Annotated in this window: 56 protein-coding genes and 1 pseudogene (2 of these 57 only partly in view); 16 read left to right on the top strand and 41 right to left on the bottom strand. The window is 58.9% G+C overall.

Annotation, left to right across the window (positions count from 1 at the left end):
- The 3 genes from JJQ51_RS13805 to JJQ51_RS13815 all read left to right on the top strand — a co-directional run.
- Positions 1-758, top strand: partial view of a WecB/TagA/CpsF family glycosyltransferase gene (locus JJQ51_RS13805; protein ID WP_113350833.1) — the 3' portion only. 52 nt of this gene lie to the left of the window's left edge; only the last 758 of its 810 coding nucleotides appear in the window; its start codon lies beyond the left edge, outside the window; it ends in the stop codon at positions 756-758.
- A complete protein-coding gene (locus tag JJQ51_RS13810; protein ID WP_113350832.1) occupies positions 755-2,014 on the top strand; it encodes an FAD-dependent oxidoreductase in 1,260 nt (419 codons plus the stop codon). Before JJQ51_RS13805 ends, JJQ51_RS13810 begins: the two co-directional genes overlap by 4 nt.
- A 107-nt stretch (positions 2,015-2,121) precedes the next feature.
- Complete coding sequence (locus tag JJQ51_RS13815; RefSeq protein WP_233788554.1) at positions 2,122-3,006, top strand: GNAT family N-acetyltransferase; 885 nt, start codon at positions 2,122-2,124, stop codon at positions 3,004-3,006.
- A gap of 71 nt (positions 3,007-3,077) precedes the next feature.
- Here JJQ51_RS13815 and JJQ51_RS13820 read toward each other — a convergent pair whose 3' ends face one another.
- The 3 genes from JJQ51_RS13820 to JJQ51_RS13830 are packed head-to-tail and all read right to left on the bottom strand — an operon-like array spanning position 3,078 to position 7,983.
- Positions 3,078-4,631 (bottom strand): hypothetical protein, encoded by a 1,554-nt coding sequence (locus JJQ51_RS13820; RefSeq protein WP_113350831.1) that lies wholly within the window; start codon positions 4,629-4,631, stop codon positions 3,078-3,080.
- 59 nt (positions 4,632-4,690) lie between these two features.
- Entirely contained in the window at positions 4,691-5,794 is a 1,104-nt protein-coding gene (locus JJQ51_RS13825; RefSeq protein WP_233788555.1) for a glycoside hydrolase family 5 protein, read from the bottom strand.
- Between the two features lie 26 nt (positions 5,795-5,820).
- Positions 5,821-7,983, bottom strand: a complete 2,163-nt coding sequence (locus JJQ51_RS13830; protein WP_113350829.1) for a GumC family protein — start codon at positions 7,981-7,983, stop codon at positions 5,821-5,823.
- A gap of 243 nt (positions 7,984-8,226) precedes the next feature.
- Between JJQ51_RS13830 and JJQ51_RS13835 the strand changes: the two genes are divergently transcribed.
- Together JJQ51_RS13835 and JJQ51_RS13840 are read left to right on the top strand one after the other, a co-directional pair.
- On the top strand, positions 8,227-9,639 hold the full coding sequence (locus JJQ51_RS13835; RefSeq protein WP_113350828.1) for a lipopolysaccharide biosynthesis protein: 1,413 nt from the start codon (positions 8,227-8,229) through the stop codon (positions 9,637-9,639).
- Complete coding sequence (locus tag JJQ51_RS13840; protein WP_113350827.1) at positions 9,636-10,778, top strand: glycosyltransferase family 4 protein; 1,143 nt, start codon at positions 9,636-9,638, stop codon at positions 10,776-10,778. Before JJQ51_RS13835 ends, JJQ51_RS13840 begins: the two co-directional genes overlap by 4 nt.
- Here the strand turns inward: JJQ51_RS13840 and JJQ51_RS13845 are convergent.
- From JJQ51_RS13845 to JJQ51_RS13855, 4 genes and pseudogenes are all read right to left on the bottom strand, one after another.
- Positions 10,731-12,197 (bottom strand): glucosamine inositolphosphorylceramide transferase family protein, encoded by a 1,467-nt coding sequence (locus JJQ51_RS13845; protein ID WP_113350826.1) that lies wholly within the window; start codon positions 12,195-12,197, stop codon positions 10,731-10,733. The genes JJQ51_RS13840 and JJQ51_RS13845 overlap by 48 nt on opposite strands.
- A 275-nt stretch (positions 12,198-12,472) precedes the next feature.
- On the bottom strand, positions 12,473-12,607 hold the full coding sequence (locus JJQ51_RS32910; protein ID WP_442966498.1) for a hypothetical protein: 135 nt from the start codon (positions 12,605-12,607) through the stop codon (positions 12,473-12,475).
- Between the two features lie 17 nt (positions 12,608-12,624).
- Positions 12,625-12,906: pseudogene (locus tag JJQ51_RS32915) on the bottom strand (dioxygenase); the annotation flags it as partial.
- Between the two features lie 121 nt (positions 12,907-13,027).
- Positions 13,028-13,981, bottom strand: coding sequence for a hypothetical protein (locus tag JJQ51_RS13855; protein WP_186450328.1), 954 nt, complete (start codon positions 13,979-13,981; stop codon positions 13,028-13,030).
- Between the two features lie 450 nt (positions 13,982-14,431).
- On the opposite strand from JJQ51_RS13855, the gene JJQ51_RS13860 reads away from it, so the two are divergent.
- Both JJQ51_RS13860 and JJQ51_RS13865 read left to right on the top strand, forming a co-directional pair.
- The gene (locus JJQ51_RS13860) at positions 14,432-16,165 is read left to right on the top strand and encodes a winged helix-turn-helix domain-containing protein (RefSeq protein ID WP_113350825.1); all 1,734 of its coding nucleotides are present in this window, start codon (positions 14,432-14,434) and stop codon (positions 16,163-16,165) included.
- 227 nt (positions 16,166-16,392) lie between these two features.
- Positions 16,393-17,349: a pilus assembly protein TadG-related protein gene (locus JJQ51_RS13865; protein WP_113350824.1), complete on the top strand. Its 957-nt coding sequence runs from the start codon at positions 16,393-16,395 to the stop codon at positions 17,347-17,349.
- An 83-nt stretch (positions 17,350-17,432) separates the two neighbouring features.
- Here JJQ51_RS13865 and JJQ51_RS13870 read toward each other — a convergent pair whose 3' ends face one another.
- The 13 genes from JJQ51_RS13870 to JJQ51_RS13930 all read right to left on the bottom strand — a co-directional run bounded on the left by JJQ51_RS13870 (position 17,433) and on the right by JJQ51_RS13930 (position 30,027).
- On the bottom strand, positions 17,433-18,269 hold the full coding sequence (locus JJQ51_RS13870) for a bifunctional allantoicase/(S)-ureidoglycine aminohydrolase (RefSeq protein WP_113350823.1): 837 nt from the start codon (positions 18,267-18,269) through the stop codon (positions 17,433-17,435).
- 89 nt (positions 18,270-18,358) lie between these two features.
- Entirely contained in the window at positions 18,359-18,949 is a 591-nt protein-coding gene (locus tag JJQ51_RS13875; protein ID WP_210248388.1) for an ankyrin repeat domain-containing protein, read from the bottom strand.
- Positions 18,950-19,172: 223 nt separating this feature from the next.
- A complete protein-coding gene (locus tag JJQ51_RS13880; RefSeq protein WP_113350821.1) occupies positions 19,173-20,624 on the bottom strand; it encodes a sensor histidine kinase in 1,452 nt (483 codons plus the stop codon).
- Positions 20,621-21,295, bottom strand: a complete 675-nt coding sequence (locus JJQ51_RS13885; protein ID WP_113329383.1) for a response regulator transcription factor — start codon at positions 21,293-21,295, stop codon at positions 20,621-20,623. The genes JJQ51_RS13880 and JJQ51_RS13885 overlap by 4 nt, the downstream gene beginning before the upstream one ends.
- Positions 21,296-21,472: 177 nt before the next feature.
- The gene (locus JJQ51_RS13890; RefSeq protein ID WP_113350820.1) at positions 21,473-21,817 is read right to left on the bottom strand and encodes a type II toxin-antitoxin system RelE/ParE family toxin; all 345 of its coding nucleotides are present in this window, start codon (positions 21,815-21,817) and stop codon (positions 21,473-21,475) included.
- Complete coding sequence (locus JJQ51_RS13895; RefSeq protein WP_095437326.1) at positions 21,804-22,079, bottom strand: ribbon-helix-helix domain-containing protein; 276 nt, start codon at positions 22,077-22,079, stop codon at positions 21,804-21,806. Before JJQ51_RS13895 ends, JJQ51_RS13890 begins: the two co-directional genes overlap by 14 nt.
- Positions 22,080-22,166: 87 nt before the next feature.
- Entirely contained in the window at positions 22,167-22,823 is a 657-nt protein-coding gene (locus tag JJQ51_RS13900; protein WP_069610444.1) for a class II aldolase/adducin family protein, read from the bottom strand.
- 40 nt (positions 22,824-22,863) lie between these two features.
- A complete protein-coding gene (locus JJQ51_RS13905; protein ID WP_269244819.1) occupies positions 22,864-24,243 on the bottom strand; it encodes an FGGY-family carbohydrate kinase in 1,380 nt (459 codons plus the stop codon).
- Positions 24,240-25,298 (bottom strand): ABC transporter permease, encoded by a 1,059-nt coding sequence (locus tag JJQ51_RS13910; protein WP_269244820.1) that lies wholly within the window; start codon positions 25,296-25,298, stop codon positions 24,240-24,242. Before JJQ51_RS13910 ends, JJQ51_RS13905 begins: the two co-directional genes overlap by 4 nt.
- On the bottom strand, positions 25,291-26,325 hold the full coding sequence (locus tag JJQ51_RS13915) for an ABC transporter permease (protein WP_269244821.1): 1,035 nt from the start codon (positions 26,323-26,325) through the stop codon (positions 25,291-25,293). The genes JJQ51_RS13910 and JJQ51_RS13915 overlap by 8 nt, the downstream gene beginning before the upstream one ends.
- Positions 26,318-27,811 carry a sugar ABC transporter ATP-binding protein gene (locus tag JJQ51_RS13920; RefSeq protein WP_269244822.1) on the bottom strand — a complete coding sequence of 498 codons (1,494 nt, stop codon included), beginning with the start codon at positions 27,809-27,811 and terminating at the stop codon, positions 26,318-26,320. The genes JJQ51_RS13915 and JJQ51_RS13920 overlap by 8 nt, the downstream gene beginning before the upstream one ends.
- Before the next feature lie 174 nt (positions 27,812-27,985).
- Complete coding sequence (locus tag JJQ51_RS13925) at positions 27,986-28,993, bottom strand: substrate-binding domain-containing protein (protein ID WP_113329390.1); 1,008 nt, start codon at positions 28,991-28,993, stop codon at positions 27,986-27,988.
- Positions 28,957-30,027, bottom strand: a complete 1,071-nt coding sequence (locus JJQ51_RS13930) for a LacI family DNA-binding transcriptional regulator (protein ID WP_269244823.1) — start codon at positions 30,025-30,027, stop codon at positions 28,957-28,959. The genes JJQ51_RS13925 and JJQ51_RS13930 overlap by 37 nt, the downstream gene beginning before the upstream one ends.
- Before the next feature lie 177 nt (positions 30,028-30,204).
- Here JJQ51_RS13930 and JJQ51_RS13935 point away from each other — a divergent pair, with 177 nt between their 5' ends.
- Positions 30,205-31,101: a sugar phosphate isomerase/epimerase family protein gene (locus tag JJQ51_RS13935; RefSeq protein ID WP_152093048.1), complete on the top strand. Its 897-nt coding sequence runs from the start codon at positions 30,205-30,207 to the stop codon at positions 31,099-31,101.
- 58 nt (positions 31,102-31,159) lie between these two features.
- Here the strand turns inward: JJQ51_RS13935 and JJQ51_RS13940 are convergent, their stop codons facing one another.
- The 6 genes from JJQ51_RS13940 to JJQ51_RS13965 form a co-directional block, all read right to left on the bottom strand.
- Positions 31,160-31,882, bottom strand: a complete 723-nt coding sequence (locus JJQ51_RS13940) for a L,D-transpeptidase (protein ID WP_371864848.1) — start codon at positions 31,880-31,882, stop codon at positions 31,160-31,162.
- 411 nt (positions 31,883-32,293) lie between these two features.
- A complete protein-coding gene (locus JJQ51_RS13945; protein WP_152093050.1) occupies positions 32,294-33,634 on the bottom strand; it encodes an SAM-dependent methyltransferase in 1,341 nt (446 codons plus the stop codon).
- 330 nt (positions 33,635-33,964) lie between these two features.
- Entirely contained in the window at positions 33,965-34,738 is a 774-nt protein-coding gene (locus tag JJQ51_RS13950) for an SDR family NAD(P)-dependent oxidoreductase (protein WP_113350811.1), read from the bottom strand.
- 11 nt (positions 34,739-34,749) lie between these two features.
- Positions 34,750-35,475, bottom strand: coding sequence for an SDR family oxidoreductase (locus JJQ51_RS13955; protein WP_113329395.1), 726 nt, complete (start codon positions 35,473-35,475; stop codon positions 34,750-34,752).
- A gap of 183 nt (positions 35,476-35,658) precedes the next feature.
- Positions 35,659-36,636, bottom strand: coding sequence for a tagatose kinase (locus JJQ51_RS13960; RefSeq protein ID WP_145634774.1), 978 nt, complete (start codon positions 36,634-36,636; stop codon positions 35,659-35,661).
- Between the two features lie 63 nt (positions 36,637-36,699).
- Positions 36,700-36,975 (bottom strand): hypothetical protein, encoded by a 276-nt coding sequence (locus JJQ51_RS13965; protein WP_145634777.1) that lies wholly within the window; start codon positions 36,973-36,975, stop codon positions 36,700-36,702.
- A 66-nt stretch (positions 36,976-37,041) separates the two neighbouring features.
- Here JJQ51_RS13965 and JJQ51_RS13970 point away from each other — a divergent pair, with 66 nt between their 5' ends.
- On the top strand, positions 37,042-37,767 hold the full coding sequence (locus JJQ51_RS13970; RefSeq protein ID WP_069610097.1) for an SDR family oxidoreductase: 726 nt from the start codon (positions 37,042-37,044) through the stop codon (positions 37,765-37,767).
- 110 nt (positions 37,768-37,877) lie between these two features.
- Here JJQ51_RS13970 and JJQ51_RS13975 read toward each other — a convergent pair whose 3' ends face one another.
- On the bottom strand, positions 37,878-38,084 hold the full coding sequence (locus JJQ51_RS13975) for a hypothetical protein (protein WP_233788556.1): 207 nt from the start codon (positions 38,082-38,084) through the stop codon (positions 37,878-37,880).
- Positions 38,085-38,303: 219 nt separating this feature from the next.
- Positions 38,304-39,074 (bottom strand): hydratase, encoded by a 771-nt coding sequence (locus JJQ51_RS13980; protein ID WP_113350807.1) that lies wholly within the window; start codon positions 39,072-39,074, stop codon positions 38,304-38,306.
- Positions 39,075-39,876: 802 nt separating this feature from the next.
- On the opposite strand from JJQ51_RS13980, the gene JJQ51_RS13985 reads away from it, so the two are divergent.
- From JJQ51_RS13985 to JJQ51_RS13995, 3 genes are all read left to right on the top strand, one after another.
- Positions 39,877-40,920 (top strand): helix-turn-helix domain-containing protein, encoded by a 1,044-nt coding sequence (locus JJQ51_RS13985; RefSeq protein WP_269244824.1) that lies wholly within the window; start codon positions 39,877-39,879, stop codon positions 40,918-40,920.
- Positions 40,921-41,076: 156 nt separating this feature from the next.
- On the top strand, positions 41,077-41,898 hold the full coding sequence (locus JJQ51_RS13990) for a sterol desaturase family protein (protein WP_269244825.1): 822 nt from the start codon (positions 41,077-41,079) through the stop codon (positions 41,896-41,898).
- Between the two features lie 246 nt (positions 41,899-42,144).
- Entirely contained in the window at positions 42,145-42,510 is a 366-nt protein-coding gene (locus JJQ51_RS13995; RefSeq protein WP_269244826.1) for a chemotaxis protein CheW, read from the top strand.
- 285 nt (positions 42,511-42,795) lie between these two features.
- Here the strand turns inward: JJQ51_RS13995 and JJQ51_RS14000 are convergent, their stop codons facing one another.
- Positions 42,796-43,377, bottom strand: a complete 582-nt coding sequence (locus tag JJQ51_RS14000) for a hypothetical protein (RefSeq protein WP_269244827.1) — start codon at positions 43,375-43,377, stop codon at positions 42,796-42,798.
- A gap of 83 nt (positions 43,378-43,460) precedes the next feature.
- On the opposite strand from JJQ51_RS14000, the gene JJQ51_RS14005 reads away from it, so the two are divergent.
- A complete protein-coding gene (locus tag JJQ51_RS14005) occupies positions 43,461-43,859 on the top strand; it encodes a DUF1236 domain-containing protein (protein ID WP_113329403.1) in 399 nt (132 codons plus the stop codon).
- Positions 43,860-44,253: 394 nt separating this feature from the next.
- Here JJQ51_RS14005 and JJQ51_RS14010 read toward each other — a convergent pair whose 3' ends face one another.
- Positions 44,254-44,913, bottom strand: coding sequence for a hypothetical protein (locus tag JJQ51_RS14010; protein ID WP_269244828.1), 660 nt, complete (start codon positions 44,911-44,913; stop codon positions 44,254-44,256).
- 284 nt (positions 44,914-45,197) lie between these two features.
- Here JJQ51_RS14010 and JJQ51_RS14015 point away from each other — a divergent pair, with 284 nt between their 5' ends.
- Both JJQ51_RS14015 and JJQ51_RS14020 read left to right on the top strand, forming a co-directional pair.
- A complete protein-coding gene (locus JJQ51_RS14015; protein WP_269244829.1) occupies positions 45,198-46,631 on the top strand; it encodes a sensor histidine kinase in 1,434 nt (477 codons plus the stop codon).
- Positions 46,628-47,272 carry a response regulator gene (locus tag JJQ51_RS14020; protein ID WP_113329405.1) on the top strand — a complete coding sequence of 215 codons (645 nt, stop codon included), beginning with the start codon at positions 46,628-46,630 and terminating at the stop codon, positions 47,270-47,272. Before JJQ51_RS14015 ends, JJQ51_RS14020 begins: the two co-directional genes overlap by 4 nt.
- On the opposite strand, the gene JJQ51_RS14025 is transcribed toward JJQ51_RS14020, so the two are convergent.
- The 10 genes from JJQ51_RS14025 to JJQ51_RS14070 form a co-directional block, all read right to left on the bottom strand.
- The gene (locus tag JJQ51_RS14025) at positions 47,266-47,763 is read right to left on the bottom strand and encodes a hypothetical protein (protein ID WP_162746290.1); all 498 of its coding nucleotides are present in this window, start codon (positions 47,761-47,763) and stop codon (positions 47,266-47,268) included. The genes JJQ51_RS14020 and JJQ51_RS14025 overlap by 7 nt on opposite strands.
- Positions 47,764-48,772: 1,009 nt before the next feature.
- Complete coding sequence (locus JJQ51_RS14030) at positions 48,773-48,919, bottom strand: DUF1127 domain-containing protein (protein WP_083258017.1); 147 nt, start codon at positions 48,917-48,919, stop codon at positions 48,773-48,775.
- Between the two features lie 260 nt (positions 48,920-49,179).
- Positions 49,180-49,650, bottom strand: coding sequence for an MEKHLA domain-containing protein (locus tag JJQ51_RS14035; protein ID WP_069610109.1), 471 nt, complete (start codon positions 49,648-49,650; stop codon positions 49,180-49,182).
- A 215-nt stretch (positions 49,651-49,865) separates the two neighbouring features.
- On the bottom strand, positions 49,866-50,669 hold the full coding sequence (gene phnX, locus JJQ51_RS14040) for a phosphonoacetaldehyde hydrolase (protein ID WP_113350800.1): 804 nt from the start codon (positions 50,667-50,669) through the stop codon (positions 49,866-49,868).
- Between the two features lie 5 nt (positions 50,670-50,674).
- Entirely contained in the window at positions 50,675-51,820 is a 1,146-nt protein-coding gene (locus JJQ51_RS14045; protein ID WP_152093057.1) for a TIGR03364 family FAD-dependent oxidoreductase, read from the bottom strand.
- 128 nt (positions 51,821-51,948) lie between these two features.
- Positions 51,949-52,845 (bottom strand): LysR family transcriptional regulator, encoded by an 897-nt coding sequence (locus tag JJQ51_RS14050; protein ID WP_269244830.1) that lies wholly within the window; start codon positions 52,843-52,845, stop codon positions 51,949-51,951.
- A 294-nt stretch (positions 52,846-53,139) separates the two neighbouring features.
- Positions 53,140-53,313 carry a hypothetical protein gene (locus JJQ51_RS14055; RefSeq protein WP_162748760.1) on the bottom strand — a complete coding sequence of 58 codons (174 nt, stop codon included), beginning with the start codon at positions 53,311-53,313 and terminating at the stop codon, positions 53,140-53,142.
- A 290-nt stretch (positions 53,314-53,603) separates the two neighbouring features.
- Complete coding sequence (locus tag JJQ51_RS14060) at positions 53,604-54,203, bottom strand: TetR/AcrR family transcriptional regulator (RefSeq protein ID WP_246661165.1); 600 nt, start codon at positions 54,201-54,203, stop codon at positions 53,604-53,606.
- Positions 54,204-54,219: 16 nt separating this feature from the next.
- Entirely contained in the window at positions 54,220-54,648 is a 429-nt protein-coding gene (locus JJQ51_RS14065; protein WP_113350796.1) for a hypothetical protein, read from the bottom strand.
- Positions 54,645-55,088 (bottom strand): hypothetical protein, encoded by a 444-nt coding sequence (locus tag JJQ51_RS14070; protein WP_145634785.1) that lies wholly within the window; start codon positions 55,086-55,088, stop codon positions 54,645-54,647. The genes JJQ51_RS14065 and JJQ51_RS14070 overlap by 4 nt, the downstream gene beginning before the upstream one ends.
- A 515-nt stretch (positions 55,089-55,603) precedes the next feature.
- Here JJQ51_RS14070 and JJQ51_RS14075 point away from each other — a divergent pair.
- Positions 55,604-56,335 (top strand): helix-turn-helix transcriptional regulator, encoded by a 732-nt coding sequence (locus JJQ51_RS14075; protein WP_113350794.1) that lies wholly within the window; start codon positions 55,604-55,606, stop codon positions 56,333-56,335.
- Here JJQ51_RS14075 and JJQ51_RS14080 read toward each other — a convergent pair.
- Positions 56,325-56,908, bottom strand: partial view of an acyl-homoserine-lactone synthase gene (locus tag JJQ51_RS14080; RefSeq protein WP_246661166.1) — the 3' portion only. 244 nt of this gene lie beyond the right edge of the window; the window shows 584 of its 828 coding nt (coding positions 245-828); the start codon falls outside the window, past its right edge; its stop codon occupies positions 56,325-56,327. The genes JJQ51_RS14075 and JJQ51_RS14080 overlap by 11 nt on opposite strands.

Genomic DNA, 56,908 nt, shown 5'->3' on the forward strand with positions numbered 1-56,908 from the left:
ATCCGCCCACGCTTCCAAGCGTGTTGATCGGCGGGTTGCCCATCACTGTCGTCAATCGACGCAATGCTGCTTCCTTCATGATCGATGTCGCGCGCAGACGCCGCCGCGACAGCCGGCCCTATTATTTTACGTCAGCCAATGGCGAGGTCGTCGCACGCGTTCATGCCGATGCCAATATCGCCAAACTCTTCCAGCAGGCGGATCAGATCTTGGCCGACGGTCAACCCCTCGTGATGGCTTCACGCTTACTCTGCAGGGTGCAGCTTCCCGAGCGCGTGGCAACAACGGATCTCTTTCACGATGTCGCCAAACTGGCCGAAAGGGAAGGCATAAGCTTCTATCTCCTGGGAGCGACCGAGACGGCAAACCGCGAAGCCGTCGCCGCCGTGCAAACCCGCTATCCCGGCTTACGCATCGTGGGCCATTGCCACGGCTACCTTGCCGGAGAAGCCCTGGAACGGAAGCTTGACGAGATCAACACACTCGCCCCCGACATATTGTGGATCGGCCTTGGCGTGCCGCGCGAGCAGATTTTCGTGCACGATTTCGCCGCGCGACTTGCCAATGTCGGCATCATCAAGACATCAGGCGGCCTCTTCGACCATCTGGCGGAGAGAACGAAGAGGGCGCCCATCTGGATCCAGAGAGCCGGTTTCGAATGGTTCTGGCGGATGCTGATGGAACCTCGCCGCCTGTTCTGGCGCTACCTGACCACCAACCCCTACGCCATCTATGCGATCCTGAGGTATTCGAAATGATGAATAGGCGATATTCCGAACTGCCGACGAGCGAAACGGACACAGACATAGCCATTGTCGGCGGCGGGCTTTCCGGCACGCTAGCAGCCTGCCTGCTCGGCCGAGCGGGATATCGGGTGACACTCATCGATCGTCATCGCGTCTTTCCCCAGGAATTCCGCGTTGAAAGAATAGCCGGCGAGGCGATCGAAAAACTTCAGCGACTTCAGCTATTTGCACCTCTGTCGACTGCCGCCGTACCCTTCGATGAAATCGTCAACATGCACAAGGGGCGCGTGGTGGACCGGACATACGGCCAGCACTATGGATTTTTCTACAACAGGCTCGTCATGGCGATGCGGAGCGCGCTGCCTGAAACGGTGAATTTCGTCGTCGGCCAGGTCCGCGCTTTGCGGATCGGAGCAGCGCACCAACGGATATCGATCCTTGGTCAGGACGAAATCACCACGCGATTGCTGGTGGTCGCGACGGGCATGGGCGATACCCTGCGCCGGGATCTCGGGATTCTGCACCGACAGATTAGCGATAGACGCCCGCTGGCATTCGGCTTCAACATTCGTCCGCTGCGATCCAATAGATTTCGCCATACGGCCCTGACCTATCATGGCGACGGCGACGGAATCGCCCATCTCAATCTATTTCCGGTCCCTGGAACGACACGAGCCAATCTCTTTCTGTTCCGAGACCCGCGAGATCCATGGGTCAAGTCGCTGCATGACGATCCGAAAGGGATGCTCACGGCCGCCTTCCCGTCACTTGTCGATACCTTTGGCGATTTTGAAATCAGCAGCCGCGTCGATAGCTGGTTGACCGATATAACAGCTGCCGACAATTGCCGGCAGGATGGCGTCGTGCTGATCGGAGATGCCTATCTGACCTCCTGTCCGGCAAGCGGACTCGGCGTCAGCCGGCTTCTGACCGATGTAGAGCGTCTATGCTGCACATATATCCCGCAATGGATGACAGAAACTGCCATCGATCACACCAAGATCGCCGCTTATTATGACGACCCAGAAAAGCTTGATATGGACATCAGTTCGGTGCAAATGGCCGATCACCACTTCAATCTGACGGCGAAGACCGATGTCGGGTGGCATCTGCGCCGCCAGTTCCATTTCACGCGGCGGCGCATCCTATACGGCATCGAAAACATAAGCCCCGCTCTTGCAACAAAGCTTCATCAGCTGAAGGCGAAGGCGATACGCGCCAAGTCTGCACTGCGATCCGCTGCACTGAACTCGGAACCGATGGCATAGCCAGGCTCGCAAGTGCGAAATGCGGTCTCGGGAAACATTCACAAATAGTGCATGTTTCCAACATGTGAAAAACGCAATCCTATATCGATAATATTACGGAGTTGATCATGGCAGTTTTAGGCGCATTTCCTCCTGGACTTACTTGCCGACCAATCGAAGAGAGCGATTGGGATGGCATCATCGATTGTCTTCGCAGAAATTTTCCGACGCGCGATCGAAGCTATTGGGAGCGCGCTGTCGCGCGCATGGAAAAGCGGCCTTTCGTGCCCGACCTGCCGAAATACGGCTTCGTTCTGGATATGTCCGGACGCATTGTCGGTGTTCTGCTGGCGCTTTATTTTCGGCACGAGGGATTGGAAGGAGAAGAGCTCCGCTGCAATTTGTCGAGCTGGTCTGTCGATCCCGAATATCGCGCTTTCGCCGGCAAGATGGTGATTGCGGCGCTCAGACGAAAGAACGTCACCTTCATCAACGTTTCTCCGGCACCAGGGACTATAAAGGTCAATGAAGCGCTCGGCTTTCGCCGTTATGCGGACGGGCAGCTCGCCTTTCTGCCGATGCTGAGTGCTGTGAGGCGGACTTATCGTGTGCTTGAAGCCCGCTCCGATCTTCCGGAAATGTCGATGCTCTCGGAAGGCGATAGGGAGATCCTTCTCCAGCATGCGGCACTGGAATGCCTGTCGTTCATTTGTGTCGCCGGTGACGAAGCCTTTCCCTTCGTGTTCAAGACACGCCGTATCTTCCACGGCATCGTTCCAAGTGCCCAGGTGATTTACAGCCGCATCCCTGAGGAGCTTAGCCGGTGCGCCGGCGCGCTCGGGCGCCATCTTCTGCGAAAAGGCATATTTCTCTGCGTCGTCGATGCGAACGGGCCGGTGCCCGGTCTCATCGGGCGTTATTTCGCCGGAAGCGGGACGAAATATTTCAAAGGTCCGAAACCGCCATCGCTTGGTGACCTGACATTCACGGAACTCGTCATCTTCGGCTCCTGATCCCTGATAATGAGCTGTCGGCGGCTTTTTGGAGTTTACCGCTGGCTCAGTCCGATTGAAGATTAACCGCATTACGGCGAGGGCGATGGCATGTGTTCGCCCGACTGGCTGACCGTTCTTCGCGAAATGCCGAGCGAGCGCCAGCGCGTTCCAAAAGAAACACCAACAAGCAGGAGGCAGAAGCCGAGCGCAAGCGGAGAGAAGAATGCCTCCTCCTGCAATACGGCATTGGACGCGATCGTGACGACCGCGACGAAAGCGAAGAGAAAATCCGGATCGCCGGTAGCAATCAGCTGCTTGCGCGCCGATAGGGCCAGCGCGGCAAGAAAGCCGAAGAAGACAAAGCTGCCCACACCCATCTGATAGAGCATGACGCCGACCGCGCTTTCGACGGGCACGGAGGCAACGCCTTCATCCTGTGCCCGGTCCCAATCCAGATTGAGGCTCGTACTCGAAAGATTGCCGCCGATGCCGAGGCCCTGTCCGAACGGATTGTGCAGGAATTCGCGAACGCCCGCGATCAGGCCGAGAACATGGTAATCGCCATGGGTGGCGCCGAAGAGGATAGCGGCGGCCGTCCAGACGACGGCAAGCGCGATGACGGCAAGAAGCGTCAGTTCCGCGCGCGATGGATGATAGATCAGCCGGGCACCGATCGCCACCAGCAACATGAACGTCGCTCCTTTCGAGCCTATGACAAGCAATAGTGGCAGGGCAGCAATCGGCAGCAGCCAACGGCCTCTGAAGAGGAGCCAGGCAGACATGATGCTCAAGCCGTAGGCGTAGCTGATGGGGTGAAAGTTCGGGCCGCCATTGCGGAAGATCGGCGGAAACAGGTCACTGAACAGCTTGATGTTGAAGAAGGTCGTCATCATCGTGTCTTCGATGCCGCGAAGCACGAAGCCAGTCTCTCGCAGCTTCTTTTCCCATACACCGGCCTCGATCTGAGCCTTCAGGCCACGATGAATATAGAGATCGCCGTGAAACAGGCTCAGGAAATCCATCCGAAAGATCTGTTCCAGATAGCCGTATATGATGGCAATGGCGCAGAGCCAAAAGATGCCCTTGCGCAGATCAATTGGATAGAGACTGGCTGCCAGAATTGCGATGTGGAAGCATGCAAGCGGCGTGATCGTATTGCGGAAATAGATAACGGCATCCTTCGGTCCGCCGTGAACAGCCCCAAGCGCTAGATAGAAACAAACGATGCCGCACAGCATGAAGCTGAACATCAGCCAAGGCCGCAATTCCGTCAGAGCCCGCACGCGGTATTGGAAAGAGGCCATAATGAAGGCGCCAAACGCAGTCATGAGAATGACGAAATTGGCGCCGCGCAGCGCATCGAACGTATTGTGATCCGGCACGAAAGGCGTGAACCAGGCGACCACGAGGTTCTGGTAGAGAAAGGAGCAGGCAATGACGATCGGGATGCAGCCGGGCTGAGCAACAGACAGGACGAGCGTCAATGCGAATGTCGCGGCAACCCCAAAAGGCGTCCAGACGGCGAAGGCTGAAACGGAAGCAATGACCGCGAGAATGGCGATGCAGAGGTGGAAGACCGCATCTGAGCGCAGCGAACTAACGCCTCCCGCCGCGAAGCCGGCGCGATGTCCCGTAATGCTCATCGCCAAACTCCATTCGTCCGCATCAGTTGTCGTTCCTCACTGCCATATTCCTCAGCATTTCAGCCTCCGCCACGGCCATCCAGAAGTGCCGCGATCATGCCGACGTCAAAACCTTCGGCGCTGCGCCGGCTCTCGATGATGCCAAAACCCTGATCGAGCTCCCAATAGGCCCAGCCGACCTGATTGGCCTCTGCCGCTTGCCGCACGGCCCGAACCCAGAATTTGCGGCTTTCGGCATCGACACAGAAGTTGAGCACGCCGAACTCATTCATCATGACAGGGCAGTCATGCGTCTCGGACCAGCGCCTCAGCCTCACAAATTCGGAAGCGATCGCCGCTTCTGTCCAGGGCGTCGCCAATTGCTCCTCAATGAGGTTTGCGGCCTGCTCATCCCCGTTGGCGCGCAGCTTGCCGATGCTCTCCTGCACGAGAGGCGTTTCGATGGTAGCCGGAAAAGGCAAATTCGAAATCCGCGCAAGCGGAGACGCATCCCACGTCTCGCATTGATGAGTGAAGGCCGTGGGCGCATAGAAATGAATGGCGGCGATCTGGTTATCGTCGGCGAGCGGCGGCGTCTCGCCTATTTCCCAGATGCCCTGAGAGGGCGATGGCCCCCAGATCAGCGTATGGCTCGGGCATTTGGATCGTACGACCTCGGCAAGCCTATCCCGCAGTTGCAGCCACGCGTCACTCCGCATGGGCGGCTCATTCAAGAGCTCCGGATAGACCTTATCATCCGGGAGGTTCGCGACAACGCTGCTTAACGCCATCCAGGCTGCGGCCGCCCTTTGCGAGCCGGCCTCGAAATCTTGACGAAGAGCCTTGTGCAGACTTTCAGAGGGATGCATGTCCACAAGGATGGAAAAACCCAGCCGATTAAGGTCGGTCACGCCGGCCTCGATGCGACGGAGCGCGGCCGCATCAGTTGCCGTCAAGAGATCGCCATTGATCGGCAAGCGGATCGTCTCGAATCCCGCTTGGCGAAGCTTTTCGAGGACCGGCTCGCTGGGCGCTACTCCATCGCTGTTATCGAACCATCCGGGCAGATTGATGCCACGCGAGGGTACGATGGGCCTGGCCGCCGCACGCGCCGCGCCGGCAGCCGGGAGAGCAGCCAGAATGGAGCCGCCTGCCAGCTTGAGAGCGCTTCGGCGTGATATCATCGTCGATCGCGAGCCGCGTCCCTCGTTCATCCCCTTGCAGAGACTCGATCACCCTGCCCTCCATCGTCAGTCGAGCGGATGGGTCGCACCATCTGGCTACGGCGCGTATCGATGTTCTCCGGCGCAATTGTCAGCGTGGCGCTGCGCCCAATCTGATCGGCGTCGAGCCGTTGACGAAGCATATTGGCGATTTCCGCCGCTTCCTCGGCAGGGTTGAGCGCAAAAAGCATGAGATCCGCTTCAGCGAAAAGCGCTGGATCCCAATTGTCATCGACGATGGAAGGCCCCATCAGAAGCACGAAGTCGAACGAGCCGGCGGTGGTCAATATATCATCGAGGCCAAGGCGCACCCACGGTTCCGAATTCTCGGCCACGGGCCTGTTGTACACGACGGTCCGCAGGCCGCTCGCCCCGCTGATGAAGACGCTGTTACCGCTGCGCGCCGGCGCTCCCAAGCCAGGCAGGTCTCCGAACTCGACGACGAGCACATTCTGTTCGGCCTGTTGGAGGCCAAGGCCGACCATAGCACCCGCAAGTCTCGCCGCCAGCGGCGTGTGCAGCGAGGAGACCAGCAGCACATAGGGCTTCGGATGCTCTCTCAGATGCAGAATGATGCGCCGCATGAGCTGCAGCACATCCCGCGAAAAAGCTTCGTTTCCGGCCTGGAAAAAGCGTCTTCGCATCGCGCGGATGCTGAGATAGGCACCGATGCCGGCAACGCCCGGAAGCCGATATTCACCAAGATGGACCGGCGCCGGCTCCGTCTTTGCGATTTCCGACGAAAGGTCTTTGTGGGGCTCGACGTCAAGGAGGCTACGTCTTATGGGGCCTGTCGGATCCTGTTCCGGCTGATGTTTGGGTCCGCGCACCAGGGCAAGACCGCAGCCGATGATAAGACCGAGCGCGGCGCTGACCGGCAACAGGAGCAGCGGCTTCGGCCAGGTCGGCTGTACCGGCGGAGCGGCGGCGCTGATCACCCGGGCCTCCTGCAGCTGCAGGCCCTGCATCTGCGATGTTTCCTCGGCGCGTTTCAGGAAATCGTCGAGGACCGTGCGTGCCGCTTTCGTCTTCGCCTCCAGCTGCCGCAACTGCACCTGCGCAGCATTCGAACTATCCAGCTTCTGGCGGAGATCATCGAGCTTTGCCTGGAGTGCTGCGACGTTCTGTCCAGCGAGGTCGGACATTGCCTTCAATTCCCGAGTAATCCGCTGCGCCTCGACGGCCATAAGACCCTGCATCCTGTCCAACTCGGATCGCAATCTTTTAACGATCGGATGACGCGGCTGATACATGGCCTCGTAATTGGCGAGATCGGCGGCCCGTTGATTGTAGTTCTCGCGGAGTTTAACCGTGGCTTCGGAGGAAAGGATTTCCGAAAGCTTGGCAAGTCCGGCCGGCGAGGTGCCTGCGGCGACTGCCTGAGCATATTTATCCTTGGCCTGATCGGCCTCACTTCGTGCTCCGATCAGCTGATCCGTAAGCTTGTCGATCTGAGATTGCAGCGTGCCGCCCGCGGAAGCATCGAGGATCTGATGCGAGACCTTGAAATCTCCGACCTCCTGCTCGGCATCGCTGACGTTCTTCTGAAGATTGCCGATCCGGCTCGCAAGCAGGGAATTCACATCGCTGTTTGCAGTCTCCCGCTCACCCGACAGACCGGCCCTATAACGATTGACGATGGCGTTGGCGATCCGCGCCGCCTTGTCGGAATAGCGGGATGCGAAACTGACATCGATGACATAGGTAAGCCCGGCACGCTCTACGGTGACGGCGCGTTGGAAATTCTTGAAGATCGAATCCTTCGTGGGATGTGAAGCGAGACCAATACGCGACAGGAGGCCGCCTGCCGAAAATTCAGGGTCGTTCTCGATGTTCTCGCTCTCAAAAACCTTCATCAGAAGGTCACGCGATTCAATGACGAACACCTGGCTTGCGATGGCCGCGCTATCGCTGCCGATGCCGGGCAGGACATTGTTGAGATTCGTCGCGCGCGGATCACGCGGATCGATCATGACGGAAGCTGTCGCGGTATAGCTCGGCTTTGCCACGGCAAGGTAAGCCAGCGTCAGTAGAAGCACGGCAACGGTGCACGTCAACACGATCAGCCAGCGCTGCCAAAGGATGGTCCACACGGCACCGACATCGAACAGCGGCGGAAGCGAGCGCTCGTCAATGTTAAACGGCTTCATCCTGTTCCTCTCCGCGGGCCGCGGGTCTCCGGCTCATCGCACATCACTAAATTCAGTATTAGTGAATAATGTTAATCATCCGTTGAATTTACACCAGAGCGTGTGATCGACTTGAGACATCGCAAGTAACCATGTTGCGACTTCATTCTGGCGTAAGCATCAGTACTTACGATATTAGAGATACATTCTATTTCAGGCATTGCAGACCATTCGGTCGACAGCAATCAACACAGGATCAGGGCGTTGGGTGAGAAAGCTGGCAGCAGCGATACGATATCAGCCGAAACGCCGCCGCCTGCGAGCAACCTGCGCTTGTCGATCGGCGCGCTTGCCAGGAGCGGCGCCGTTGCCGGTGCCATCAAGCTCGCCAGTGCCGGCCTTTCGTTCCTGATGTTCGTCGCCGTCGCCATGACGACCGATGAGCGGCAGTTCGGTCTTTATAGCGCCGCCTATGCCGGAGCGAGCCTGGTCTCCTTCTTCGCCATCGTCGGCCAGCAAAGCGCAGTGCTCAGGTTCTGGCCGCAATATGCCGGCAATAACGATCTGAATTCGGCAAACGGCATGATGGCCCGTTCCATCCTTGTCGCACTGATGGGGCTCGCGAGCTTCAGCCTGCTCATTCTCGTCATCGGCTTTTTGCCATTCGCCGGCAGACAGACGCCCGAATGGCTGGCGATCTGCGTGGCGACCATGGTGTTGGCCTTCGCGCTCGGCTGGTCGGAATTCGTCGCCTGCGCCCTTCGCGCCAAGAATGCGCTCATCTTCGCCCTGCTGCCACGCGATGTCATTTGGCGGGCAGTAGCAATCCCCGTCTTCGTGCTTGCCCATTTCATGCAGATGAGGATGAGCGCGGTTACCGCAACCTACCTGACAGCCGGGTTGCTGCTCCTCATGATCGCGCCGCAAACATTCGTGCTTTTTCGCGATACGATGCGCGCGCAGCGCGGCCCGCTTACGACAGAACAGAAGGATGAATTCAAGACGGTGACGTTCGGGCTCTGGGGCGTCACGGCGCTGCCGCCTGCGCTCAGCCAGGCGAGCACCTTGCTTGTCGCGGCCATTCTAGGCCCAGAGGCCGCTGGCGCGATTTTCGTCGCGGATCGAACGATGCGGCTGGTCGTCCTCGCACTCAACGGCATCAACCAGGCGCTGGCGCCGCAGATCTCGGCCGCCTTCTACACTGGGGACAGGGCACATGTGCAGCGTATCACCAGTCTCGCAGCTCTGGGCGGCTTCATCATCGCCTTATGCGTACTGGTATCCTTCCTGGTCTTCGGCAACCTGATCCTGTCGATCTTCAATCACGCCTATGCCACGCCGACGATGCAGGTGACGCTGATTATCTTCGGCATCGGCGCGACCATCGGCACCGCCTGCGGGCCGACCGAAATCCTCATGCAGTTGACGGGCCTCCAGCACGCGCTTTTCAAGCTGCTTGTTATCGTCAACACCTTCGGGCTCTGTGCAACGGCGGTGCTGACCTATTGGCTCGGCCCGATCGGCGCAGCGCTCGCCATCGCCGGTACGATCATCGTTTGGTGCGTGACCGCCGTGTTCATCGCGCGCCGCACCATCGGCATCAACCCGTCAATCCTCGGCTTTCTTGCCGGCGAAGACGCGCTTGCCGCTCGCTCCTTCCTGAAAGGCCGCTCATGAAAATCATCCAGGTCCAGACCCAGGCAGAAGCGGGTGGCGCACAGCGGATTTCCGATATGGTCGGCGAGGGACTGCGCGCGCGTGGCCATGATGTGCGGACAGTCTTCATGTATAGGAAAACCGAAGTCTACGACGGCGATCCGCACGCTGATTTCATCCTCACCACGCCACCGCGCGGCGTGCTCGGCCAGATGCGGGCCACCATCGGACTTGCCGGTTATCTGCGCAAGACTCGGCCGGATGTGGTCATCACCTTCCAGCACTACGGCAATATTTTCGGCACCATCGGCGCGCGGTTCGCCGGTGCAGACCTCATCATCGCAAACCAGAGCGGCGCCCCCCAGACCCGAGGCGTCAGGGGGATCCTGACGCAGATTGACAAGTTGATGGGCACGCTCGGCGCCTATCATGCCAACGTCGTCAATTCGCGCTGGACGGAGGCACAGTTCGACACCTTCCCGAAAGCCTATCGGCGGCGGACATTACGCATCGACCATGGCGTTTCCGCACCCTCGGCCGCCTTCGACAAGGGAGCGGCGCGCGCCGCCTTTGACCTTCCCCGAGAGGCATGGCTCGCCGTCTCTTCTGGCCGCATGGCGCCATCGAAAAACCAGATCGCGCTCGTCGGTGCCCTCGCCCATCTGCCCGACATTCATATCGCTATCGCCGGCACCGGCCCCGAGCAGGATGCGATCGTCGCTTTTGCTAAGGACAATGGCATCGCCGACAGGCTGCATCTCGTCGGCGAGGTGCCTCCCTCGCGTATCTTCGAATTCCTCGCAACGGGAGACGCCTATGCTTTTTCGTCCTTGACGGAAACCTTTGGCCTTGCCGCCGTCGAGGCAGCCATTTCCGGACTGCCGGTGGTCACCAGCAAGCTCGATGTCCTGCGGGAAGTGCTGACCACGGATGATGGCGAAGCTGCAGCGCTCTTCGTCGAAGCCGATGCCAAGGGCATGGCTGATGGACTTGCTGAACTTATCGCCAGGCCCGAGCTTGCAGCTCGGCTTGCCGCTGCCGGACGGCAGCTGAAGGAACAATATTCGCCGGCGCGCATGTGCGCCGGCTACGAAGCGCTGCTTCCTTCCCGCTCACTTCCGCACGGCTGCAATCCCGTCGATAACCTCCAGTCGGCCTGAGCGATTGAGCGTATGGATTTTCGGATAGGGCCAATCACCATGCGCCGCGATGGGTCGGGGCGAGGACAGTCGAACCGTCTTTTCATCCAGCTCCAGCAATTGCGAGATACCGAGCCCGCCGCCGTAGCCGAGCGTTCCGTCTTGGACCGGCAGATAGATGCCATCCCACTCGCGGACAAAGGCGCCGCCCGGGCGCGCCATGCGACGATCGATGAGAACCGGGTTCAACATATGCGGTGTCCAGGGGCCGGCAAGCCGGTGTGCATGGAAGACCGCGAGCGTATCGGAGGTGCTGCCATAACCATCGCGGTCAGTCGCAAACAGCCAGAGTCGGCCACCATGCTCGAGGAGTGTCGCATCGGAAATCTCGCCTTCGATGAGTACGGCTTCGGGGGCCCAGCGATCCGGAAATTGGATGGAGCGATAGAGGACGAGCTTTCCGCCCGAACTTGCTTCAGGCAGCATCCAGATTGCGCCGTCGCGTTCGAAGACTTGCGGATAAGAGAGATGATAAGGCTCTTCCAGCACGCATCGCGGCTCTCCGGGCTTCCCGGCAGCATCGAACGGCACGACCGAGATGACTGCCTTGCCGGTCGCGTGCGGATAATCCTCCACGAACAGGAAGAAACGATCCTGCCATTGAAAGGGAAAGGGATCGGCATAGAAACGGTCTCCCGCATCCGGCAGCACCGACCAGCCTTCGCCGAGTCCACAGGTGCTTGCCACACCCGGCCCGTCGGTAAAGCGATAGCCGACGCGCCAATGCGCATGACGAAAACGTGCGCGCCGTATCACCTCCCGACCCAGGCGTGGCAGGGCGCGGGCCGTATATGAAGATGCAAACTCCAGCATTCCAGCAGCGGGATTTTCAGGCGCTGTGGACACGGGTTCGTTCATAGCGAGGCGGTTTTCGGCAAGGGCACGAACGGTGGAAACGGCAAGCGTGATAGCACGCGCCAAGACATCTTCGACGCCAAGCGAGGCGGATTCCCGCTTGTCGATCATCGGCCGCGCTCGGCCTATCACCCTCTTTCCATCCAGGACGGTTTCGATGACGGGCAAGGCGCCGGCGGCGACGGATATCGGGACCGAGAGGTCCGACCGCGATCCGTCGAACTGCAACGTGATGGTCGGAATATCCGATGGCGCAGCATTGCCGGCAAGATCCAGCCGAAATGCAGCAGGGCGAATGCGAATACTCGTGGGAATTTCCGATAGAGGAGCGGCAAGCGCCGGATCGCGCCGGCGGAAGATCGTTCGCTCGAGAGCCAAAGCGGCATTGACCGCTGCCGGCCACACTTCCGGCCCGGCTGCGTGCGAGACGGCAATGTCGTGGCCGTCTGCCTGCAGGCGCCGGATCACGATCTCCTGCCAGCGGCGAGGCGCGGACTTCGGCACGATGATATCGATCGATGGCATGACGCTCCCATCCGCCGCAGCATCGGCGAAGCTTCTGAGGCCTGGGAACTACATTTATTCGGGAAAGCTTACTTTCCCGTTATTCTAAGGTTGTATTGGAGAATTGCACGTCAGTACCGGTCAAGAAAAATTTCCGTAAGTAAATTCGGACGACCGCAGCACCCATGGTGGAACGTCGCGATCTTTCAGAGTCGTTTCCCGCGCTTTAGGCCTTTGATTTTGTGCATGTCGTTGTCGCAAAACCGCTGCACACTTTTGCGCGACATGCTTCAGTTTCACTTCCGCTCCGGCGCCAGCACGAAATCGTGCTCGACCTGCCAGAACGCGCCCCGGAAACCCAGGTCTTTGGCGCGGGTGGGATCTTCGGTGAGCTTGAACTCGGCAAGCAGGCTCTCCTTGACACCGAACACCGCATCGGAATGGATGTGCGGCCGCTGATCACCATGTCCTCGCCCTTCTGGTCGAGGCAGATATTGGCGCCCATCGGCAATTCCGGGGCATCTGCGGCATGGAAGGGGCCAAGGACAGTGCTTTCCGATGCACCCGACGGCTTGCGGTTGTTGATCGCGTCGACCAGCATCGAGACGCCGAGCACATCCGATAGCAGGATGAATTCCTGCCGCCAGTCGGTGCAGGTATGGCCGGTGCGGGTGGGGAAGAAGATTGCCTCCATCCACTCGTCCTGTGTCGGCTCCAGCTCCTTCACCGCCGATGCCGGTCAACACCGTGAAGATACCGTGGCCTGTCAGATCTGGGGATCTGTGACGACGGCGGCCAACATGCCGAAGACAAAGCTGCCTTGGAATTGTCTTTGGATGGCAAGGACCTTTTCAGGCCCACTCTTCCGTCAATTCTCCATCCGCGATCACCACCGATTTTTCGGAGGTAGGCACCAGAGCCGACAAGGCATTGGTAAACGCGTCATCGAGAATGAGCAGCTTGCGGGCGTGCGCGTGCGCATACTCCTCATAAAAGCCGCGCGAGATCCACAGCCGAGAGCGACCACGCCGGCCACTCCAGCCGACGCCTCCGATCGATTCCGCCGCGGCAAGCTTGCGGCTGGTATGGGCTCGCGACAAACCGAATGATTGAGCCAGATAGGAAATCGAGCTCACATCCGTCAGGAGCTTGTCTTGTCCCGCCAGCATCTCAGGCTCTATTCCGGCGATCAGCCGGTCCATCAGCAGCCCGCCGGCATCCGCCCAGGTGAAGATCGTATAGAGCGGACCGGGGCTGCGTATTGCGGGACTCGTCAGAAGTGCGTGCGCCGCAATCGGCTGCACCAATGCCAGCAGGCTTTCCGGCTCGGCGTGGAATCTGGCCGTCCTGCCGCCGCCGCCGATGAGGTCGAGAGCTTGAAAATGTACGCTATACCAGTGGGCCAGCATCTCCAGTATGAACGGCGCCGGCGCTACCTGCTCCGATGGCAGACCATTGGCAGCGACGATCGGGCGAACGACATCATATTGCAAGGCTTCGTCAAAGAAAGCATAGGCCGTATTGCGGCTGGCGATCGCATATTGCAGAGCGAGATTTCCTAGACCCCGCCGGGTTAGTCCTGCTCCGGACTCGCGAATTGTTCGAAAGTAATTTCCCAGTGCTGCATGGCAGAGGAGCCAGCGTTGCTGTGTTGCGAAAAGTGCTGCAGTTCGCGGCGAAGCCTCGTGAACCGCAACGAAACTACGGGCCAACAGTAAGACTGCTTGGGAAAATACCACCGGCTCGAACAGACCGTCCGCCTCACCTGCCGGCCGCTGCACCAGAAAATCAAGCACCTTTCCCATGGAAAGCTCTCTCAAGATTGCCGACTGGCTGGCGTCCAGGCCATTGCTATGCCGTTCCGGGACAATCATGCTTGTGAGGAATGCGCAATCGGAAGAAGCGCGGGTTGCAACAAAGAATATCCCCACAGTTCTTGCCGATATTGAGCACTTCCTCTCACATCATGAATAACCGCCGTAATTTTTCATTATCTATTCAAATAATAGTCGGAGCAGGCGGCGAGGTCCTGATAAGGCCATGCCAAGGTTCTGATATTTTCTGATATTTTTCTGATATTGATGATTTTGTTGCAAAAACTGGCACTTAGCCAATTCCGTTTGAACTTGCCGCGCGACGAAGCAAGCGGCGTCATCCCTTTCTCGATAGCGGCGTCGGCACGTTGACTGTCGAGCAAAGCTCTCTTTATATTGCGTCATATTTTAAATGGTACAATTGAGGATCATTGGGAGCAGGTGTTTTATTTTGCTGGATTCGGTCTCGATCCAGATCGTGCCGAGCTTCACAGGCCTGACGGTTCCGCGATCCGGCTGCGCCCAAAGACCTTTGAACTGCTGAAACTCCTCGTCGCGAATAACGGGCGCGTTGTCGGTAAACAGGAACTGATGGAAGCTGTCTGGCCCGGGATCTATGTAGGGGAAAACAGCCTGTTTCAATGCATTCGTGAAATCCGCACGGCGCTCGGTGATACTGAGCGGCATATGATCAAGCTTGTATCTGGTCGTGGTTATCTATTCACCGCTCAGGTAACCACAAGGCAGGAGAGTTCGGCACCGCAGCCTGCGGAACCGGATATGCCGGTCTCCGATACAAGTGTCATGGCGAATGGTGCTGGGACACCCGGTCGACGCGGGTCGCGCAAGGTTTTGGCGCTCGGCGCGTTGGCAATGCTTTGCATGATCGCCGTCGTCATTGGCCTCGCTTTGTTTTCCTCTCGCCTTGGCAAGGTCTTGGGAGCGGGGCCATCGGTCATCGAAGTTCTGCCTGTTATCGATACTGTTGGCGATGCGCAGAGCGCCGTTTTGGCGCAGGGCATCGCTGCGGAGATGATCAACGGCCTCGCCGCCATCGACAATATCCGTCTGATAGCGCCGAAGGAACAGAGCCCGGCGGCAGCCGCCAAACCCACATCCGGAGTTGGCGGCGAAACCGATTTTCTCTTGCAGAGTGAGCTGCAAAGAAGCCCGGAATCCTGGATCCTTCAAACACGGCTCATCAAGGTGAGCAGCCGCGAGATCGAATCGGTCGCCGAAGTGACGCTGGATGCCACCGAAGCCGACGGGCAGCGCCTTGCCTCACGGCTCGCTGCGGGAGCCGGCTACGATGTTGCCAACCGTCTCAACAAACTCGAAGAAGCAGGTAGCCCTGCAGCCCAAGCCGGCGCCGCCAATGTCGCGATCCAACAGGCAACCGCGTCAATCAATCAGACGACGAAGGAACGCTTCGCGACGGCACGATCGATTCTTGAAAAATATCTGCGCGATCAGCCTGATAATGCCGATCTGCAGATCGCGCTTGCCACGCTGCATCTGCGCGGCATTCAGCTCGACTGGTATGATCCGGCCGAGAGCAGGTCAGCAGAGAACGAGGCAAGATTCCTGATCGAGCACGCGCTACGAACAAGACCGAACTCTCTGCCGGTGCTCGACACCTATTGCCGTTTCCTGACCGCAACCAACCAGTTTTCCGAAAGCCTTGTGACTTGCGCAAGAGCGCTGAGCCTCAACCCGTGGGATGGCGCGGCGCTCTTCCAGCTGGGCCTGACGCAGATCCAGCTCGGGCGTTTCGAAGATGCGCTTGCGACATTCGAGCTGGCGGACCGCTTCGACACGCCGGCAGTGTCTCGCTGGACCTGGCTGCTGGGCGCGGGATGGGCGGATATCCTTCTCAATCGCAATGAAGATGCCATTGGATGGCTGCAACGCTCCATCGCGATCACCTCCGGGACGGGCCGGGCGCATATGCTTTTGGCGACCGCTTATCAACGATTGGGCCGAACGGACGAAGCCAGACTAGCTCTGGCGAAGGGGTTGGAACTAAGGCCAGGCTCGACAGCCGCGAATATCGCCCTGCCCGCTCGCAATACCAGCCCGATCTACCTCGCAGCGCGCCGGGACATCAGCCAAACGCTGATCGATCTCGGCCTGCCGGCTGACGACGAAGCGCAAAAACCAGACGACCCGAATTGACGAGAATGTATGGCGAATGCGTGCCGCAGATTGCCGAGATGCTCAATATCTACCCTAGATAAATCCCCGTAGACACAGCATCATCAAAGTATCAGAAAGTCTTTTCCACCTGAACATCAGCATAAAAATGCTGCCTATGGCTACAACTTGAGTCTCCTTCTAAACCACGTCTTTATATATTTTGCCCATTCTCCGACCAAAGTTCAGGCTTTTTTCTGGTAGGAATAATGAGCACTCGCTTTTTGCGGCGATTTGACCGCCTGACAAAGGATCGTGCTGGCAATTTCGCGACATTGACGGCGTTGATCGCAGTCCCGCTGGCTGCAGCTGCAGGCTTGGCAGTGGATTACGCATCTGCGGTACATCAGCGAACGAATTTGCAGGAAATCGCCGATGGTGCCGCTCTGGCCGGCGGCAAGATCTTCGATGGTACCAACCTTGCCGCGGCGCAGGCAGAAGCCACACGCTTCATCACCGCCTACGCGGACACGACACCTGCCAACCTTAGCTATACTATCACGGCAAACGGACGCATCCTTTCGGTGAATTTGACCGGAGCGGTGCCGACAAATCTGATGCGCATCGTCAATATCAACAGCGTCGACATCGGCGTGAACTCCCAAGCCACGGCGCCGGCAAAGCCTGACATCGTGACCATCACCCCGACACAGGCGCAAGGATGGTACTACAAAGTCATCACGATCCGTGTCGTCAGACCCAATGCAACGGCCGAAACCGTGGTCGGCACCGTAACCTATCAGCCGACAACCCATAACAACGGTGGCCAGGGCACCATGACGGCCGTCCCGTCCGGCCCGATTACGCTGGGCCAATATACCAAGCTCGTACTGCAGATGGACGTCAAAGATGATGGCTGTCCACCTGGCCAGGCCGCGACCATCTCGAACAACAACGCCGTGAACTGCAACAGCAAGAACTCGGCCGGCACAAAATACGATCTGACCCTGCGGACAGATGATCCGAATACGTCGAATTATCTCTTCGTCGACGGCAGCCAACTTCCCAAAGGCGTCACCTTGCCGATCGAGAATTATTTCGGCTGCCAGGCCGCACAAAAGCACGCCTGGGAAGATGGCGGCGGTTGGGATCGACAGGACTTTTTCTATACGATCTCGTCGCAATGTTCCTCGGCCGACGGCGATGCCGTGCGCCTCACGAACTGATGCGACGGCAAGCTGACGACCGGCCGCATCGATGACCCTAAGCCGGCGCCATGGGCGCCGAGCTTGTCGCAAAACCGCATGGCTTAACGGCGCGCGCCGAAGGGACGAAGCGCCATATGGCGATTGACGTCCTTATAGAGCAGATAGCGGAACGGACCTGGACCGCCGGCATAGCACGCCTGCGGGCAAAAGGCGCGCAACCACATGAAGTCGCCGGCCTCGACTTCGACCCAATCCTGGTTCAAGCGATAGACGGCCTTGCCTTCCAGCACATAGAGGCCGTGCTCCATGACATGGGTCTCCGCGAAGGGAATGACAGCACCGGGTTGGAGAGTGACGATCGTCACGTGCATGTCATGCCGCAGGTCGGACGGATCGACGAAGCGGGTCGTTGCCCAGCGCCCCTCCGTGCCCGGCATGGCGGACGGCGTAATATCCTTCTCGTTCAAGATGAGCGGTTCAGGATGAGCCAGCCCCTCGACTGTCTCATATGCCTTGCGCACCCAGTGGAAACGGGCATGAGCGCCGGAGCGGTTGTGCAGCGACCATTTCAGGCCCGGTGGCAGGAAGGCATAGCCGCCCGGCTGGAGAACATGCTTGCCGGAGGGCAAGGTGAGTTCGATCTCGCCGTCGACAACGAACAACACGCCTTCGGCCTCGGCATCCTGCTCCGGCCGGTCGCTGCCGCCGCCCGGCGCCACTTCCATGACATACTGCGAAAAGGTCTCGGCAAAACCCGAAAGCGGCCTTGCGATCACCCAGCAGCGCGTATCGTTCCAGAAGGGCAAATAGCTGGTGACGATATCCTGCATCACTCCCTTGGGGATGACCGCATAGGCCTCCGTGAATACGGCCCGCCCCGTCAGCAGATCGCTCTGCGGCGGATGGCCGCCAAGAGAGGAATAGTATTTTCTTTCCATTGTCCAAGCCCTTCATTCTCATCGTTTCGGGAGACCGAGGCATGTGCCTCCCCGTGGTATTGCATAGTGCCGGAAGTCGGAACGTCTCGTTACGTCGCCCCCGCCACCTCCAATAATTTCACGATCCCATCATACCCGCGACTACGAGCATGATGCAGCGGCGTCACGCCGTCATTGTCGGCCAGATTGACGTTTGCGCCTGCATCTATCAACAGCCTGACGATCTCAACATGACGCGAACCGCCATTGCCGAGAATGATAGCCTCGATCAGGGCAGTCCACCCCAGCCGGTTGACGTGATCGACGTTGACACCCGCCTTGATCAACGTGTCGACGGCTTCGACGTGACCGCGTTCGGAGGCGGGAATAAGCGCCGTGCCGCCATAGCGGTTGATGCTCTCGAGATCCGCCCCATGCGCGAGCGTCAGCTTGAGAATATCCAGATGGCCGCGAGCGCCGGCATAGAGATAGGGACTGTCTTGAATATCGTCCTTGGCATTGACGTCGGCACCCGCCTCGATCAATGCTCGCGCGGCGTCCACCCTGTTGGCGTGCGTCGCGACCAACAGCGGCGTTGCGCCCTTTGCATCCCGAGCCTCGATGGCGGCACCGCTATCGAGCAATTGTTGGATGGCCGCGACGTCACCGGTTGCGGCAGCCTTATGCAGTCGAAGATCCATCGTGTCGCCGAAGGCAAGAAAAGAAGTGCAGGCAGCCGTCAGGAAGAACAAAGCCGACAATAAAAGTTTCAACATGCCTTATCCCGGTGGTGCCTCTCCCCGAAACCTAGCAGGGAACCCGGCGTCGGAAAATCAAATATCCGAGCCCTGACCGCTGAGAAAATAAAAACAGTTTCAGGATTTTGCGCTGCAATAGCCGGCATCCGCGATTTAGGATCGACATTTAGCGCTGTTGTCGCCAGCCCATGTCCGCCACCACGACCGACGGCGGTATGGAGCCGATCTGCAGCCGCACGCAAAAACCATGGCCGGTGTCTAGAAACGAAACCCGTCCACCATGCAGTTCGGCGGCCTTCTTGACCAGATTCAACCCCAGCCCCGCGCCGGATGAACTGGCATTGATGCGGCGAAACGGCTCGAAGACGCGACCGCGCTCCGCCAGCGGTATGCCGGGACCTTCGTCGCAGACATCGATGGTGCCGCCGGCGCCGACGCGAACGACGATCGAGCCCTTCCCTCCGGCATGGTCGATCGCATTCCGGATCAGATTGACCACAGCCATTTCTATCGTCGAGGTCTGGATCACGAAGACCGCTTCCTCGGGGCTCGGCTCGAAGTCGAAATCATAGCCGGCGTCCATCGCAATCGGCGCAAGATCGGCGGCGATGGTTTCGACCAGCACATTCAGATCCTTCTTCTCTGCACGCAATTCGACCACGCCGATCGCCTGCATCTCCAGGAGTTGATGGGCGACGCGGGACAGCCGGTCGATATCGTCCCGAAGCTGGTGACTGATTTCGGCATCGGGCAGAAGGTCCGCCCGTGTCCGTGCAATCGCGATCGGCGTCCGCAGCTCATGGGCGGCATCGGCAAGAAAGCGATTGTGCCTGTTATACCCTTCATCCAGCTTCGAGAGGGCATGGTTGAACGCGTCGACCAGAGGGATGATCTCGGTCGGCACCTTCGAGCGCTCGAGGCGGGCCGAACGGCTGTCGAAATCGATCGCCTGCGCCTGCGTTGCCGTCTCCACCAGCCCGCTCAACGACCGGCCGACGGCACGTGGCGTGACGAGCAGCGTCGCGACGCCCGTCAATGCCAGTATGGGAACGACGCCGATCAAGGTGACGAATGCAAGCGCCGGCAATACTTTGAGCCATTCGATTTCGCCATGGGGTCCCCTGGCCATCTCGACACGCATGTTGATCCACACATTCAAGCCATCATTGTCAAAGCCGCGTTCGGTAGCCGCCATGATCTGCAGCTGGCCGATGGACGTCTCCCGGTTTTCGACCGTGGCATGCACGCCGTTGGCGGCTTCGACCCTGATTCGCTCGATCGTCCACGGAAAGCTCTCGTTGAGAGCGGCGGCCGGCATCTCTCCATATTGGAAGAGTACTCCCTTATGGTCGCGGATCATGAACCAGAGGTCCGGATAGCGCTGCTTCAGCTCTATCACCTCCTGCGTCTCGGCCACCTGCAACTGCCCGTCATCATCCCTTGTAATCTGCTGAGCGACAACGCGAACGGCCTCTTCATTGGCATCTTCCAGCTCCGGATTGATGATCCAGAGCCAGGCAACGAGAAGGACGAAGAAAAGAACAAGAAGAAAGGCCTGCAGGACGATCAGGCGTTTTATCAGTCCCCAGCGTAGCGATCGGCTGCGTTCCGGGTTCATGCCTTCGCCCGGATCAGATAGCCGATGTTCCGCACCGCTCTTATCTCGACCGTGGCTTCGGCCAGAAGCAGCTTCTTTCGAATGCGCGAGATATGCGCATCCAGAGCGTTCGATCCGATTTCGTCCTCAAGGGCGTAAACCGCTTCGATCAGGTTCGGTCTCGTCACGATGCGATTCGGACGGCGCATCAGCGTCTCCAGCACCAGATATTCGCGTCGCGGGAACTCGACGAGCGCGCTGCCGACGACGATCTCATTGGTGCGCGGATCGACGCTCAGATTGCCGAAAGTCAGATATCTGTCGGAAACCGTCGGCCCTCGTCTCTGGAGAGCTCTCAAGCGCGCCAGCAATTCCTCGATCGCGAAAGGCTTTGCAAGATAGTCGTCGGCACCGCTGTCGAGCCCGTCGACGCGGTGATCGACGCTGCCAAGCGCCGTCAGCACGAGGATCGGGACGGGATGCTTGCGCTGACGCAGCGCCGCCACGAGATCCAGTCCTTCGCCGTCAGGCAGGCGACGATCCAGCACGAGGACGTCATAGGTTCCAACGCGGGCCATGGCATCGGCATCCGCAATCGTTCGGACATGGTCGGCGAGCACATCGCGACGCCGCAACGCTTCAAGCAGCGCGCGGGCCATTTCGGGCTCATCCTCAAGCAGCAGAATTCGCAATGACTTTTCCCCAAAGGACGGCGATTGCCATCCTTCGCCCCCACTGACAGCCAAAGATTGCGGCTACATTACACGCAGATTGCGGAAGTGGCATCAGGATGGAGCCAATGGGTCGCAACCAATAAGAAATGACCCTGCTCGAAGCCGGAAACCCCATTCGAGCAGACAATTGAAGCCTTATCGCTGCAGCATGCGCGCCAGCATCCGCCTGATATGATCCTGACCGCCAAAAAAAATCGCCGCAACAACGATCGTTTTGCGTTCCTCGATCGGCAGAAACCAGACGGCTGCCTTGTCGCGCCGCAGGAAACGGATGCCAGGATAGATATCCGGCCGCAATGTTCCGATATATGGGGTCTCGACCAACCGATCGATTTCCCGACGGAGTTCACGAATACGGCTGGCCGCGCGCTCTAGAGCTTCCCCAGACGAGTCTCCAAGATCGAGATAGGCCGCAAACAGATGATCGAAGGTCAGTTCGAAATCGAGATCGGCATCCCTGGAATATTCAAGGCTCCACACGAAGAGCTCGCCGTTTGCGTTCGATCATGCTCTCGATCCGCTCTTCCATGTCCTGAGCCGGAATCTTCGGTCCGTCGACGCGGCGCTGAATGAGCCTGCGCAGCCCTTCCGTCTCGGCCGCTTCCGCTTCCGTTTTCTGTCGCAGCAGTTCCAGGCCCTGCTGGAGAACCGAACTCAGGCTGGAATAGCGGCCCGTCTCGACAAGCGAGCGAGCAAATGCATCCTGCTGATCGGTTAACGATATCGACGACTTGACGCTCACGGGATAATCTCCTTCAGGAGCCTAAGGTGCTACTCAGTCGCACACATGTCAAGACTTCGCGGCGAGACGATTGAAGGCGGCGAGGGATTATTGCCGCCGCTTTGCCACATCGTTGACCCCATCCAAATCCGGCGCCTGTCCATAGCTCATGTTCTTCATCTGCTGGATGACGCGCGCCATTTCCTCGTCGTCAAGAATGGGCGGCTCGCCAAGTGTCAGCGCCTGCACATAAAGGCGGGAGAGGGTTTCGACCTCGATGGCAAGCGCAAGGGCGGCGGCCGGCGTCTTCCCGAGCGAGATCTGTCCGTGCTGACCGAGCAGGCAGGCTAGCCTATCCTGCAGCGCTTCGATCGCAGCATCCGAAAGCGCCTGGGTGCCGAAGGTGGCGTAGCGAGCGCAGCGGATCGTCGTGCCGCCCGCTACACCGGTCATATAGTGAAAGCTCGGAATGGTCTTATGATGTACGGCGAGCGTGGTCGCATAAACCGAGTGGCAATGGAGCACGCAATCGATATCCTCGCGGGACGCGAGAATATCGCGATGGAATCGCCACTCGGACGATGGCCGGCGCTCGCCCTCGTAGCTGCCATCGAAATACATCTGCACCAGGTCTTTTGGCTGCATCATGTCATAGGGCAGAGAGGTTGGCGTGACCAGAAATCCCTTGGGATTCCGCACCGAAACGTTGCCGGCCGTTCCCTGGTTGATGCCGGATGCGTTCATCCGGCGGCAGATCGCCACCATGTCTTCGCGCAGGGCATTGTCGTCATAAGTCGTCACGATCTCACTCCATTGTCTTGATCTGGGTTTGCCAGCGGTGCCGGTAGGATGAAAGTTCGGGAAGGCTGGAGATATCGGGTGCTTCGGCCGTCAGCGCTGCAGGTGAGGCACGCTTTTCATGGGATGCCAGCATGGCGGCGCCAGTCGCCGTTCCGGTCGTACTGCGGCTGACGAGCACGCGTCGATTATGCAGGAAGGCCGCGACGATGGCGCCATAAAGGGGATCGACGACGAAATTGCCGTCCAGCACGACCGTCTCCGTGGGCGGAAGGTCCTGAATGCAGGCGGCTGTCAGCAGCGCCGAATAGAGCACTGCGAGCGTGAACCGGACGCCTTCCTCCTCCGCAAGCGGGCCTTCGAGACGGCCGCGGTGGGCCGTGCCGGGAAAGAGCCCGTCGTCCAAGCCGAATGTCGGAAGTGCAAAGGTACCTGAAGCCACGATCCTCCGAAGGGCCTGCAACGAGGCGGGACCCGAAGCCTTTGCGGCGACGGTCGAAAATTCCCGACCGCCCATGGTCAGCATACCGGGCGTCGGGTTTCCGAAGACATCGGCATTGCAGGAATGGCCGGGTCGCTCGACGCTGAAATCGACATCGCCGCGATCGCTCAATGCAACGATCCAGGTGCCTGTGGAGACAACGGTAAAATCAGACAGACCGGCCGCCTGATAACGGTATAGATTGGCCGAGGAATCATGCACGCCGCATAGGATACGCGTCGTCGCTTTCAGGCCGCATCGCTCAGCAAGCTCAGGCTTCAACGGGCCGAGCGTTTCCCATGCCCGCCGCATCGGCGGCATGAGACGCTGCCATCCGCGGCTTGCGACGAGCGATGCCGGCCGGCCATCGGCCGATGCCCACAGATGAGATTGCGCCGCCAGACTCGTCACCTCGCTTGCCAGCACGCCGGACAGGCGAAACGCCCAATATTGCGGCGTGGCGAGATAGGCGCTGGCCGCGCCAAAGGTCTCCGGCCAATACATTTCCTGCCACAACATCTGCCGCGCGAGATGCGCCGCGCCCAGCATGATGGCGCTTGCCCTCTCGCGATAGGAGCCGGCAATTGACCTGTACCGCGCATCGACATCTGCGGGGATCGGCTGCTCATAGTCGATCATCGGCATTGCAGCACCCTGTCCGTCGACCAGCACGCCGCCGGACCCATGTGCGCAGGTAACGATCGCGCCTATATCGTGCCTGCGTCCCAGCTCCGTCAGGCTATCGATGAGCCAGTCTTCCAGACTGTCGAGATCGTGATGGCGGTAGGGCGGACCATCCTTCACGATATTCGGCGTCGACAGCGTTTCCAATACGCGGCCGTCATCCGTTGCCGCCGACAGCTTCACATTCGTCTTGCCGATGTCGAAAACCGCAATGATGCTCATTTTGGACCGAAGAAACGTGTCGGCAGCAGCCACATCAGGTAGGGCCGAGCCGTCTGAACCGCAGCGACGAAGATGAGAATGCCGCCCCATATCGCAACAGTCAGGTAATTGCTGAGGCCGAACTGGTTGAAACCAGAGGAGATGACCTGCAGGATCGCCAGCGCCAGCATCAACCCGCCGGCCGTGCCGAAGCCGCCGAAGGGATCGACGCCGCCAAGCACAGCCGCAAGGATCGTTACCAGCAGATAGGATTGCGCATAATCCGCGCTTGCCGAATTGAAGGTTGCCAGCATGACCAGGGCGGCGAAGAAGCAGATCAGGCTCGACATGGCATAGACGCCAACCAGAACCCGGCGCGTATCGATCGCCGAATAGCGCGCCGCCTCAATATTGGAACCTATCATGGCGCAGGCGATGCCGAAGGCGGTACGTCGCAATATGAGGCTGACGATGACAGCAACCACGATCAACAGCAGGAAGATCAGCGGCACTCCTACTATCATCGTCGTCCCGATGCGGCTGAAGCCCTCCGGTATGCCAGACAGTGCCATGCCGCGGGTCAGATAGATGCTGATGCCGTCGATCAGCGATTTCGTGCCGAGCGTGATGAGGATGGGGTGAACGCCGGTATAGGCAATGAGCGTGCCGGTGATAAGGCCGATGAGCAGGCAGAGCACAAGGCCGGCCAGAAGCGCCAGTATGATCACGGCGAGCGCCGCTCCCGTGCCGCTATCGGGCGTGATCAGGCTCTGCATGATGAAGGCCATCAGCAGCGCGCATTGGTTGGTCGTCGCGATGATCGCAAGATTGAGGCCGCCCGTGATCAACGGCGCCATCATCGCCAGCGACAGAAGGCCCAGCAGCGGCAGCTGGTACATGAAGGATTGCAGCGTGCCGAGTGAGGCAAAATTCGGAATGAACAGGGAGAAGCCGGCAACCAGAAAGACCAGAAGGACGACAAGCCCGGTGTGGGCACCGGGAATGCCTGTCCGCATACGCGCCATCAGGTCTGCCAGGCTGTTGTTGATGTTATAGAGAAGCGGAGGTTCAGCCATTGGACGACGCTCCCGCGATGATGCGATGGCGGCGGCCCGGCCGCGAGCTGATGACGGTGATCGAGGTCGAGACCAGAATGGTGATGCCGATGACGATCTGGAAGAAATAGGAGGAGACGCCGAGCAGATTGAGCCCATTCTGCAGCACGGCCAGAAGCACGATGCCGAGCAGCACGCCGGGCACGGTGCCGATGCCGCCGGTTAGACTGGCACCTCCAAGGACAGCGGCGGACAGTACCGCAAGTTCCGTATTGTACATGGCGTTGGGCACGCTTTCGCCGACCCGATGGGCCTGCAGCAGGCCGGCAACCGCCGCCATCAGCCCGAGATAGCCATAGGCGACGAATTGCAGCCGGCCGATGTTCATGCCGATGCGCCGTGCAGCCTCCGCATTACCGCCCATTGCGTAGAGCTGCCGCCCGACCGATGAGCGCGTCATCCATGCCCAGGTGAACAGGGTCACCACCACCATGGCGACGATCGGCAACGTCACGCGAACGATGTCGCCCGATGCCGTTTCCATGCGCCAGAAGACGATGCGGTTCGTCCACCAATCCGGCAACGTATAAATCGACTTGCCACCGGAAAAATACATCAGCAGCGAGAAACTGACACTCATCATGGCGATCGTGGCGATGATCGATGTGATGCGTACATAATGAACCAGAAGTGCATTCAGGCAGCCCAGGCCAACGCCGATCGCCAGGCCAAAACCAATAACGATGGGCGCGGAGAAGCCGAACTGCGTTGCCAGCAGTGCCGCACAATATTGCGCTACGGAGGCGGTTGCCGCGAAGGATATGTCGATGCCGCCCGAAACCAGCACGACGAAGAGGCCCATCGCCATGATCGCCTGCACGGAATAGGTTTCGAGCAGATCGATAATATTGGCGAGCGTCAGGAAATCGCGCGCCGTCAGGGAAAAGACGATCACGACCCCAGCAATGACGGCCAGAAGCCACGCTTCGGGACGCCGCTTCAATTGCGCGACAAAGGATGGTCCGGCCGTTTGACTGTGCTCACGCATAGATGCGCTCCTTCATGTTGGCCTCGCTGACGTCACCCGGCACCGCTTCGCCGACGATGCGGCCGGCGCGCATGTGCAGGATGCGATCGCAGGTCGCAAAGAGCTCGGAGACCTCGTCGGAGATGAGGATGATGGCTACGCCCTGGCGGGCCAGTTCGGCCACCACATCATAGATGCCCTGCTTGTTCTTGATGTCGACGCCGACTGTCGGAGAATCGAGGATCAGCACCTTCGGCCGCGTCGCAAGCCACTTCGCCAGCACGACACGCTGCTGATTGCCGCCTGAAAGGGTCTGCACGGCGCGATCGGCCGAGGGAACCTTGATGGCGAGCCGCTTGATCCAATCCTCGGCGAGTTGCCTGCGGGATTTATCGGGAATGAGGCCCAGCCGGTTTGCCATGCCCCGCATGATCGCGAGCATGATGTTGTCGCCGATCGACTGCTGCAGGATGACGCCGAGGCTCAGACGATCCTCGGAGACATAGGCGATACCTGCGCGTACGGCATCACGATTGGAGCGAAGCACAAGCTCCCTGCCCTCAAGACGAATGCTGCCGCTTTTGGCCCGATGCATGCCGAACAGCGTCAGTGCAAGCTCGGTGCGGCCCGATCCCAGCAATCCAGAGATGCCGAGCACCTCGCCGCGGCGCAGAGTGAAATCGATATCGGCAAACTCACCACGGCGCGACAGACCATGGACTTCCAGAATAGGCGCCGCCTCACCCATGTTGCGGGCAACGATCGCGTGATCGATATCGAGCCCCGTCATCAGATGAGCGATCTTCTTTTCATTCATTTGATCGGCGGGCCAGGTGCCGACCTTGCGGCCGTCGCGCATGACAGTGACCCGCTCGGCGATCTCGACGACTTCGTCGAGCCGGTGGGAAACGAAGACGACGGCGATACCGTCCGCCTTGAGCCGTCCGACGATCCCCAAGAGGCGGTCGACCTCGGCCCGCGTCAGCGACGCTGTCGGTTCGTCCATGAAAATCAATCGCGCCTCGGCTGCCAGGCCGCGTGCGATCGCGACGATCTGGCGCTCGGCCACCGAAAGATCGGAAACCACGAGATCGAGGTTGAGCGCAAAACCAAGCCTGGTAAGGACAGCGCTTGCCTTCTCCCGCATTCGCTTCCAGTTGACTGGTTTTACCAGCCGGTCGAGATGACTTTCGATGGCGATATTTTCAACAACGGACAGGTTGGGAAACAGAGACAGGTCCTGGAAAATCACCTGAATTCCCAGAGCCTTGGCGCGTGCTGGATCAAGCGGAAGAACAGCCTCGCCCTCGATTTCGATCATACCCGCCGAAGGCGGATGCACGCCGGCCACGGTCTTGATGAGGGTCGACTTGCCGCAGCCGTTTTCGCCGACCAGGCAATGAATCTCGCCAGAGCGCACGTCCCAGTCGATTTCTTCCAATGCCCGCACGCCGCCGAACCGTTTGGACAGTCCGGTCAAACGCAGAAACGGAATTTCGTCGCTCATCGAGCCACTCCGATTGCCATGAATCGGCCGGCGGCGGCTTGAAGCCTGCCGCCGGCCCTCGGGAGGAACTGTCAGAACTTTTCCGCTTCTCTTCTCATCGCGGAAAAGCTCTATCCTCTTGGTTCCTTACGCATTCCGGACGGAAAACCGCTGCGCACTTTTCCTGGAAATGCTTTAGAGACCAAGCGCTACGAGCCGGTCGATATTTTCCTTATCGAGCGACTCGAGCTTCTGGGCCTGGATGAGTTTCTTGTCTGGATAGACACGCACCTTGCCGACGCCGGTCAGCTCCATATTGTCGGTGGGCTCCTTGCCAGCCGCCAGCAGGGAGGCGAGCTGAACGAAGATTTCGCCCGCCGTCATCGGATTCCAGATGAAGCCACCGCGGATGGTGCCGGACTTGACGTATTTGACGCCCTGCCCCGGAGAGAAGCCGCCGACGAGCGCGATCGACTTCGCCTTTTCGCGATCGTCGAGAACGCGCGCCGCACCGATCGGACCTTGCGAGCCGAATGTCAGGATGCCCTTGAGATCCGGATGAGCGCGAAGCTGGTCCTGCGTGGTCTTGATGCTGTCATCCAGGCTCTCGGCCACGCCGAAGCGGTCGCCGAGCATTTCCATCTTCGGGTACTTCTGCTTCTGATAGGCGATCGCGGCATCTGCCCAGGCATTATGCAGGGGAACCGTCAGCGATCCGACATAGACGATATATTTGCCTTCTTCGCCCATCTGCTTGGCAAGCAAGTCCATATGCGCCTGGCCATAGCCCTCGATGGTCGTGAGCTCGAAGTCCCAATCCGCCTCTTTCTGGTTCGGGCCTTCATGGGCTAGCACCTTGATACCGGCGGCCCGCGCACGGCCGAGAACGGGATCGAGGGCAGCGGAGTCGTTCGGCACGATGCCGATGACAGCGACCTTGCGGGCGATCAGATCTTCGATCGCACGCACCTGCTGGGCGGCATCGGCCTGCGTCGGCCCGACCATCCAGGCATTGGCCTTGTATTCCGGTGCCGCCTTCTTGATGCCGACTTCCATGGCATTGAACCATGGAATGCCGCCGATCTTGACCACGACGCCGACTTGCGGCTCGGCCGCCTGTGCGACGCCGATCGTGCCGCCCAGAGTGCCGGCGACGACAGCTCCACCTATTCCGGCGAGTAGGGTTCGTCTTGTAACTTCCATTTTTCTCCTCCCAGTTTCGTGTTACCCGCCTCCTCAAGCGGGCTCCGCGGCGTCGAACCGCGGATCTCGACGGCGCAGCGCAGGCGCCGCGTAACCGGCTTTCCTCCGGAGCCGGTCATACGTCGCAACAACAGCGCCCAGGCCTGCTCGGCCATTTCCTCAACGGGCTGGCGCACCGCCGTAATGCCGGGTGCGACCAGCCTCATCCATTCCATCTCGTCGAAGCTCGCAAAGGCGAGATCGCCGGGCACGGAAAGCCCGATCTCCGCCATGGTGCGGTACGTCAGAAGCGTCGTGCCGTGGTCGAGCGAAAACAGCGCGCCAGGCAAAGGGCGCCGACGCAGACGCTCCTCAAGGCGCTGCGCGCCATTGGCATCATCTATGCCGATTTCCAGCATTTCGACATGCATACGGCCGGCCGCTGCGCGCACGCCCTCCCAGCGTTCGCGAACATTGGTGATCGAAAGACTGCTGCCCAGAACCAGGCAATCACCATAACCCTGCCTGTCGAGATGGGCGGCGATCGCGCCGGCAGCCGGGCCATTGTCGACCGCGATCAAATCGAAGCCGGTCGCATCGGGTATACGGTCGGCCAATACCACCGGCGCAAAGAAGCCGTTCGGCAAGCGTTCCCCAAAGGCGCCATCACAGGGGATGACAATCAGGCCGGCCGGACGCCATGAGCGGATCTTGCGCAGCCGGTCGGCTTCTTCCTCGGCATTGTTGCGCGCGGAGACGACCACCAGATCGTAATCGTCGAGACGCGCCAGATGCTCCAGCGTGGAAACGAAGGAGGCAAACATCGGATTGGTGAGATCTGGCACCACGACACCGGCAAGCTGCGCCTTGCGCGAGCGCAGCCGCGATGCGCCGAGATCGACGACATAGCCAAGCTCACGCACCGCGTCGTTCACGCGCCTGGCGAAATCCGGAGAGACCGTGGGTTTGCCATTGAGGACGTTCGAAACGGTCGCTACCGAGACGCCTGCCCTGTCGGCCACCATCTTGATGGAAGGGGTTCGCGATTTCGACATTCTGCCCTCCCTTCAACAATCTCAGATTGATACTACGAAAATTCTGGTGAAACGTTTTATTGTAAGCTATACCAGCATAGATGCGGTGTCAATGTGAGCGTTTCTAAGTATAAAACGATTCATGTCTTTCGCATTGCAGCAAATGTTTTTTGCATCCACGAAATCGGGAGGACGAGCATGAACAAACTGGGAGTTCACGCGCTGGTATGGGAGGCCGGCTGGAGCCGCGACGAATGCGCCCGCGCAATCGCAAACAGCGCCGAGGTGGGTTACGATTTCATCGAGGCACCAGCGCTCGACCCAAGCCTGATCGATCCGGAATTCACCCGCCGGCAGCTGGAGAAGAACGGCATCGGCATTAACTTCTCGCTTGGTCTCGATTTTGAAACCGATATCTCAAGCAGCGACAAGGAGAAGGGTCGGCGCGGCAAGGAAAGGTTGGAACAGGCGATCGCCGTCTGCCGCGATTGCGGCGGCGAATATATCGGCGGCATTCTGCATTCCGCTTTCGGCAAATATAGCGAGCCGACGACAGCTGCCGGCGTCGCGCAATCGGTCGATATCCTGCGAGAGGTGGCCGAGACGGCGGCGAAAAGCAACATCACGCTGGTTCTGGAGGTGGTAAACCGCTACGAATCCAACGTGCTGAACACGGCCGCCCAGGCCGTGGAGATGTGCAAGCGCATCGGCATGCCGAACGTGAAGGTGCATCTCGATGTCTATCACATGAATATCGAGGAATCCGATATTCAGGCCGCCATTCTCGAAACCGGCGATTATCTCGGCTATTTCCATACCGGCGATTCCCATCGCGGCTATATGGGCTCGGGCACGATCGATCTTACCGGCGTCTTCAGGGCCCTCGTCCGTTCCGGCTACCAGGGGCCGATCACTTTCGAATCCTTCTCCTCCCGCGTTGTCGGCCAGCCGCTCGAAGGCATCCTCGGCATCTGGCGCAACCTCTGGGATGATGGCCGCGACCTTGCCGAACATGCGCTGATGTATACGAAGGCGCAGCTCAAGGCCGCGCAGGAGGCCCAGCGTCAAAGCCAGCAGCGCAGCCGTCTCCCGTGATACGGCACTCCATCGTGCCGAAGCATCGGCTCCCGCCTATCGAGGGAGCCGATTTCGCTCAGGCAGAAATCGCCTTGCTTTGAAGCGGCGCCTGATGAACGACGATGCGCGCGTGGTATGGAATGCGTTCGTAGAGGTCGATGACGTCCTGATTGATCAGGCGAACGCAGCCGGACGATGCTGCCTTGCCGATCGAGCGCCATTCCGGTGAACCATGCAGACGATAGAGCGTGTCCTTGCCATTCTGGAAGATATAGAGCGCGCGGGCACCCAGCGGATTCTTGATTCCCGGATCCATGCCGCCATTGGCGACGGAATATTTCGCGAGTTCCGGCTTGCGGGCAATCATGTCGCCCGGCGGCTTCCAGCGCGGCCAATGCTGGCGCCAATGGATGATCCCTTCGCCCTGCCATGCAAAGCCGTCGCGACCGATGCCGACACCGTAGCGCATGGCCGTGCCGCCGCGCTCCACGACATAGAGAAATCTCGACGCCGTATCCACGACGACTGTACCGGGCGCCTCGCCGGTCGGATCGGGAACGCGCTGCCGATAAAACTTCGGGTCCAGCTTTCGGTAGGGAACCGCCGGAATGACATGACCGCCATCGACCACGGAGGCATAGCGTGCTTCGAGTTCGGGATCGGGTGTGACGACGCTCTGAGGTTCCGACGCCACGGGAACGACAGGTGGCGTACGAACCGGAGCTGCAATGGGAGTTGGAACCGGGGCGGTGGTGGCACAGCCCGCAAGCGCTGCCGTCGCAGAGATAGACCCCAGCATAAAAGCCCGCCGGGAAAGAGTCTTTTCATTCTTGGTTGAGCGCATTCCTGTCCTAACAAACCCCGTATATTGATATCGCCTTCTTCGACGGATGAGGCCGAAAGAGGCGACGTGTCTCATCATTAAGTGGTGATGACCTCATAGCCACTCGGGACCTGTGATGACAAGTTCGCCAATACCATGACCCTGCAAACTCAATCGACGAGTGTGGGCCAGAAGCCACAGCGATCTTGTGTTTCCGCGAGTGTATTGGGCGATTGCCGCCTTACCGATCCGCAAACGTGCTGATTGCACGGAGGCACTTGCTCGCCGCGACATTGCGATATGTATCGGCTAGATATTGAAGGAATGGCTGGACAGGACATTGTATCCCATGTCCTGCCAATCCTCATGCCGGGCTGCAAGTGGTTTCTAAAGGTTCCGCGAGGATTCGCCTCCGGATTGATTTTGCTGGCGGGATTTGCGCTCGTCATGCAAGGTCAGATCTCGCCTTGCCCGCGCGCTCGCAGCTTCGATCGGCCCTGCCCTCCCTTGCTCGGCAATGACAGCCCGCGCCCGCTCGATATCGACCATATAGTCACGGGACAGCGGCAGAGCGGAAACGTTCTTCGTCAGTTGCAGTTGCCAGTTCATGTGACCCATGCGACGGAAGGCAAGTTCGGACCCGACGAGGTAGAACTCGAACATCCGACAGAACCGCTCGTCATAGAGTTTTGCCAAAGTGCTTCTGTTCTTCATGAAGCGGTCGCGCCACTGCTCGAGTGTCTTGGCGTAATGGAGGCGCAGGATCTCGATATCGGTCGTCCAGAGACCAGATTTTTCGACCACGGACAGGACCTCGGAGACCGCCGGCGAATAGCCGCCAGGGAAGATATATTTCGCGATCCACGGATTCGTGCTGCCGGGACCATCAGCCCGACCGATTGCATGGATCAGCGCGACACCGTCCTCCTTGAGCACGGAGCGGATCTTGTCGAAGAAAGTCTTGTAATGGTTGATGCCCACATGCTCGAACATGCCGACCGAGACGACGCGGTCGACCGGACGCGTCCAGGAGCGATAATCCAGCAGTTCGAACGTGACCATATGCTCCAGCCCGGCATCCTTCGCGCGGGCTCGTGCGGCCAGCAATTGCTCTTCCGAAAGCGTAAGACCCGTCACCCGAGCACCGAACTCCCTGGCGAGATAGAGCGCCATGCCGCCCCATCCGCAGCCAATGTCCAGAACCTCGAGGCCCGGGCGGTCGAGCATGAGTTTCGATGCGATATGCCGCTTCTTCTTGAGCTGCGCTTCCTCCAGGGTCTCGTCGCCGACCGGGAAATAGGCGCAGGAATATTGCCGGTCTTCATCCAGCATCAAGGAGTAGAGCCGGGCATCGAGATCGTAATGATGCGCGACATTGCGCTTCGAGCGACCGGCGAAATTCAATTGATCGAGATTTCGGCGCAGCCAGCGGACCTTTTCCATCAGCTTCTCGAAGGGATGGCTCCCGCCTTCCATCATGTTGAGAGCGAGCAAGTCCACCATCTCGTAAAGATCGCCGGAAGCCGGTTCGACTTCACCGTCCATATAGGCCTCGCCCAGCGCCAGAGCCGGATTGAGGAGCAGACGGCGTTTTGCACGGGCGGTGTTGATTTTCATCGCTGCACGCGGTTCCGATCCCGTACCGAAACTGCGCGTGGAACCGTCCGGAAAAGTGACCGTGAGCGTTCCGATTTTGATCAAGCGGGAAAGAGCTGCTTCTAGGAACATGACAACTACCTGTTTATCGTTTCCTTGACGGTGATCTCCTGGCCTGAGGGGTGGCGAAGAATCCCGTACCGGTATCGAAAGCGTACTACTTAATCTGGTAAAATATCCAGATCATTTGCGACATCAAGGTTGAGTAAGCTCAAACGCGCCTACAAGGATGCTCGCCCCCTCCGCAGGATCACTGCTTCGGCTATATATAGCCAGCCGGCTGCCGGAATGTGAGACCTCTCCCGGCGGCAAAGGGTGCGCGACAGCCGAATGCAAGCCGTATAGCATCGCCTCCGCCGAGCAGCGTTACGCGGAAGGAATGCACTCCGACGCGGGACACGCCTACCAGCAGGTGAAGCCGGCATCCACGTTGACGATCGCGCCCGTCATCAGGCTGGCAGCGCCCGATGCAAGGAAGAGAACCGCGCTGGCGACTTCCTCTGGCGTTCCCATCCGCCCCATCGGCGTATCGGCAAGCCAGACCGGAATGCGTTCATGATTGGCCTCGACCGCCATCACCATAGGCGTTTCGATATAGGTAGGAGCCACGGCATTCACCCGGACGCCATGCTCTGCCCATTCCGCCGCCATCGACCGTGTGAGATGATGGACCGCCGCTTTGGAGACGTTGTATGGCGTCTGTGGTTGCGGCCTATTGCAGATGATTCCAGACATCGAACCGAGATTGACGATGGCGCCGCGTTTTTGAGCAATCATGTGGCGGCCGAAGGCGCGCGAGCACCAGAACACGCCATTGACATTGACATCCATCATTCGCAGCCAATCGGCGTCGCTGACATCCTGCGAGGGTATGCCGCTCTGACCGATCCCAGCATTGTTCACCAGAATCGTCGCGGCACTGCCGCCATCGACGAGTTCCGTGGCGATCGCCTCCATTCGCGCGGAGTCCGTGACATCGCCGATCCGTACATCGATGTCGTAACCCTTCTCCCGTAAAGCGAGAGCTCCCCGTGCGTCGGCCTCGTCACGCTCGATGACGACGACTGCAGCGCCAGCTTCAGCCAGTGCCTCTACGCAGCAAAGGCCGATGGCGCGGCCACCGCCCGTAACCACAGCCCGCTCGCCATCGAGCCGGAATTTCTCCTGATAACCCATGGCTTTGCTCCTCAAATATCGAAGGCGCTCGGCAGGACCACGACGTCGCGGATCGTCACGTTGCGCGGACGTGTCAGCATGAACATGATGGCATCTGCGACTTCCTTGGGTTCGATCAAGGCCCCGGCCTCCTTGGCCTTGCGCAGGTTTTCTTCGGGCCAGTCGGCGAGCAAGGCACTGATGACCGGGCCTGGAGAGACAGAACCGACTCGAACACCGCTCTTCAGAAGCTGGCGCCGCATGGCCTGGACGAAGCTGGTCATTGCCCATTTCGAGGGCGAATAGACGGGCTCCCAAGGGATGGCCGAATGGCCTGCGACCGAACTCGTGACGATGATATCGCCCGTACCGCGCCCGATCATATGCGGCGCGACGGTGCGGACATTCTTGATGACGACATTGACGTTGAGGTTAAGCATCCTGTCTATGGCGTCGAGATTGGCTTCCACCAGGTCACCGCCAATATAGGTGCCGGCATTCGCATGAAAGATGTCGAGATGATCGACTTTGGCAAGGATGCCCTCTAGCAGCCCGGCGCACTGCTCCGCGTCGAGCAGATCGACGACCAGCGGAATGGCAAGTTCGCCCAGGCGCTCGCACACCGATGCCAATGCTCTCTCATCGCGATCGATCAAGACGACCTTCGCTCCCGCCGCAATCATGGCCTCGCTCGAAGCGAGCCCGATCCCCGATGCCGCACCGGTCACCGCGGCGATTTTCCCCTTCAATTCGTCCATGGTCTCCTCCTCCTTGGATTAAAACAGCTATCATTTACCGGCACTGCAGACCGGGTATTCATTGGCAAAGCTCGAGACAGTCTGCGAGATCCACAGTGCGATCAGGTCAATCGCGCCTATGGAGCGGCCGTCGTCGAACCACCTGGACCTCCAAGCCCGCCCCTTCGACGGAACGGATCCGCATCAGGAACGTCTTTCCGTGGTTGCGATGAACGCGTCGAGTTGCTCTCGGGTGCCGGCCCCCTCCATCGGACCGACGACTGTGACATTGCGGGCACCCGCAGCAGCCGCATAGGTCAGGGCGTCTGCTGCCGGCATGCCGAGCCGTCGGCAAGTGAGGTAGGCGCCACCGAAGCAATCGCCAGCACCCGTCGGATCGATTTCCGCGACGATGAAGGCCGGCGCATCGATGCGCTCGCCTTCCCTGCTGTAATAAGTCGCGCCATCAGCCCCACGCTTCAGCACGATTTCCTTGACGCCGATTTCAAACAGGCGGCGGATCGCATTGGTTTCGCCCTCGACGCCGGCCGCGCGCTCAAGCTCCTCCCCGGAGGGCAGCAGCAGATCGGCCATAGCCACAAGCCGGGCAAACCGGCGTTCGGTCGCCTCGTCGAGCTTGAGTTCCTTGCGAATGTTCGGATCGACGGAAAGCGTGCCGCCGCGGGTCTTGACGATATCGACGGCCTTGTCGATCACCTCACACGCGCTCGGAACGGATAGCGCCGAACCCATCACATGCAGGTGTCCGGCACGGTCGATGAGATTGCTGACGCCTTCGCTCCAGCCAAAGCGAGCAGCCGCTGACGTCGCGATATTATAGACGAAGTCGCGGGAACCGTCCTCGCGGTAGCGAACGAAGGCGCTGCCTGTCGGATAATCCGGGTCGATGGATATTGCCGAGATATCGACGCCATCGCCCTTGAGCCTTTCGAGGTTCACGCGGCCGAAATCATCGGTGCCGACGGCGCCGATCATTGCTGCGCTGCCGCCAAGTCGCCCGCACTGGGAAATGAAGATCGCCGGGGCGCCGCTCGCAAACGGTCCGACGAGCGGTTGTGCCTCCATGAAACCATTGCCGACCGTCGTGGCGACGATTTCCACAAGGATTTCCCCGGCGCAGACCGTTGGGCCAAGCTGGTCGGGTGCCAGTATTGAACGCATTGCAATCCTGCTTTCGATACCTGTTGTTCTCAATCCGCGACGGCGTGTCGTTGCGCTCCATCCTCATCGCAAGACTGATTGTTTTCCAGCAAAGAAATACTGGCGAAACATATATGCCGCGTTGAGCGTCGGACCAGAAGCATTCTTCTCTTTCGTGGCGATTTCAGCATTCGCAATGAATTCAAGCATGATTCCAGCTGCTTGCGGGCGCGACCCTTCGACGCGGCAATTATGGGTCGCCGGAACAGACGCCGTGAAATTCGGCGGCTTGCGCTGTTTGCGGATGCCTCCGCCCGGCGAGAAATTCGGTTCGCTTCGGATAGAACGCTGCATTTTCATGTTGACCCCCGCCGCATTCGCATCTTCGATCGGCAAACAGGCAGGAGATCGAAAGAGGAAGTTCCGATGAGTTTCGAAGGCAAGAGAGTGATCGTCACCGGGGCAGGCAAGGGCATCGGTCGAGTGACGGCGGAAATGCTGATAAAGCGCGGCGCACATGTCGTGGCGCTGACCAGAAGCGCAGCGGACGTCGCTTCCTTGCGCAATGAACTGGGTTGCGAAGCCATTCAGGTCGATCTTGCCGACGCCGACAGAACACGTGAGGCAGCAATCGCTGCGCTTCCGGCAGATTATCTTGTCAACTGCGCAGGCACGACCGAGCTGCAGCCGTTCCTTGAGACCACGGTCGAAGCCTTCGACCATCTGCATGCGGTCAACACCCGCGCGCCGATGATCGTGGCCCAGGAATTCGCTCGCTCATTGATCGGCAGAGGCCTTCCCGGCGCAATCGTCAATGTCTCCTCCATTGCCGCATTTATCGGCATACCGGATCATGCGTCCTATTGCGCATCGAAGGGCGGCCTGGACGGCCTGACGCGCGTGATGGCCAGGGAACTGGCGCCCAAGGGTATTCGCGTCAACGGCGTGCACCCGACGGTGACGCTGACACCGATGGCGGTCAAGGCATGGAGCGATCCCGAAAAGGCAGCACCCATGCGCGATCGCATTCCGGCCGGCCGCTTTGTCGAACCGGCAGAGGTTGCGGAGGTAATCCTTTTCTTACTTTCCGACGCGGCGGCCATGGTGAACGGCATCTCCATGCCGATCGATGGCGGCTATATGATCGCCTGAGATCATATCCACGGCATCCTGATAGAGATCAAACACCCGATGGAAGCCGCCGAAGAGGCTGAGATATTCGACGGGGAGCTGATGCTATGGAACGCCTGGAAGGCTTGGCATCAGGCTGCCGCCTCATAGATCAGATCTGGCGCGACGATCCATTCTCCCTTCCTGAGCGTCAGGACGTCGAGCCTGCCTTCGCGATCCCGGACGGCAATGCCGACGAACCGGTAGCGGCTGCCGTTTCTATCCACGACGGCAGCCGAAATAGGTTTGCCGTTGACATAGCCGACAACAGGGCCTTCCTCCCTTGTTGCGGAAAGCATGAAATATTCGTGAGGAATGTTCCGACTGACCATCAGCTCCGATCCCCACGCTGAAGGGTCAGGCCCACACTCGCCCCAGCACCTTTCTGCGCGCGCGTGCGCTCACGCGTCGCTTGCTCAAGAGAGGATTTCGAGCGCGGACGCCTGTTCTTCTTGATCTCGACCACGAATGGCTTTCGCTGCGGCCGCATTATCCGTCCTTTCGACTTTTGATTCATTTTAATTGAAGACACATTCGACCTGGCCGAGCGGCCCGAAGTCGACGGCCAAATGCTGGCCGGCGCAGACCTGGAGGACCGCAGTGCAGGAGCCGGTCGCCACGATATCGCTCGGCTCGAGCCGCCTGCCATTTGCCGCAAGCGCCGCGGCAAGCCACGCCACCGCGTTCAGCGGATTGCCCATGACCGCCGACGAGCTGCCGGACACCATGGTCTGCCGAAACAGAAACGCCGTGACCTCGATTCTCGAAAGAGCGCCGATGTCCACATTTGCGGCATGGTCGCCGCAGAGCGTCGCGACATGCAGGCCAAAATCCGCAATCGCAGCGTTTGCGCCGGCAAACGCTCGCCGCGTCCGGCGGCCGACGACCCCGATTGCAGGGCGGCAGCTCATGACCGCCTCAGCCACGCTATCGAGGGAGATTTGCTCGCCCTCGTCCGGAAATGGCCTCAGCATCGTGAAAACGAACTCGCTTTGTATTCCAATGGTTCCCGGCGGCAGACGGAAGCTTTGCGCCCTCTTTTGCAGGGCGGAAGACGGAATTTCTGAATAAATCGGCCCCTTAAGGCCGAGCGTCCGGCAAGACAGATCGCTCGTTCCCACAATCGCATAGCCCTTGCGCTCAAAGCCGAGTGCATCCTGCGCCGCGGCTTGGATGTCGTAAGCCTCATCTTCAGAGACGATCAGATCGAGCGGAAGATCGCAAAGTTCTTCGTGACGGCGACACTTCGCCAGAAGATCGGCTGTGGTATCCTTCAATTCGAAATACATCTTCGCGCTCCAATCTCGACAACTGGCTTTCACGCGAAAATGGCTCGACACGCATAGCCGTTCCATTCGGCGCAATGCGCGAAAAGATTAAAATCTCATAGTGATTGCTTTTTCTCGTTGAATGATATGTGGCATCCCGTCGTTCCGTGCCTTACCGCTGCCGCTTTGGCTGAGACCGCCAGGCGGCGAAGCGACGCTCGAAGTGGAAGCCGTATCGGTCAGGAGACTGCGGCAAGGACGCGGACGTCATGGCATCGAACAGCATAATAGGTGCGCGGTCCGAGAGCATCGAGCCGCAGCCGCTATGGCTTCAAAGCCGACATAGCCATATTGGATGCCATCGGCCGCAGCGTTTCAGATCGTCCTGCTGGCTATGACGCCAGGGTCCGCTCAGGATTTCTTGCGCGCGGCCTGAAGGCAATCCATCCACACCGCGACCGGGCAAGCGCAGGCGGATTCTGCCGGATCGTACAACGGGACCAACCAGTACCGGCAGAGCACCGAATGCACGATCGAGGCCGACGCTAAGGAGAATCGACCCGCCTGTCTGCGTCCATTTTTGAACGCACCTATGTTGTTTCGCTCCTCTGTTCACGGCATCCGGGAAAGGAGGTAACGGAGTTTTGGCGCGAATAGGAGAAGCGGATAAGGTAGCGGGATCCAGCGAAATTGACCGTCCTCGTTCCGGGAGGCGCCCTTCCCCAGGATTTTGATGACCTCAATCATGTTTGAGGTCGCCGCGCAGTGTATCTTTCGGCATGATCGGCTGGAAAATCGCTGCCAATCCTTCACGAACCGATCAATGCTCTTCATTCCATTTCCATTTGTCGTCGCCATTTTGCTCGTCGTTCTCTTTGCAGCCGTAAAGGCTCGAGACGATGAAGCACCACCCAATTTGCCTTTCCAGACACTGATCCTTCTCAGTGCGTTTCAATCCACGCTTTCCGGTCTGCGATGGGGCTATGCCGTTCAGCCCGCCATGTATATCATGCCGGTGGCGGCCGCGATGGTGGCGCCACTTGCCTATCTCGGCGTCTCGAGACTGGTGCGCAAAAGCTCGCTCTCCCCACTTCAGCAGATCTGCCTGCATGCGCTGCCGGCCGGGCTCATTATCGTGCTGATCGCGGTGTGGCGCGACGCGATTGATATCGCCATCGTACTGATCGACATCGGCTATGCCGCGGCGATCCTGCTTCTCATGCGTTCGGGCACGGACGCGCTTCGCCTCGCGCCATTCGAAAATGCCGGTCCGACCTATCGGGCCGTCCTCTTTGCTGCCGGCGCTCTTCTTTTGTCGGCGATGGTCGATATCTTCATCTGGCTGGACTTCGCCTGGGCCGGTGGTGAATATGCGTTGAAGGTCATCAGCCTCGGAAATCTCGTGGGACTGGCCATCCTGGCCACAGCCGCCGCTGCAGCCAGCCGCAGCCACGCGCCCATCGACAAGGGAGGGGCTGTCCTGCCGCCTGAAATCCTGCAGGACACCCAGACGCTTGATGCCGTACAGACGCTGATGAAGGAAAGACACGCCTATCGCGATGTCGATCTCAATCTCGACCGGCTGGCGCGCAAGCTTGCGATTCCCGCCCGGCAGATTTCCACAGCCATCAACCGCGCGACCGGCAAAAACGTCTCGCAATATGTCAACGAGTACCGGATCGCGGAAGCTTGCACGCTGCTGGCCGAAACCGGGAAGCCGGTGACGGAAATCATGTTCGATGTCGGCTTTCAGACCAAGTCGAACTTCAATCGCGAGTTCCGGCGCGTCACTGATACCACACCGCTCGAATGGCGCGACAAGTCGCGCAAATCCTCCCAGTCCACAGCCGCGCCAACAGCTGACTGAATCGCGATCGGGCACGATCCAGAACGTGTTTAACCTCTCTCCAATCCGGCCGGCATGGCTTTAACCAATTTTTAATCATCAAGTTGAAGCAACCGCCATTCCCGGATAAAGGGAGGATATCGCCTCCTCCATCGTTCCGTGGATAGCAAATTGACAATGGAAAATTTGCTTCAATTGCTTAATTTCATGGAGGAGTACACCGATCGCATTCTTCCGGTCGCGTTCCTGTTGCTCGCCGCAGAGATCATCTTTCCGAAGTCTCGCTATACCTATGTATCGAGGCTTCGCGGCGCCATCTTCTGCGTGACGAACATCCTCATAACCAAGGCAAGCCTGACACTCTTCTACTGGTTTTGGGCGGGCATCGGCATAAAGCCGCTGTTTGCGATCGACCTAACATTCCTCTCGAAGTTTTCGAACGCATGGCCACTCCATCTGCTGGGCGCCATAGCTGCTTCTTTTCTCGTTCTGCAGGTCAGCGAGTTCTTCTACTATTGGTTCCACAGGCTACAGCATAGCAATAGCTTCTTCTGGCGCTTCCATGCCGAGCATCATTCGCTCGAGGAAATGAGCGCCTTCAACAGCAACCACCATTTCAGCGAGGAGATCTTCAGGATTCCGTTTCTGATCATTCCCGTCTCGCTGCTCTTCGATTTCAAACAGGACTATGTTCCCTGGATCTGGGTGTTCTTCGTGCGCTGGCAAGGCTATTTCGAGCATAGCTCGACGCGACTGAATCTGGGCTGGGTTCGTTACGTCTTTCCCGACAATCGCTTTCACCGTATTCACCATTCGGTCGAGCGACAGCACTTCAACAAGAATTTCGGCAGCGGCTCGGCGATCTGGGACATTCTGTTCGGGACCGCCTATTATCCGAAGGCCGCGGAATGGCCCGATGTCGGCTTGCCCAATATCCGGGAGCCGCAAAACTTGACCGAATTTCTCGTCCGACCGTTTCGACGCGGCAGGCATAGCTAGAACGCAGGCTGTTTCAATTTCAGGATTTTCCTCACGCTTTCAGCCCAATGCTCGGTCTAAAAACACGCCTTCGTTAGAATTTTAGATAAACCTAAAAGCGGTCATCAAGACCACGGCTCTACCATCGACGTGTCTGGCCGAACAAGGTTCGGCGGCACCATGACAGTGCCAAGGCATCCTGGAATGGGTTTCGCCTCAGACGATTGCACTTTTGAATGGGGAGTCCCGAAGGGGACAAAGTGCTCAATGCCTCTATCAGCATTTCTTCGTCGCCGTGCAGCGATGGCGGTCCGCGTGCATGACACCTTATGTACATTCATCGACGGCACGATTGTCGCCCGGGCGGATAATTGGCGCCCAGTTCGCGATAGCGACGATACGCGCCGCGCGCTCGGTCATACCTCATATCGTGGCGAATTGGTGCCGGTCTACGATCTGGCGACGAATATGGGCAACAAGCCCTCAAGGAGCTGTGAAATCGCCATCATCAAGACGACTGGCGGCTATGTCGCATTTCTGATCGACGAATTCATCGGCAGCACGTCGGCGGCGAGCGAAGCCATCCGCCTTTCGGAACTCGACATTTTTGGCCGCGAGCGTGTAGCCGTATAGCGTCGCTTTCCCGATGCCAAAGAAGGCGGCTGGGAACGCGCTTCCGCAAGCCATGAAGAAAGTCATCTCTTCGCAGGAGCCACCTGCCGCACTTCCTGTACACTATGACCAGCCGCGGCCAAATTCCGGAACAGATTTTCAACATGGCGCACGACTGAAGCCATGCACGCCTTTATGTCTCAGCAATAACGGCCAATCTCGGAAATATTTTCTCCATACTTCACTTAAATTGGCAGATCCAGCAATCGCAAGGGGCTTCGTTACCAGATATTGTCGATCAAGGTACTAGACATTCGGAATTCGACGGACATAAACTTGATAGATGAACGCGTGCCAGAAAAAGAGAGCGATCATAGCCTTGATCTCAACCGGAACGGCCACGTCGATGCTGACGGCTCTCCCTTGGATATGGAGCTGATGAATGCTGTATGATCCAAACATATCCCGATCGCGCTGGCCGCTGCCGTTTCGCCGGCAGTCATGGGAGACATTGGTTGGTTTGGTCTCCGTAATCCTGCTGGTCGGGATCATATGTGCAAACCTGGCGAGCACCTGGACCACGGAGCGAAATGTATCGGTGGCTTCTTCGAGCCGCGCCGCACATTGACGGATTGAGATCGCTCCGCCGTGAATGCGCGGCGATCGCAAGCCTTTGTCGGATTGGCTTCCTGTATCCGTCGACATCCAGTAGCCGGTTCCGGTATTTGCGAACAGAGGGCTGCAGGCAGTCAATCCCTGTATTCCATCACCGAAATCAGCTTTGAGCGTGATGAATTTCCACATATTCCCGATGAAGACCGTCCGCGTGAGGCTTTGGTCCAGTGCATCGCGCGACCCTCGCCCCAATGTCACTCGACTGAAGCCCATGGAAAGGAACCGACTGCGCCGAAGCTCTGTTTTACCGACAGCTCCGTCAATGACGGACGAAGAGAAGGTGAAAGGAGATTCTGATGAAAACGAAAGTACTTAGTATTGCGGCACTCGCGCTAGGCCTGACCGCCGGATGTGCCTTTGCCCAATCGTCGACCGTCACCGGCGCCGCAGGTGGCGCGGTTACCGGAGCCGTTGTCGGTGGTCCGGTCGGGGCCGCCGTGGGCGGCGTGGCTGGCGCCATTGTCGGCACCGCCATCGATCCGCCGCCTCAGAAGGTGGTCACCTATGTCCGCGAACAGCCCTTGCCTGAAGAGGGCACGGTTGTCCACGAGAGAGTGGTCGTCGGCAGGTCTCTGCCGGATACGGTCGTTGTTCGCACAGTTCCGCAGAATCCGCGATATGCCTATGCAGTCGTCAACCACGAACGCGTGATCGTCGAGCCTTCCTCACGCAAGGTTATCCAGATTCTGAACTAATCGTCGTGGGGAGCGGGAAGCCGCTCTCCACCCTTCCCCCTGTTCCCCATGGGCGTATCCATGCCGACCGAAACGAGAAAGCGACCGGTCTGCAGCGCTACCCGAAGCTCCGAGTTTTTCACAGTGGCTTCCACAGGCTGCACCCCCTTGCGCACCATATTCTAAACTTGGCCGCCTGCATCACGCAGCAAATTGCCTATCGCCGGATCGAGCAGCGTCTGGGGCGGAAGGCCCGACCCGGCGATAGAGCCGGTGGGCGGACCGGCTAGGGAAAGGCGTGCATCGACGCCAAACTCGTGAACCCAAACTTGTGAGCGATGATCGCAGAAACCTCGTGTCGCAAAGTGCCCGGCGACCGGCATGCTCACCTCAAGACGCTGCTGGTACAGCGCCTTCAATTGACAGTCGCCGCACTGCTCTCGGAGGGTGCCGCGGCTTCGGATTTCCTTTCCAGGGCATCACGGACTTCGGCGATTTTGCCGCTGTTTGTTCCGATGCCGAGAATGCTCTTTGCTTCAGCGAGTGTCTGGTCCGTTACCGGCTTGTTCGACAGCTGCGCGAGCGCCGAACGCAGGGCGTTGTTGCTGAGGGCTGGATCCGTCGGCACTGCCGTCGTTCCATATTGCATTTCGAATTCCGCATATGCCTTCACATAGGCCGAGAGCGCCGCCATCTTGGGGTCTTTCGAGTTCAAGTAGGCGTGATAGTCTCTCCTGAGCGAGCTAAGCCTGCCCTCGTCGGGCTTCGAAACATGCGTCTTCGAGCTTGCACTATGAGCTCCGGAATGTTTGTCCGGGTGATGTGCCTGCAATGACGATGAGGCAGCCTGCGCAGTCGCCGCGCTCGTCGACGTGCTGCTTGAATCGTCGCTCCCGGACTTTTCATGACCGGAATTTCCTTCGCCATGGCCGCCGCCATTGCCATTACCATTGCCGCCGCCATTTCCGCCCTTGGCGAATGCTGTCTGCATAAAACCGACCGTACCTCCTCCCATGGGAGCGACTGCAAGCACCAGGCCGAGACTTGTTGCACCGATTATGGAACGGATTTTCATGCGCATTTCCTTCATAAAGCGTCCACCACTCACAGCAGCGGCCGTATCCAGCAAATCACTGCGCACTAGAATATTGCCGAAATCCCAGGTTTCTACATGGGTCCGACCTATGCTTTGAGCATTAGGACCATTGTCTGATTGATCCTGCCCGATGGTCCCTTAGATTGTGCGCGCCGGATAGCAATACCCTCTTCACGGGACGAGGCGACCGGTGCCAACGTTGCAACAGTTGACACTCCATCCCACTGGGATAGCTATACAGGGTTGGGAGATCAGTGCTGATTATGCCAGTTCTGCGAGCAAACCATAAATACAAACTATCTCTGGCAAGTCTTATCGAACGCTGGAACTCCCAATCTTTGGCCAGACAGTTCCTGCTCGCCGGCGGCCTCGTCGCGCTCTGTGCGATGCTCGTGGTCGGCTCTTTCGTTGCCGCCCTCATCGAGAATGCGGTGACGCGCAATTCCGCGGCGACGACGGCGCTCTATGTCGACAGCGTTATCGCCCCGCTTCTGCCGGATATGCAAACCACCCAGGCTCTCGACGATACCGTCACCCGCGCTCTCGACGAAACGCTCGGCCAGGGCGCGCTTGGCACACGGCTGTTTTCGTTCCGATTATGGCGTAATGACGGGACGATCCTCTACTCCAACAACAAGGATCTTTCCGGAAAGCGATTTCCACTTTCCGATAGCCTGAAGGCGGCTTTTTCCGGCCGGATGGTCGCCAAATTCAACCGGATCGACGATGTGGAAAGCGTCGCCGAACGCAATAGCGGCAAACCGCTCCTGGAAATCTACAATCCCGTACTGCAACCCTGGTCGGGCAAGGTCGTCGCCGTTTCCGAATTTTACGAGATTGCCAACGATTTCGAAGGGAGTCTCACTCAGGCCCGCCTGCTGAGCTGGCTTGTCGTTGCCTTGTTCACTCTGACATTCTTCGCTCTTCTGTCGATCATCGTCCTGCGTGGCAGCCGCACCATCGACAATCAGCGCAAGGCGCTCAACGGCCGCATCGGCGAACTGTCGACGCTTCTTCAACAGAATGAGGCGTTGCGAGCCCGGGTTCAACGTGCGACCCAGCGTGCGGCCGCGCTAAACGAGAGCTATTTGCGCCGTATCGGCGCCGACCTGCATGACGGCCCCGCCCAATTGGTCGCCTATGCCTCCTTGCGGCTGGACAGCCAGACCCTCATCAGCTCCACTACCTCGCCAGAGGAGCGCGAGGCGTCGCTGCAGACCATCAAATCCAGCCTTGACGACGCCATGACCGAAATCAGGAGCGTCTGCAGCGGCCTGATGCTACCGCACATCGAGACGGACAATCTGACCGATCTTTTGAAACGGGCAATCCGTGCCCACGAACAGCGCACAGGCGTCGCTGTCGCGCTGATGGTCGCGACAACGCCGACAGACCTTTCGACCTCCGCAAAAATATGCGTCTATCGCTTTGTGCAGGAAGCCTTGAACAACGGTTATCGCCACGCCGGCGGAATCGGGCAAAAGGTCGTGCAGACCTTCAAAGACGGCCAGATCGTGATCGAGGTTGCCGATGAAGGGCCGGGATTTGACCCGAAGGAGGTCGGCCCGCAAAAGCTTGGCCTTGCCGGCCTCAGGGACCGGGTCGAAAGTCTCGGCGGTATTTTTCAACTTTTGTCGTCGAACCGGGGAACCATCGTTCGCATGTCCCTGAACATCGAGGAAATGGAGCAGGCATGACAGCTGCAATCAGTTTGGCGGTCGTAGACGACCACCCTCTCTTCAGGGAGGGCGTTATCCGGAGCCTGACCGAAATGGATGGGTTCAGTATTGTGGGTGAGGGCAGCAGCAGGGAGGATGCGCTGCGCATAGCAGCGGAACACCGCCCGGATATCCTGCTGCTCGATATTTCCATGCCGGGTGGAGGGCTGGATGCCATCTCTCTCATCCTTGAGCAGATACCCGATCAGAAGATCGTGATGCTGACAGTCTCCGAGGCAAGCGACGATGTCATGGCGGCGCTCAAGAGCGGCGCGAAAGGCTATGTTCTTAAAGGCGTTGGCTCACGGACCCTCGCCGATATCCTTCGCAGCATTGCTGCGGGTGACAGCTATGTCGCACCGACGCTATCGGCGCGTCTGATCTCGGATAACGGACCTGGTGCACAGATCAATCCCTTCAGCGCATTGACGGAGCGCGAGCGGGAGGTCCTTGAACTGGCTTCCGCCGGATTGAGCAACAAACATATCGGGCTAAAGCTCGATCTGCATGAAAAGACCATCAAGCATCACATGACCCAGATCTTCGCCAAGCTGGAAGTGAGCAACAGAACGGAAGCTGCGATGGCATTCAGGGATGAACTCGAAAGGCGCCGTCAGTGAAGGAACGCTTTAAGCCGCTGCTCGTCGGCGATCGTCGCATTGCGGTTGACGATGGTGCGGCCTTTTGAATCCTTCATCACATACCGCCCGCCCTTTATATTTTCGCTCATGCCATCCTTGTGTTGAACGGTAATCGATCCGTCGCCATCATCGGAGGATTGGTCGGAATCGACCTGGCTTTGGGTAGCGCTCTTGGTTGCGGATGAACGGCCATTGGCATTACCGTTTCCATTCCCGTTGCCGTTGCCATTGTTGCCGTTCCCACCCCCATTGCCGCTGTTGCCACCGCCGTTCCCGTTGCCTCCCCCATTGCCGTTTCCGCCGCCGTTACCATTGCCACCGCCATTGCCGTTACCCCCTTTTGCCTCCACTATTTGTTGTGCAAATATCGCGGAAGCGCCGTGAATTTTAATGGTGTAGGGGAGTGCTGTGCTGACCATAGTCAACAACAGGCATGGCAAAGCAGCAATGAGCTTTCGACGCAATGACACCTACGGCCTCCTGAGGCTCCGGTTGGCTTCGGCGACGAATGTTCGTCGCTCCCTGGCCCGAAAGCGCCGCCATTTATCGCCGACTGGCAAATATCTCTGATTCCATATCAAATCGCCGCAACACCGCGAGGGGTCAAGTCTTATCAAACGGAGAGACCTCTGCTTGGACTTCAGCAATCGAAGCCAAGACCTTTCGCCGGGATATCGTCAGACTAACGTCCAGGAAGGAGCTGGACCGAAGCCCAATTGCATGATTGCATTATTGAAACCGACTTCCTCTGGTCGATATGACTGCGGATACGCCGACGCCCTGCCAATGCAAAATGCCATGGTTGGGAACCAATAGTGCCCCTGCAAAAATTGGCACTCCATATATCGATGCCCGCGCGATCGATCCGAAAAGAGGGGTACTGCGATGACCCAACACTGGAGGATATTTCTAGCCCGCTCCGCGCCGCCAGGCGCGATATTGGATTTCTCGGCAGCCGAGTTCGCTCTCGAGGTCGCGATCAATTTGCGATATTGCCTGAACCTTGTCCGACCAACGCCGGAATGCATCGCTTTGGCTGACCTCGTTTTGCTGCGAGCGAGAAACTACGGCGAAGCGAGAATGGGGCATCAGCCACAGCTATTCGCAGAGGCCGAGGATGCACTTGCCAAGGCAACAAGGCTGCTCGAGATCGAACTCGAATATTGCGCAAAACGGAACATGAAAGGCAGCTGTGAACAAGCCGCCTGAAATCTTCGCCATAGTATCCGCGACGATAATAGCGAAAAAACCTTGGCACTCAGTTGCGTTCCGGATCGTCTGCCGACTTGGCGGCTGACATGAATTGCCAATGCCGCGTCAAGAGAAAGTGCCGGGCGATCGCCTTCGATGCCACCAAGGATCACGGCACGAGCTGCGGCTTCTACTGGCTATTGCTTGTCAAAGAGAGGCGATGACGGCGCGCGCCCAAAGGTCTCTTGCGGCGGCGCATACCTCGGGGTATGCGCTCGAAAAGATGGTTTAGTTGCCGCGGGCGCCGCTGACGGCGTAGGGGATATGCGAGCGGGCAATACCGAGATCACGAAGGACATGATCGTCGAGGGCGGAAAGCTCGCGTATGGCTCTGCGCTGTTCGCTAAAGCGCTTGATCTTCTCAAATACTCTCATTTTTGCGGTCTCCTTTGCTGATGCGCAGGAGATAGGCATTTATCCGCCTAAATAAAATGCACATGCCTGCACGATAGCCATGCCGGTTTTGCACGGCTCATGACCATAAGATTGGCGGGATGAACACGTGCTAGTTCTTATCACCATATTCGAGAGTGCGATCGGCTCTGGATTTTACTGACGGATCGCTACCTTCCGCGACTGTTGCGGCCCCGATGAAGCGAACTTAGCTTTTGAACCGTCCGTCTCTATCCTGCGGCCTATGCATCCTGCCATTTGGAAAAGGTTGCAGCCTGCCCGCGCAAATTGCCATCTCGGTCCACGAGCTGCCAGACGATACCGGCATCGATCCAGAAACGTCGTCCGGATTTCGCAATCCTCAGACCGCGATAGTCGGAGATGAAGCCGTTACGGGTCACCGCGTCCAGCAACTGCTGACGCTCCGCCCGATTGGGAAGCTCGGCCGAAAGGCGCGAGGGCAGCGTTATAAACTCGTCCCATGAGTATTCGAAGCAATTCTGCGCAGCCTTGTTGGCGTAGACGAAACGCGGATCGGCATCCGTATTATGGGCGAGGACCACAAACGGCGCGTCGCGATAGAGCCAATCCGGCCCCGCGCCCTCGCCAATTAAGGAAGAGCCGACAATGCGTTGAAAACTGCCGGTCAGAAGTTCAAAAAAGGCTTCGTCAACCGATAAATCGACAGCGTTGCTTTCAGGCCTATCAGTCATCTCTTCCCTTCCTAGCATTCTGGGCATCGACGGGAGCGATACCTATCAAATTGCGTGGGAGATCAAAAGCAGGGCAAGCGGGAAGACGCGAATATCCATCATCAACCACACCGCGAAGCCAGGGTCTCCAGAGTAAGCGCGAACAAGTTACCGATAGCGTGCTCAAGGACGAGATTGCCGCAACGGAGCCCTGCCAGCTCTGAACACCAACCAAATTACGGTCGTTCGCCGGCGCCCAGCCGACGTTCGATATCATCGATGACAGGCAGCAGATCGGCAACTGTATCGATGACATAATGCGCGCCCCGTGCGTTCAGAACGCCGGTTGCACGTTCACGAACCTTGGCGAGCGCATCCGGCGCCATAGCGGCGATCTCTTGCGGAGTGAGACCCGCCTCATTGCCGCTCAATGCGACGCCGACCGTCCAGCAGCCGGCCGCAACGCCTTCATCGATGCCGACACCAGTATCGTCGACCTTGACTACCGCATGCGCCGGCCAGACATCGAGATCGAGGAAGCACTTGTACATGTTCATCGGCGTCGGCCGGCCATGCGGCAGGTCGCCGGCGCAGACGAGATTGTCGACCTCATAGCCCTGCTCTTTCGCGAGCGGCAGGACGCGCTCCATGATCGAGCGTGTGTAACCCGTCGTGGAACCGATCTTCATCCCGCGCTGGCGCAGCGTCCCGACAACTTCGGTCGTGCCCGGCACGAGATCGGCGAACTTATGCACCACCTCCTCGTTCATCGGCACGAAGACCTCGTAGACCGCGTCGACATCGGCTGCCGTCGGTGTCTTGCCATGACGCGTGGCCCACAGCTCGCGGATGCGAGGCTGCTTCAGCATGGCGTCGATATGATCCCATTTCGGCCGCCCCATCGGCTCACGCGCTTCCGCGATGGTGACCTCGATGCCGAAGCGGCTGAAGGCTTCGACGAAGACGCCCATGGGGGCGAAGGATCCGAAGTCGATGACCGTTCCAGCCCAGTCGAATACAACGGCTTTCAATTGGCTCACTGATTTCACTCCCAAGACCGAGATGTCGAAGCGTAGAGGTCGTCGATGACCTGCTCACCGAGGGCGAAGCCGGTCGAGGCGCCGGTTCCGCCCGTCACCATCACGAGGCGGATATGATCGGCGGGGCGCTCGACCAGCACCGTCCGCTCCTTCGACGAGGCATAAGTGCCGATCCAGCGGTTGACGACGGTGCGGCCCGGCAGATCGAATACGCGATCGAACTCATCGAGGATCAGCCGGTCGAAGCGCTCGCTGGCGAATGGCTGTTGTGCATTGCCGTAGACATGGCTGTCCCCGACGACGAGAGAACCGTCGGCCGACTGGACCGCGATCAGGTGGATGCCGGCGGCGCGGCTTTCGGCCTCTTCGCGATCGAGCCGCTTTCCAAGCGCTTCCGCTTCCGGCAACTGAGCAAAGCCTTCGTAACGGGCAAGGCTCATATCCGACATGACGGCCGCGCCGAACCTGCTCGGCTGAGCGGGTGCCACCCGCAGCATCTGCAATGTGCAGATCATGAGATTATGCTTGGCGATGACATCCGGGAAAAGCGTCGAGAAATCGTCGCCGGGGCAGACGACGACGGCTTCCGCCTCGATCGCGCCGTGGCTGGTCTCGATCCGCGTTCCCTCGATGGCGCGGACGGCCGTGTTCCAGCGAAAATCGACTTTGTGCCGAGCCTCGAGCCAGGCTGCGAGCTTCGGCAGCGCCTCGGAGGATTCGACACGCAGCTCGTGCGGGCTATAAAGAATGGTCTCGAGGCCATCCAAACGCAGGCTCAGCACGAGATCGCCAGCCTCGGCCTTCGTCATCAGGCGGCACTTCTCGCCCATCGGTGTCTTCAAAAAGGCGTCGACAACCACGGCGGCTTCCGAGCGACGCGCCGGCATGACCAGGCCGCGATGGATGACCGCGATGCCCGCCTCGTCGACAATCTCGGCCCAGATGTCACGCGCCCGCATGGCGCGCTCCCAATGGGCGCCCGCCTTCTGCCCGCTGATGGTCACGAAGCCGAAATTGCGAATGGAGGCACCGACCGCCTTGGCATTGCGCTCGATGACGACGACCTTCTTGCCCTGGCGCACAGCCGCCAATGCCACGCCGATGCCGACAATACCCGCACCGACAACCGCAAGATCGTATCCATTCGCCATATCGTTACCCTTTCCTCGGCCGGCATCGAGCCTAACCGTCAGCCTATAGGGCAAACACTAGCAAAATGATATGACAGAATTATAAATTATAAAAAATTATATGATTTTCCTATAGTTTAAAATCAACTTCAAGGCACCCGGCCATCGACTTCGCGCGTGTGCTCCTTGGCGACATCAAAAAAAGCCTGGATGGCCGCGTGATCGCGGCATTCCGGCAGGGTGACGAGGTAATGGCCGATGGCCAGCTCCGGCTCGACCAGCGGCACGACCTCGATATGGTCATCGGGCGGAACCTCGCCTTCTATAGAGATCGCCAACCCAATTCCGGCAGCCGCCGCAGCATAGGCAACGTCAAGTGTCGCGACTTCAAGCACCGGCTTCAGGCGTATGCCCCGCTTGTTCGCCGCATCCTCCAGCAGCGTGCGAGTGCCGGACGCCTTGTTCCAGAGCACCATGTCGCGGCCATCGAGATCGCCAAGCGTCAGCCGGCCCTTGGCCAGCATCGGATCGCCTCTGCGGCCATAAATCGCCACGCGCGATTCATGCAGGCGCAGGGAGGAAAAACGGCCGTCGGATGCCACCTGCGAGATAGCGGCGACATCGAGCTCGCCGCGCAGCACGGCGTCTGCGAGATCGAGCGAAGGCCCGCCCCGTGTCGTCAGGCGCAGCGAAGGATATTCGCGGACGAACGCCATCAGGACCGGCATGATGAGGCGATGCGCACTGAAGCCGATCGAGATCGTGCCCGAGTTCAAAGACGTGGTGTCGGTGATCGCGCGATCGACCTCGTTCAGGCATTTCAGCGTGATCCGGATCTTGGCGATCAGATCGACTGCCGATGGCGCGACGCTGACATTATGCCCATCCCGAATGAAGACGCGCGTGCGGCACAGCTCTTCGAATGACTGGATCTGCGTCGAAACCGAGGGCTGGCTGATGCCCAAATCCTCGGCTGCACGGGAAAACTTTCCCGTGCGCGCCAAAGCTTCGACGGCCTTCATTTGCGCAAGCGTGACAGACGGCATTCTACAAAGCCTCACCTGGAGAAATCGCACAGCTGTCCGTTTCAATAAGTCGCGTATCCCGAGGAGGCAACCGGCTTTGGGCTGGATGTCCATGCGAAATAGCTTCAGCGCAGCACCGACCTGTTGGAAAGCCGCGACAGTCCCCATAGCGCGATCAATGTCGCCGCCCCTAGGATCATTGTCGCCAAAAGCCCGCAGCGCATCAATTTCTAGCGGGGATCATATCCGCATGTAGCGAGGCAATTTCGCGTATTCGCTTGGCTGAAAGGCTGTGATGGAAGCCTGAGCAATATCCTAGTCGTCCTTGTTTCGGGTTTGCCGCACCTCTTCCACAATCGCGTCGGTGTTATCCTTACGCTCCCGTGTCTCCTTTCTGCGGCGGCCGGAATCCGCCAATTGCCACAGGACAATACCGGCAGCACCGAGGCTGCCGATGATGGCCACAATGACTTCGAAATTCCAAATCATTGCCTCCCCATTTATTCAGGCGCATCCGCGCGTCGTGCTTGGCTGTGCAGCACAGGCGTCAAGCGATCCCGGCTTCAGTTCGCCTTCGTCATCAGCCCATGCTTCTCTCTGCAAAAGTGCGGTAGCGGTCATTCCAAAACGCCACCATGTGGGCGGCAGCGAGAAGACCCACCGTACCGACCATCTGCGCAATTGGCCCTGCCGAGACAGACATCATATGCACTGCTTTTTCCTCCGCGAAGGGGCGTGCTTCCATTCGTCCAACGTCTCTCGCCGCCATTTCTTTCGTCTTAGGGGCTGACGGCGCGTCGGCAGAAGTCGGTAACGGCTGCCACCAGCCTCCGCCGGTCGACATCCGATCCATCGGCCAGACAGTCATCCACCGCACTGTGCATGGAATTGAACAGCATGACGGCCGTGAGCCGGGCATCGACGAAGGCGAACGCGCCGGCAGCATGACCTTCGACAAGGAAGGACGTGAGGCGACTAACAAGAGGATTGGCACGTTTCATGTCCCGCTTCGTCGGCTGAAACTGTTGAAATACCAGATCGTGAAGCGCGACCTCGTCGAGATAGCCGAGAACACAGGCCTCCATCAAAACGTCGAGCCGCCGCACCCAACTGTCAGAGGCGGACGCTCTGGCGACGGCATCGATCCTCTCGCAAAAGAGCTCGACGAACCGCGCTTGCAGGGCTTTAAGGACATCGTCCTTGGTCTGAAAATAAAGGTAGAAAGTACCCTTGGCGACGTCTGCGGCATCGACGATCTCCGCAACACTGGTCGCGGCAAACCCCTTCTCCAGAAACAGTCTCTGCGCGGCATCCATCAATTCCTCACGGCGAATTTCCGGCGGCTTGGTGCGCGGACGCGGACGATCTGTAACGGTCACGGGTTCTCCTCGCTGTTCATAGGCTGTCGATGATGATACCCGCTGGCGAGAGAGCGGATGCGCACAACCACCTTACCGCAAGCGAGCCCTTTTCAAAGACTTCTAACGGCATATCGAGCGGAAGACGAGCAAGACTGCGCCGAGCGTCATCGAGCGCGGATGCGGGGGCGACAACTGCGACCCCGAGAAGGGAGCGGCAAAGCGCCTCGCGAACAAGATCCAGCCGCTGCGCCAGCATGGGCAGCACAGCCACATCTCTTTGAAACGTGCATCCGCAAGCCGCGACCAGGAGGAGAACAAAAGGTTGTTCGCGTCTCAGCCAGCTCTCGATCATATCGAGGCCCGCGCGCATGCCGTCGACATCAAGCGGCGTTTCCGCGACCAGTATCGCGAGCGGCCAATGAGTCTCATCACCCTCAGGCAACATCGATATATGCTCGCTCATGACAGCCCACGCAAAGCTGCCAGACCTCGCAGCGCCCCACCGACGTCCAGTGGTCTTCCTTGCGCTGCCGAAAGGGAAGCAAGCCACATCGCCGCCTCATTGACGTCATCGAACATCTGCGCGGGAATTCCGAATAGCTTTTCTGCATCCATGCGGCTCAACTCTTCGAGAGCCTCCGACGGTATGACGGTCGCCATGCCGATGACGAACTGCCTGATCCGCTCGCCATTGGCCTGAAGCCAGACCTTTGCATCCTTTGCGCCGCCTTCAGGCCGCTTGAGCGCCTCGGCATCGGTAAAGACACGCAATGTCGAAAACGATTCGCCGCGATCGAGCCAGGCGTCCCAATCCGAAAAGAAGGCGAGCTGCTCATCGAGCGACATCGCGCCGCGAGCGGCGGAAAGCACGAGCGGCCAATGGCTGAGATCGTGACGGATCATGACCGGATACCCCTCGATGCGGCAAATCGGAAGCAGGCGTCGCTCTGTGTTGCGCCTCCCACATTCTCAATACGGACGACCATTCGCATGCCCCTTAAAACCTGACAGTGATAGCCCACATATATGACTGACCGTCGGTCATTTGTAAAGGAAGGACATTCTTCGAGCCTGATATTATGGAGCTTGCACCCTGCCCGGCCTTAAAGCCGGCATGGTCGCGAGGGAAGCAGCGGCGCTTAGCGAAACGTCATATGGCGCGTATGCACATATGGCGAGGGGACTGGACCTGTATCTTCCGCGTGTATCCAAAGATGCAGCAACACAACCCTCATATGATTGGCAGCGACTATGTTTTCGACAATTTTAAGAGCCCAATCATGCCCGCGAAAAGTTGGCTTCTGAATAGCTGAGAGTGCGGCGGGAGCGCCAGGATGACCTTCAAACTTTGAAAGACATCCCAGACGCGCTGCGCGTGGCCCGAGCACCGCTTTCACTTCGGCTTTTATGGTGAGACTATGTTGACAGGATCACGCCAATCTCATTGCTTGTCTGAGATCGCTCAGGCAAATGACATCGATGAATTGCGACAGTTCTTATTCAAGTTCTGTTCTTTATACGGCCTGGCAAACGCAGCCTTTCATGTGACGCAAATCGCCGCCCTGTCGCAGCAAAACCCGCTTCTCCTGCTGACCTACCCGCCGGAATGGATAGACACATATATAGCGCACGATTACTTCTCGATCGATCCCGTTGTTCAAGCCGGACGCAACGGATTTCTGCCCTTCGACTGGTCGACCCTCGATCTGAAGTCGCCGCAAAGCATCTCCTTTTTCCGCGAAGCCGAAGCCTTTGATGTCGGGCGCTACGGCTTGACGCTGGTCGTTCGAGGGCCTCACGGTGAGCGATCGCTTTTTACAGTTACCTCAAATCTGAAAAGCGGCGACTGGGAGCAATTGCGAAACAGCATAATAGGCGATCTGCAGGTGATCGCCTATTATCTGCATGAGCAGTCATTGATCGTGTCCGGTCTGCGAGAACAAAGCATCGGACGCAAGCTTTCGAAGCGGGAAACCGAGTGCCTGGAACTGCTGGCGCACGGCCTGCTTCCGAAGCAGATCACATCCATTCTTGGAATTTCTGAAAGCGCCGTGCGCCTGTATCTCAGCTCCGGCCGCCGCAAACTTCACGTCAGCACCACAAATCAGGCCATTGCGAAAGCAATTTCGCTTGAGCTCATCAAAAGCTGAACTGAATATTCCCCGGCGACGAAGATGCGAATTGCAAGGTGGGGGTCCTGTCATCCTTGCCGCGCATCATCCTCAGCCGCTGCTCAAGCCGCTGATCGGACTCCTCGTTCACCTCCCAGAGGCCGACATAGAGGTTGCCGATCTCCGGCCGCGAACGCGCAAGCGGCGTCGGCGACCATCCGATCTTTCGGTAAACCCCGATCATCGATGCATCATAGACGCCCATGATGTGCTCGATGCCCGATTTCAAGCTCAGGCGGCAAAGACCGGAGAGCAGTTCGACGGCGGCTGTCTGCGACGACGGATGTCCGGCCTGAAGCGGAGGATGCACGCAAAACCGGGTGCACTCCCAGATCGAAGGGCTGCAGATATCGAGATCCTCGTTGAAAAAATGCTGGAACTCGCTCGAAAGCATCGTCTCGCTCGTTGTCGGCAACAGCCGCAGCGAACCCGTAAGCTCGTCGTCCTCTTCCTTCACGGCCAGGTAGATGGGGTCGTGCTCGTCGTCGAAGCGGTCGATCTCCAAACCACCTTCAACGTTGACATCCCACCCCATTCGATCACGGAAGACGA

Source organism: Rhizobium sp. AG207R (assembly GCF_027109195.1).
In the GTDB taxonomy this organism is placed as follows: Bacteria; Pseudomonadota; Alphaproteobacteria; order Rhizobiales; family Rhizobiaceae; genus Rhizobium; species Rhizobium dioscoreae.

Coding starts and splice junctions, on each gene's coding strand:
- JJQ51_RS13990 (WP_269244825.1), top strand. CDS start 41,077: ATGGAAAATTTGCTTCAATTGCTTAATTTCATGGAGGAGTACACCGAT.
- JJQ51_RS13930 (WP_269244823.1), bottom strand. CDS start 30,027: ATGTCGAAATCGCGAACCCCTTCCATCAAGATGGTGGCCGACAGGGCA.
- JJQ51_RS13840 (WP_113350827.1), top strand. CDS start 9,636: ATGAAAATCATCCAGGTCCAGACCCAGGCAGAAGCGGGTGGCGCACAG.
- JJQ51_RS13905 (WP_269244819.1), bottom strand. CDS start 24,243: ATGAGCATCATTGCGGTTTTCGACATCGGCAAGACGAATGTGAAGCTG.
- JJQ51_RS13920 (WP_269244822.1), bottom strand. CDS start 27,811: ATGAGCGACGAAATTCCGTTTCTGCGTTTGACCGGACTGTCCAAACGG.
- JJQ51_RS13970 (WP_069610097.1), top strand. CDS start 37,042: ATGAGTTTCGAAGGCAAGAGAGTGATCGTCACCGGGGCAGGCAAGGGC.
- JJQ51_RS13820 (WP_113350831.1), bottom strand. CDS start 4,631: ATGAGCATTACGGGACATCGCGCCGGCTTCGCGGCGGGAGGCGTTAGT.
- JJQ51_RS14055 (WP_162748760.1), bottom strand. CDS start 53,313: ATGATTTGGAATTTCGAAGTCATTGTGGCCATCATCGGCAGCCTCGGT.
- JJQ51_RS14065 (WP_113350796.1), bottom strand. CDS start 54,648: ATGAGCGAGCATATATCGATGTTGCCTGAGGGTGATGAGACTCATTGG.
- JJQ51_RS13980 (WP_113350807.1), bottom strand. CDS start 39,074: ATGTATTTCGAATTGAAGGATACCACAGCCGATCTTCTGGCGAAGTGT.
- JJQ51_RS13985 (WP_269244824.1), top strand. CDS start 39,877: ATGCTCTTCATTCCATTTCCATTTGTCGTCGCCATTTTGCTCGTCGTT.
- JJQ51_RS14015 (WP_269244829.1), top strand. CDS start 45,198: ATGCCAGTTCTGCGAGCAAACCATAAATACAAACTATCTCTGGCAAGT.
- JJQ51_RS14075 (WP_113350794.1), top strand. CDS start 55,604: ATGTTGACAGGATCACGCCAATCTCATTGCTTGTCTGAGATCGCTCAG.
- JJQ51_RS13910 (WP_269244820.1), bottom strand. CDS start 25,298: ATGGCTGAACCTCCGCTTCTCTATAACATCAACAACAGCCTGGCAGAC.
- JJQ51_RS13975 (WP_233788556.1), bottom strand. CDS start 38,084: ATGCTTTCCGCAACAAGGGAGGAAGGCCCTGTTGTCGGCTATGTCAAC.
- JJQ51_RS13845 (WP_113350826.1), bottom strand. CDS start 12,197: ATGCCATCGATCGATATCATCGTGCCGAAGTCCGCGCCTCGCCGCTGG.
- JJQ51_RS14010 (WP_269244828.1), bottom strand. CDS start 44,913: ATGAAAATCCGTTCCATAATCGGTGCAACAAGTCTCGGCCTGGTGCTT.
- JJQ51_RS13865 (WP_113350824.1), top strand. CDS start 16,393: ATGAGCACTCGCTTTTTGCGGCGATTTGACCGCCTGACAAAGGATCGT.
- JJQ51_RS14000 (WP_269244827.1), bottom strand. CDS start 43,377: ATGGGCTTCAGTCGAGTGACATTGGGGCGAGGGTCGCGCGATGCACTG.
- JJQ51_RS13925 (WP_113329390.1), bottom strand. CDS start 28,993: ATGGAAGTTACAAGACGAACCCTACTCGCCGGAATAGGTGGAGCTGTC.
- JJQ51_RS14050 (WP_269244830.1), bottom strand. CDS start 52,845: ATGCCGTCTGTCACGCTTGCGCAAATGAAGGCCGTCGAAGCTTTGGCG.
- JJQ51_RS14020 (WP_113329405.1), top strand. CDS start 46,628: ATGACAGCTGCAATCAGTTTGGCGGTCGTAGACGACCACCCTCTCTTC.
- JJQ51_RS13915 (WP_269244821.1), bottom strand. CDS start 26,325: ATGCGTGAGCACAGTCAAACGGCCGGACCATCCTTTGTCGCGCAATTG.
- JJQ51_RS13945 (WP_152093050.1), bottom strand. CDS start 33,634: ATGTTCCTAGAAGCAGCTCTTTCCCGCTTGATCAAAATCGGAACGCTC.
- JJQ51_RS14030 (WP_083258017.1), bottom strand. CDS start 48,919: ATGAGAGTATTTGAGAAGATCAAGCGCTTTAGCGAACAGCGCAGAGCC.
- JJQ51_RS13875 (WP_210248388.1), bottom strand. CDS start 18,949: ATGGATCTTCGACTGCATAAGGCTGCCGCAACCGGTGACGTCGCGGCC.
- JJQ51_RS13825 (WP_233788555.1), bottom strand. CDS start 5,794: ATGATATCACGCCGAAGCGCTCTCAAGCTGGCAGGCGGCTCCATTCTG.
- JJQ51_RS13880 (WP_113350821.1), bottom strand. CDS start 20,624: ATGAACCCGGAACGCAGCCGATCGCTACGCTGGGGACTGATAAAACGC.
- JJQ51_RS13900 (WP_069610444.1), bottom strand. CDS start 22,823: ATGGTGGCGATCTGCCGCCGGATGAACGCATCCGGCATCAACCAGGGA.
- JJQ51_RS14035 (WP_069610109.1), bottom strand. CDS start 49,650: ATGACTGATAGGCCTGAAAGCAACGCTGTCGATTTATCGGTTGACGAA.
- JJQ51_RS13995 (WP_269244826.1), top strand. CDS start 42,145: ATGCCTCTATCAGCATTTCTTCGTCGCCGTGCAGCGATGGCGGTCCGC.
- JJQ51_RS13830 (WP_113350829.1), bottom strand. CDS start 7,983: ATGAAGCCGTTTAACATTGACGAGCGCTCGCTTCCGCCGCTGTTCGAT.
- JJQ51_RS14045 (WP_152093057.1), bottom strand. CDS start 51,820: ATGGCGAATGGATACGATCTTGCGGTTGTCGGTGCGGGTATTGTCGGC.
- JJQ51_RS13810 (WP_113350832.1), top strand. CDS start 755: ATGATGAATAGGCGATATTCCGAACTGCCGACGAGCGAAACGGACACA.
- JJQ51_RS14070 (WP_145634785.1), bottom strand. CDS start 55,088: ATGATCCGTCACGATCTCAGCCATTGGCCGCTCGTGCTTTCCGCCGCT.
- JJQ51_RS13965 (WP_145634777.1), bottom strand. CDS start 36,975: ATGAAAATGCAGCGTTCTATCCGAAGCGAACCGAATTTCTCGCCGGGC.
- JJQ51_RS13815 (WP_233788554.1), top strand. CDS start 2,122: ATGGCAGTTTTAGGCGCATTTCCTCCTGGACTTACTTGCCGACCAATC.
- JJQ51_RS13940 (WP_371864848.1), bottom strand. CDS start 31,882: ATGCTGGGGTCTATCTCTGCGACGGCAGCGCTTGCGGGCTGTGCCACC.
- JJQ51_RS13935 (WP_152093048.1), top strand. CDS start 30,205: ATGAACAAACTGGGAGTTCACGCGCTGGTATGGGAGGCCGGCTGGAGC.
- JJQ51_RS13870 (WP_113350823.1), bottom strand. CDS start 18,269: ATGGAAAGAAAATACTATTCCTCTCTTGGCGGCCATCCGCCGCAGAGC.
- JJQ51_RS14005 (WP_113329403.1), top strand. CDS start 43,461: ATGAAAACGAAAGTACTTAGTATTGCGGCACTCGCGCTAGGCCTGACC.
- JJQ51_RS13950 (WP_113350811.1), bottom strand. CDS start 34,738: ATGGGTTATCAGGAGAAATTCCGGCTCGATGGCGAGCGGGCTGTGGTT.
- JJQ51_RS13960 (WP_145634774.1), bottom strand. CDS start 36,636: ATGCGTTCAATACTGGCACCCGACCAGCTTGGCCCAACGGTCTGCGCC.
- JJQ51_RS13955 (WP_113329395.1), bottom strand. CDS start 35,475: ATGGACGAATTGAAGGGGAAAATCGCCGCGGTGACCGGTGCGGCATCG.
- JJQ51_RS13855 (WP_186450328.1), bottom strand. CDS start 13,981: ATGGGAAAGGTGCTTGATTTTCTGGTGCAGCGGCCGGCAGGTGAGGCG.